Genomic DNA, 52242 nt, shown 5'->3' on the forward strand with positions numbered 1-52242 from the left:
AACACAAAAAGAAGAACAACACGCCGCGGCGTGTTGTTCTGAAACCAAGAATCGCTATATTTGCATATCTGAAGAATCTGAAGGCACCTCCCCAGACACACTTTTTGAAACACTACCCTTCTAGCAATCTCATATTCTAATGTCCATGCTTGTGGCAGGAATATTTTGATTTTATCTGCATTGATGGCATTTTCTAATCGCATTCTCTTTTCTTCTCGAATCCGAGCTAATATATCTTTATTTAAGATCACTCTTTTATCTTCTGTTAGTATAGCCTTCATGCGGTCTATTGTTTCACCAATAGGTTTAAAATCAGCGTTCTTATGCTCCCTGACCTCTTCCTCAAAGGCAGATTTACTCCCGAAGACAGTTGACATAGCATCATAATCTACTTCGGTTGAAATTTTCTCTAACTCAGGCCTTAGATCATCTCTCAACCAATATTTCGGAGTTTTTCGATCTTTACTGTTGTCATCGTAATATTCAAGAGCTCTGACATCCAGATCAGAAATAACAGCTATAGGCATTCCAAATGATTTTCCATCTTTGCGCTTGAATATATTGACATATCTTTTATATGCTGTACTTCCCACGTTCACAACGGATACACCATACTGATAAAGATTCTTCCCAATCAATTGGGCTATAGCAGGTATTAGCAGATTTTCTGCATCACCCTCCACCATGATTAGCCCTCTGGCAAAGAATAAGTTGGCTTTTGTTGCATCGAGGAATCTTTCTAAAAATTTGTAGTCGGCTGGCTTCATTTTTGTATATTCTGATGACATGGGAAATGCATCATTACCTTTCAGCACAATCATATTCGCCAACTTTATCTTCGATGCCAATGTAATGCTATGGGTTGAAAGGATAAATTGCTCATTTTTCTTTTGGGAAGAAATATATTCAATCAGTCTCAATTGATATTGAGGATGAAGGTGAGCCTCCAATTCTTCCACAAGAGCTAATTTCAATCCTTTCTTCTGGTTGTTAAAGAGCAGCATTTCAGCCGCTATGCATAGTAAGTTGAGAGTCCCCAGCCCCGATTTATTACCTTCCATAATCAAATCGAGTAGTCTCAATATTTCTGTCAGTTCCCCTCCTGTCAGTTTAACCTCAGCTTTCCGCGGGTCACCTTTCAACAGAAAATGATCTTTTAGGAAACTGTTGATTTCGTCTGTTATGTTTTGACCTTTACCTCCAACCTTGAAATAGTTCTCTATTTTACTTTTCAGATGTTCGTAATCTGTTTCAAGTTGATGTTTTGTGAAGTTGCCTTGCGTGTCTTTCTCCGTTTTGAAAAGTTCATGAGCACCCAGAATCTGTGCCAGTCTTGACTTATACCCATGAGTCATATCTGTGAGCGCATCCCTAAGTGGCTTAAAATATACTACTTTTAGAAGTTCCCTTGCTTCAGAATCCATTCTATCAGTTTGACCTTCGATCCCTGCGGAGAAAGTAGGCATTATTACGTTATCTTTCCGCTTGACGTATAGCCATACTTTTAGTAAATATTTTGTCTTGTCTTCGCTCCACGACAACCATTCCCAGAATAAGCCAGCGTCTTGCTCATTTATTCCGTCAAATACGCACTCTATTTTGAATTCGTCCTTTCTGTTCCCAGCAGGGTCTTGATAAAAATCTTTATCATCAAATTGAATAAATTCTCCGCTTTGTGTTCTCAGCACATAACGAATGGCATCCACTATGGCTGTTTTTCCGGAATCATTTTCGCCAATTAACACATTAACACCATTTCGAAAATGAATCTCTAATCCTGGTTTATTATCTGTGCCAGCACAATATTTTCTGAAATTCCAAAGCTTAAGTATTGCAAGGTACATCGTGAGCTAATTTAGATGTTATATTTCACATATAATACGCATCAGTATCAATCTTCAGTTCATTATATTCTTCTACACTATAATCTTGACCATTATATCTAATTCTCCCTTTAAACTTGAAAGGGAACGATATCCGCATTGGCTCATCTCCAATTTCTTGTTCAGAATCAGAGCCATACTGAAGTGACACATCTACCATTCCATTACAAGTGATATAAAAATTCCCTTGTTGAATACTTTTGCATTTATGTTAACTTGATGCACTTCATCTATTCTTGTATGAGTGGAAAGAATATCAAGATCTGGAGGTACATTTATCGTAAAAAAATCACTCAATATAGTCTCAATCTCATCAAACTTTATTTCCTTTAACTCTGGAATACGAGAAATTGCTACTATAAATTTTGCATTGGGTTCATTTTTTTTAAAATAGTCCATCAAGGCTTTTATCCTTCGCTTTGCCTCAGGATTTTCACTATGAGTCTTTAGTTCAATATATATAGCTTCATCATCTTTCCTGGCTGAAAGATCTACTTTGTACGGCCCAACCCTTACACCTCGTTTTATGGTGTATCCCTTTTCTCGATAATCATCTGCAATCTGTTCGAGTGTAGACTTCTCAAAATTCTTGATTAAATAATCTTTCAATGGTTTCATATGTGTTCTACTCCTATTTTTATCATTGACTCTTGAAACTTATTGCATTCTATATACAAGCACTTAACTTCTGTATCTGTTAATCTTTGTATCAAATCGGCAGCCACTTCGCTCTCAATTGAAGAGGTATCTATGATGCTAAATTGATGAATGTTTACATCTATAACAGCTGCAGTTCGCATCACTATCTTACGGTCATCCACATACACTAATTTATTAACTGCATCCCAAATTGATTTACTGATATTATCACAATCTACGTTCACTCCATTGCTTGTAAAAAAATATACTCTGGCGTATAATTCTTCATTTGCAGGGAATGTTGGTACTCTGCCCTTATATTTTCGTTGAAATGCTGAACGTATCTGTTTTCGATATTCCGATTTCTTCTCTTTATCCCGAGAATTATATGATAGCGGAACTAAATCACGAATTACTAATTCCATTTTACAAGATTCTGAAATTTTATAAAATCAAGTTTATTTTTCATTCGTACAGGATATATTATTGTGTTACAAATACTCTCCAGCTCCCTTCCTTCTCGCCTCGCTCCACATACTTTTTTGAAATCAATTGATCCAACAGCTTCTGTATGGCTGTTCCACTGATACCCGTTTCCTCTTTCATGTCCGCAAGCGTCAATGTCGGTTGTGTTCGCATAGCGTTCAGAATCTTCGTATAATTGGGTGTTCGGAAGACAATCCGTTCCCCATCATACCACCATACATTCTCATTACTTTCGCTTACGAACAGCACATCATTATACACTTCCGTAGCCACCAAGGCATTGAAATATTTCAAAAAAGGACGGATCTCCTTGATTCCTGCATGGGCTCCATCACTGGGGACAGGACCTGCTTCGAGATCCGTTTGATGCAAGGCTTCCAAATATTCACTCTTTCTGCGGCTTCGGACGACAATCATCGGATAATCATGGCGAGTCAGAATGTAGTTTACCATCAGTCTTGCAATACGACCGTTGCCGTCCTCGAATGGATGAATGCGTATATAACGATAGTGAAACAGTGCGGCCAACTCTACCGGAGATAGTTTTCCCTCTTTCTCCGCGGCATTATACCAATCCACCAGATCTCCCATTAATCCAGGAGTCTCCTCGGGTGAAGCATATTCGAATCTGTCCCCATACCGCGTAATAACACTGTTCGGCCGTGTTTTATACTGGCCGGCATGAATTACATAACTTGTTTGCATGCCGCCAGGCAAATTACGATAAACAGTATAATCTTCTCGTAATATGGTTTTATGTAATGTCCGGATAAAATTCTGTGTCAATGGCACTCCCTTCACCGCAGCTTCTTCCGTCATCATTCGCAGGCCTACGTTACTTGCGGTCATTTCTTGTACGTCACGCACGTCTGCCTCCCCAATCACTTTGCCGAAAAGCAGCAGAATTTCTGTCTGTCCATAAGTTAACGTGTTACCTTCAATGTGGTTGCTGTTGTAATTGAAATCCACTGTAAAACGTCGGCTAAGCCGTTCTTTATCCTTCTCCGACAGTGGCTGCAAATTCTGCCATGCCGCAAGGGCCTTTTTTATGTTAAGATATTTCATACGGACATCTATTTTCCAACCATATTACAAAGATAATATAATTCCTGGAAAAGGTTGTATGTGTATAACCTTTTTGCCTGTTTTTAGAATATGTTTTGAAGGTTTAGTCTGTGTGAAAATCTGGTTCACACGATAATCGCGAGTTGGGATAAGCAGTTCCAGACTTGTGGAGTGGATATAAAAAAGCAAGTAGGTCGCTAATTTTCTTAACGGCTTACTTGCTACGAAGTTTATTATTCCTTGCAATCCTTACAATGCCTTCGCTCCGAGCAGCTCCCTGCTCGAAATTTCGAGGCACTGGTGACGAGCCCCGTCCTTCTCGGCAATCTCCAGCAGGAGAATCTTGTCCTCCTCGAGTGTCAGCTTCGGAAGAGCGAAGACGATGCGCTGGCGCTGGTGCCCGCGCACAATCGAGGGGTCGTTGCAGACCCGCAGCGGTTCGATGATGCGCTGCTGTTGAGCCGTGCGTTTGGCCGCCTTGCGGTCCGCGACGACAAAGCGGCAATAGTCCACCTCGAAGGAGATGTTCGTGTTGTTGGCAATCTGCACATGGAGGTAGATTACGTCGTTGTGGACGTAGATTCCCCGCACCTCGACCTCCACACCGTATTTCCGGGTGTGGATTCCCTTTACGTCCGCGCGGTTCTGGCGGTATATGTCGCTCAATACGCGCTTCACTGTGGCAGGACGTTCCCGCCCCACCTCGCGGAGCAGCACGCGCCCCTCGTCCGCACGGGCAGGCTCCGAGGCTGACGCAGGCTGTGGCGCCGGACTCTCCGCGGCCGCAATCTCGATGGTCGACGTGGAGGGGTTCTCAGCATACCGGGCATCGAAGGTGTAGAACCCGCCATCCTCGGTAATCACCGTGAGGTTGGTCTCCTCCGCAAAGTCGCGCACGGCGGCCTTCACCCGCACGACATTCTCCGCACCGTCGGCCTTCCCGGCGATGATGGCCATCGAGCCGATGTCGATGTAGGTTACGGGCGCCGGGAAGAGGATATGCACGGTTTTCGTAAATCCTACCTCGATGGTACGGGGCGTGAGCTCCTGTTGGGACGTGGTCTCGTCGTTTTGGGCCATGACTTTGGCTGCGGCAAAAAGAGCGGCCAGAAGCGATAGATAAATGAGGTCTCGTTTCATGGTGCTGTCGTTTAGTTTTCTTTGGAGATTAACAGAATCTGGTGGTTGGCCTTGAGGGTGATGCGTACCTCACGGAGCTTCTCGGAGAGGTAGCGGGAGGATGCCTGAATTCCTCCTCGTGCCAGCTCTGCGAGGACCTGCTGCCCGGCCGAATGGGTGATGTTCACGCTCGTTCCGGCCGTCTGTCCCACGGAAGCCAGTGCCTCCTTGAGGGCAGTCCGCTCACGGGAGTTGGGGACGTTGATCCCCGGCTGGCCGTCGAGATCATACGCCTCGGCCTGTACCTGGAAGATGCGCCCCCGGTATTCGATAGAGGTTACCGTCACCCGCAGCCGGTCGGTCGTTACGGAGACGGCGCCATAGAGCGGCGTGTTGCGGGGGATAATCGCTCCGTCGATGCGTACCGGTTCCAATAGCCGGAGGGCGATTGTCGAACCTACACGCACGACCTGTGTCTGCGCGACGCAGGCCCGGATGGTCGGAGCCGTATCCTCCGGAAGAAGGCCTGCGGCCGTCAGAAACCCGATGTTGCGCTCCCGTGCGGAGTCGATCCGCGGATTGAGGGTCGAAGCCCGGACATCGCCCTCGCGGACAGGTCGCATGACGCTGAAACGTCCCGAGGATTTCGCACCGTCGGCTTCGCTTGAAACCCCTGCCCCGCCTCCGAGGTAGCGCTGTGCGAGGCGGTACTGCTCCTCGGCCACCTCCATCGGGTCGGGCTGCTGCCGCTCGATGTCGAGTTGCTGCTGCAGAGAGGCGACCTGCTCGCGGAGTTCTTCAACCTCGGCATTGCGCGGCGGTGCGGCGTAGAATTGCCGGGCCTGCTGCTGCATGGCGCGGTTTGCCTCGGCAGCCCGGCGCACGGGATCATCGGTCGGAGACTGCGGCTCCGTGTTGCGAAGCTCCTCATCGAGCAGCGAGAAGGAGTTGTCCCCGAGGGTCATCATTCGGTTGCGGGACTGCTCCTCGCTGGCCACGCGCTCCGCGGCCTTGCGCTTGTCGCCCTCGATCTTCGGGGCCTTGCCGTCGGGCAGCGTGGTGTTGATTCCTGCCTGCCCCTCGCCGATCGTGGGCGCGGGTTTGAAGAGAAACCAGATGAATCCGATGACCAGACAACTTCCGACTGCGGCCACCAGAATGACTTTTCTTTTTCGCTGACGCTCGAATGCCGTGGTGGAATCGGACGTCGGTGTGTTTTTTTGTCTCTCTTCCATGGTTATCGAAATTTCAGGTTTTCCAAAGAGGGAGGTGCCATCCTCCCGAAGTCGAATCGCGGTGCCGGGCCGAAGAGCAGCAACCCGTAGAGCCCGACCAGCAGCAGAAACATCCCCAGGAGGATGCACCGCCGGGTTCGGGGCGTGAGATGGTCGTGCCAGCGCCGGATGCGTCGTCGCAGCCAGCGCACGCGGCTTTGGATAAACACTTTAACGGTCATAGGTCTGCAAGTCCTTATTTTCGACAATCATCAGATCCTCGACCAGAAATCCCTGCGGGTTGTTGTCCGAACGGGAGACGTTGACCAGTCGGCAGGTCGTGACGAGCGACCGCTCGGTAATCGTATTCTCGCGCATGATGCGCTGCCGGGCGTAGGTCGTGGCTTCGTAGAGATAGCGGTCGAAGTTGCAGCGGATACTGTCCACATGGACCATCTGCGAGATGTTAGCGGCAATCAGCCGGTTGAAGAATCCCTTCTCCTGCAGGAGCTTGTAGTAGGAGAGCGCGCTCTTGTCGGCCATCTGCAGGGCCCGCTCCATGTTCGACTCGATGGCCGCCTTGTCGGGCGAGAGCGAGAAGAAGAGTTCGTGGAAGCGCCGCACATGCTCGCGGGCCTCGACGGGCCGGTTCTGGGCAAGGTCCTGCGAGAGGGCGACCATGAGCGAGCGCCCGTTGTCCAGAACGTAGATCTTCTCGCGCTGCCGTTCGGCAAAGGCATACGAGAGGCTGACGGCCGTGATGGTCACCACGGTGCAGATTCCGGCGAAGATGAGCGCATAGAGGCGCAGCTGCCGGAAGGAGGTTTCGATGTTCAGCAATGATTTGAATTCCATGATGCGATTATTTTTTGAGGATCAGGCGAGCTGCGGAGGCTAGCCCCTTTCCGGCGGCTCCGACCGTGCTTTTGGTCCCGGCCCAGACCTTCCCGGTAATCCAGCCGGCACCGCCGCTCACAAGCGACGTGGCGCGCGAGATGGTCCGGTTGTAGGAGGAGAAGCCGTTGGCCTGCACGACCCACGAGGCGATTGAAGGGATGCAGAGATAGCCGCAGATGGCCACGAGGATGAAGATCAGATTGATGCTGTTCGACATGTCAAAATACCAGTTGTAGTCCTGCGCCATCATCTCGGCATCGTGCTGCAGCGAGAGGGTTTGCAGCCGGGCGATGATGGCCGAAAAGAGATCCGAGATGGGAAGCCACAGGTAGATGGAGATGTACTTGGAGAACCACTGTACCAGGGTGTTCTGAAATCCGTCGAAGATCGAGATGGCGAAGGCGATGGGCCCGAGCAGCGAGAGGACAATCAGGTAGAAGGTCCGCAGCACGTCGAGGATCACACCTGCCGCGGCGAAGAAGAGCTCCATGATCGCGGTAAGGGCCTTCAGGATCATCCCCTTGAAGCTCCACGACTTCCGCTCGCTCTGCATCCTGTCGAGGGCCTGTTGCGACTGCTCGTCGATGCCCAGAGCCTGTAGCTCGCGCTCCTTCTCCTCATCCTCGGTGTAGTAGCTCTCTGCCGGAAGCCGCTCGCGGCTCTCCTGTTCAAGGCGTGCACACTCCTGCCGCCACTCCTGCATGTCAAAGGTTTGGCCGACCATCAGCGAGTGGGTGGCCTGCACCAGAGGAGAGAGGATTCCGTTGAGCGACCCGAGCACAAGGGTCGGAAAGAACATGATGCAAATGCCGATCGCCATAGGTCGCAGCAACGGGAAGAGGTCAATGGGTTCGGCCCGGGCCATTGCCTGCCAGATGCGGCAGGCGATGTAGACCAGAGCCCCGATTCCGGCTATGGCCGTGGCAACTTTGGCCATCGGATAGCAGAGAACCATCATGTCGTCATAGAGGACGCGGAGAATCGTGTGGATGTTCTCCGAAATGGAAAGTGCCTGTACCATCGCTACCAGTATCGTTGTTCGTCGGTTCCGTAAAGGGCCATCACACGGTCGAGGTCGTTGCGCCGGGCGCCGCGCAGCAGCGAGATGGAGATGTTCTTGCGCGTGTAGTAGCGGGCCAGATCCCGATGGTGGCGCAGCACGCCGTAGACCCGTTCCACCACGTCGATGCGGTCCTTGTCCGTCAGCGACATGTCCGTGGGGTTGACAATATCCTGCAGCTCCTTGAGCTCCCCTGCCGACTCCTCGATAATCCGGGCATATCCCGTGGCGATGGCGGCCAGTTCCGCGGCCGAGAAGTTGTCATCGACCACCATGCGCTGATAGCCGTTGACGTAGATGTCGGAGATCTCCCCGACGAGCAGCATGCACTGCTGGACCTTGCGGGCCGAGCGGACGAGGTTGTTGACCGCCTTCAGCGCGTCGTAATATCGCTTGTCGAGTAGGTCGGCATCCTTGCGGATGCTTTCCCCTCTAAGAACCGTACATGATACTTTCGCATCATACGGCTCAAGCAACTCAAAGTTTCTGTTATGAAACCGGCTCATATTCTTCTTTGTTAAAGGGTTTGACATTAAACCTGCCGCAGTGGTTATGCACAAGCGTTCGCTCGGCATGTCCGTTTACCGTTTTCTCGGAAACCCTCCAGGGGGTATTCCGGGTTATGGGTTCCCCGCAGCAGGGACATCTGCGCTGTTGGCGTTTCCAGATTCGGACAATCGTGTTTCTGCCTTTCGCAGACTGGAGCATCAAGCGGGTTTCCCGCCTCTCGAAATACTCCCGCCATTCCGGATCATAGGGATTGGCATCGCATTTCAGCTTTGCATAGCGGGTAATTTTAGTATCCGTCAGCCACTTGATCGGGAACAGTTCCATTCTGCCCTCCTTGTCGAAAGGTGCGGCAAAAACCCATGTCCTGCCCCGGTGTCTGTGGAAATACTTTTCGACTACCCACCATTTCCCTTTCGCCGGATGTCGCCGGAGCGACCATTGCAAAAGTTTCTGGTAGACGTGGAAGTCCATCTTCTGGAAAATCCTGCCTGACACGACGTGTTGGTAATAGTTCGCCCACCCGGTTATGACCGGATTAAGAAGCCTGATGAGTGATTCCTGCGGGATTGTTTTGTGAGAATTGACGATCTCATTTACTTTCTGCTGGAATCTCTTTTGGCTTTCCTTAGACGGCATAATGAGGAGCTTGCCCTTGTACTTCCGAATATTGAAGCCCAGAAAGTCAAAGCCATCTTCAATGTGAGTTATCTTCGTCTTCTCTTCTGACAGGGTAAGCCCCCGGGCTTGAAGAAACTCTTTGATCATCGGCATGACCTCCTGTTCCAACATATCCCTACGTTGAGCGGTGACGATGAAGTCATCTGCGTAGCGGATAAGGTGCACTTTCGGATAATACGTTCTTCGGGGCCCATACAAATCAATTCTCTGAAATCTGGTTTCGAGCATTGCTTGCAGGCCGTCAAGCGTCATGTTCGCAAGAGTCGGCGATATGATACCTCCCTGGGGAGTACCCTCTTCGGTGGGAAAGAGCTGTTTGTTGAATACAAAACCGCTTTTAAGCCATTTCCGGAGCATCACTTTATCCATCGGGATATTGTTGAGCAGCCATTCATGGCTGATGTGGTCGAAGCATCCTTTAATGTCGCCCTCCAGAACCCACTGCGGCGATGATTCTTTGGACAGATTGATGTAGCATTGATGGATGGCATCACCCGTGCACCTCTCTTTGCGGAATCCGTAGGAATGGTTGTCCGCAGTAGTTTCTGCTACGGGGTCTAATGCCATGAGATACAATGCCTGCATGGCTCTGTCTTTCATCGTGGGTATTCCCAACGGGCGTAATTTCCCGTTGCTCTTGCGAATGTTTACCCGTTTCAAAGGCATGGGGCTGTAATCCCGCCTTCTCAACACACGAATGGCATTCGCCTTGGCTGCAGGAGTAGACCATAATACCTTGTCCACTCCCGATGTATTCTTCCCTTTGTTGGAAGTCACCCGTTTCACAGCCAGAGCTTTGGCCGTGAACGAGTGGGTCAGCAGCCACTGCAAGGATTTGACCTTGCCGTAGCGACCTTCCTTTTGAGCCTTTACAATACGTGCTTGCAGCTTTCTAACCTCCCGGTCGCATTTGTCCCAGTCGATATCCTCCCAGCGCGGCTGTCGGTCAGTAGGTGCACACGATCTTTTCATCTCGTTCATTTGCTTTCCTCCTTTAAAAAGTTCAACAAGTTTCTTGTAAAGAGTTACCTAATGCGGAAGTCTGCCCGGTTTCCCGTGGAGTAACATTGAAACTCCTATCCATTCCATTACAGAAGGGCATTCGCTTTTTCCGCAATCCTATACCCGCACCCCATTCGGTTTGCCTTGCGGCTCACTTACCTGTCCTTAAACAGGAGAGATACGGGCTTACCACGTTTTACATAAATGACATCGAATGACTTAGGCTCTGTCTATACACCGGCAGCGCTTGTGTCCGTGTAACCCCACAAGGTTCGAGGTTATCCGGCTGCTTACCTTTTGGTTCAAGCCTTATAGCATCTTTAGCTTGTTTCATACCTTACGATGCGTCAATGACAGTTCACTTACGTTAGCCATATCACTCAGCCTCGCTCCCTAACCGCCTGATGCTGGCGATAATTGCGTCTGCCTCACGGCTTCCGCTTTCCTTGCGGCGGGCTACTTTGTCCGGGCGGCTTCGTACAAAACAATTGCTTGTAATGCACGCGCCCGTAGGCTACTGCTGACGGAACAGCAGGTTTAAACTTCAGCTTCCATACACGATGGACTATCCTCTGTTAAACAGTCATTTATGTAACTTTTCGTGTCACACCCCCTGTTCGTAGATCTTTACGGTCTCTTGAAAACTTTGCAGGAGGGTCGATCCGTTGCGGGCCGCTTCGACGATCTGTTTGGTGGAGTTGATGATTCCCTGTGCGAGATTTGAAGGGTCAGTAACGACCCATTGTGCCTGCGTAACCCGGGCTGTCAGGAGCAGCCCGAGGCAGAGCAGAATGATGCGTGGTTTCATGGTTCGGTGGTTTTGAAGTTCGTTCAATGTCTCAATTTGCGAGGTACTATTTCGGCGGGTCGCATCACCGCGGGGTACTCCCGGCGAAAGGAGGTGCGCCCCGACTCCCGCTCCGGTTGTGCGACGCGGAGGTCGAGTTCGTGCGTCCGGGCTTCGCGGCCCGTCAGCTGGACAAGCCGTGCGTCGAGCTCCCGGAATGCCGCCTCCGCCTCGGCACGCTGTGCCTCCGGGGGCAGACCCGGATGAATCTCGTATTTGTCGAGAAACTGCCGACTTGTGTGCGGATCGTCGATGCGCTCCGGAGCGCGGGCCAGCCAGCCCAGCGTGTTTAATTCGCTCTCGAGGCGCTCGACATAACTCCGTGGAACGGGCATCTCGAGCATTCCTTCGATGGTGCGCTCGGCGCCGCGGACCAGGTGGTTCTCCGTGCGGAAGATCTCCTCCCGGAGCTGCTGCATCCGCCGCGGATCGGCTCCGGGCGTCGCCGTTTCCCGCTCGTGCCGCATGGCCTGCAGAATCTCGCAATCGACATCCCAGCCGTAGAGCCGGGCCACATAGAAGGACGGCTGCATCCAGGTCGGGGCCTCCGTCATGCGGCACAGTTCGCGGAAGATGCCCGTGCGATAGAGTCGGTCGACAAGACGCATGGCCGCCTGCACCTCCCCGGTTGTCGGCTGCTGCATCCGGCTTTCGGGATGCCGCTCGGGATAGGCATCCACGAGGAGCGTGTGCAGGGCCAGCACGCCGTGGATCGGATGGGAGGTATTCCCGGGCAGGTTGGACAGCTTCCGGCCCGTGTGCTTCATGGCGGGCGTCCTGCGCAGGGCATCCATCAGTTGCAGCACCTCGTGGCGGGCCGCCTCGTCGGGCGAGGTGAGGAGCTGCGGAAGACGCGCCATCATCTCCAGCCCGATCCCCCGCGTCAGCAGCTCCGAGTGGCGATGCTCCCGGACCAGATCGGCCAGCGTCCGGAAGTCCCGGGCCTCCAATAGTTGCCTTGTTCGCTGTAGGGTCGGCTCCCATTGTTGGAACTCATCCCCGGCCGCGGGGCGAAAGAACCCCTCGAATAATTCGCGCCACTTCATGCCTCGGGTTCATGATCCGTGAAACACTCCTCGGAAATGCTCTCCTGCTCCGCACGTCGGCAGGCTCGCTCCTCCGCGATAAAGCGCCCGTAGCAGCCCAGGAGCAGCGTGTCGCTCTCGGGGTCAAGCTCGATGGGATTCATGTCGCGGGGATCGTCGCGGCTGCCGAATAGCAGCGAGCGACGCTCAGCCGTGATGACGGTATCCTGCACCAGCCGCCGGTAGCAGAGCGTGTTGTCGAAGATCAGCATCCGGTAGGTACGGGTGCAGATGCGGCGGATCGAGGCCGAGAGGTTGTTCTCCGTCGAGAGCCACGATCCGCAGATGCGGTCACAGGCGATCTCCTCCTGCAGCGAGGTGATAAGTCGCACAAGCTGGGTGCGCTGTCGGATTTCGGCCCGCAGCGCCGTGAGTGCCTCCGAGGGGGTGATGTTTGGGGTACTACTCATGGTAAGTCGTTTTGAAGGTTGGACAAATCGCGTTTGAAAATACCTCCCGGAATGACCAGCAACAGGTCGGAGCCAGGGGTGTGGAAGAGATCGACACGCGCACCGCCATAGGTTGTGTAATGGATGCACGAGGCATACTTCAGCGGGTGCCTCTCAAAGGATTCACGCCCGGTCCGCGGGTCGTAGCGATGGATGCGAATCCAGAAACCATCGTCCTGATGGTCGATTTCGAGCCGGGTATCATTTAGTGTTGAACGCCACTCGCCGCACAGAGGACGGATCTTGTGGTATTCGAAATCGTAGAAGAGCCGGAATCCGCCGAGCAGAGCCAGCAACGCCAGCAGCAGCCCGGCACAGCTCCAAAGGATCTGTTTCATGGCTGGGAATTTTTAATGAGATTTTGGCCTTCCCGCTCGCGGGCCAGCGCGCGGATGGCTGCCTGGATGTCGCCGCCGAGCTTCTCGGCCCGGGCCATCACCTCCATCTTCTCCCGCTCCTCGGTGGTGTAGCAGAGGTACTCCTCGGTCGAGACCTCCGTGGCGTAGACCGCCGACTGCACGCCTCCGAGCCCGATCCAAACCTCCTTGTAGGTGCGGCGGGGATCGTTCGCCTGGTTGATTGAGAGGATCTGCGCCCGCTCCTTCTCCGAAAGGCCGAGCAGCGTCTGGATCTGGTCGAACTTGTTCATGTACTTGCGCTGGTCGAGGAGGATCTTGCAGTCGGCATTGTTGATGATCGACTCCTTGACGATCGGCGAGGAGATGATGTCGTCGACCTCCTGCGTAACGACGACCGCCTCGCCGAAATACTTGCGCACCGTTTTGTAGAGGTAGCGGATGTAGGTCGACATGTTGGCCGAGGTGAGGGCCTTCCAGCACTCTTCGATAAGGATCATCTTGCGGATGCCCTTCAGCCGCCGCATCTTGTTGATGAAGACCTCCATGATGATGATCGTCACCACGGGAAGCAGCGTGCGGTTCGAGGAGATGTTGTCCAGCTCGAAGACGATGAAGCGCTTTGAGAGCAGGTCCAGCTGCCGGTCGGAGTTGAGCAGGTAGTCGTACTCGCCGCCCCGGTAGTAGGGCTCCAGCACGTTGAGCAGGTTCGCCAGGTCGAAATCCTTCTCGCGGACGTGCTTCTGCTCCAGCAGCCGACGGTAGTCCGAGATGAGAAACTCGTAGAAGGTGTTGAACGAGGGCCGGATTGAGTCGTCCGTCTTGAGCTTCGAGAGGTAGAGGTTCACGGCATTCGACAGGGCCACCTCCTCCGAGCGCGTCGGCTCCTCGGATTCGCGTTTCCAGAGCGTCAGCAGCAGGGTTTTGATCGACTCGCGCTTCTCGATGTCGTAGACCCCGTCCTCGACGTAGAAGGGGTTGAAGGCGATGGGCTCCTGCTCGGTGTAGGTGAAGTAGATGCCGTCGCGTCCCCGCGTCGTGCGGTGGATCAGCGAGCAGAGCCCCTCGTAGGAGTTTCCCGTATCGACGAGCAGGATGTGCGCCCCCTGTTCGTAATACTGGCGGACCATGTGGTTCGTGAAGAAGGACTTCCCGCTGCCCGAAGGCCCCAGGATGAACTTGTTGCGGTTGGTGGTGATGCCGCGCTTCATCGGAAGGTCCGAGATGTCCAGATGGAGCGGAACCCCCGTGAGCCGGTCGGCCATCTTGATGCCGAAGGGCGAGAGCGACGAGCGGTAGTTCGTTTCGCCGTTGAAGAGGCAGACCCCCTGTTCGAGGAAGGTCAGAAAGCTCTCCTCGGCGGGGAAGTCGGCTTCGTTGCCGGGGATGGCGGCCCAGAAGAGCACCGGCACGTCCACCGTGTTGTGGTGGGGCGTGCAGCCCATCGTGGCGAGCTGCGACCCTACGTCGTTGCGCAGCCGCTTGAGCTCCGCCTCGCTCTCGGCCCAGACCACGACGTTGCAGTGGCATCTTACGGAGCGCAGCCCCTGCGAATGGGCCTCGTTCAGGTAGAGGTCGATCCACTCCTTGTTCAGGGCGTTGCCGCGCGAATAGTTCGCCAGCGAGTTCATATTGCGGGCCCGGGCCTCGAGCCGTTTGAGGGTCTCGTCGTGGTTGTCCAGAAAGAGATACTGGTTGTAGATGTGCGAGCATCCGAGCAGCAGCCCTGCGGGGGCCGCAAACGAGAGCCGGCACTCCGAGCGGTCGGTCGAGAGACGCTCGTAGCGGAAATCCGTCGCAACGCTCTGCGGCAGGAGATCCAGATCGGAGAGCGTGTGCATCGAGAGCAGCTTGTCGCCGATGCGCATCATGCCCGGATCGAGGCGGATGTCCTCGTTGACCGCTGCCTGCCGCTCGTCCGAGAGCGCGAAGTAGCGGGCCAGCAGCCCCGCATCGGAATCCGTACCGACGATCTCCGCCTCCGTGAGGCGGTCGACCCGCAGCAGCCCCGAATCGTTCAGGATACGCTCCATCTGGGCGACGCTCTCCAGAAACCGGGTCACGGCATCCCCGTCGCGGATCTCCTGCGGGATGATGAAGCCCCGGCACAGCACGGACGCGGCACTCGTCTGCCGCAGCCGTTCGGGGGTGCTCTTCGTGATGAAGAGGTGGCAGGTATGGCGCAGAAAGGGTCGCTCGTTGAAGTGGTGCTCATAGGCCCGGGAGAGAAACGTGCGCTCGGCCTCGGGATCGGGTGTTTCGTAACGCTCCTCAATGAAGAGATCCTGCTTGTGGACGACGGTGTGGTCCGGGAGAACCTTCAGCGCCTTGACCCAGGTGGCGTGCAGCGCCTCGTACTCCTCGGCCGTCAGGGTGAAGAGCTCCGGGAGTGTCACGCGGAAGGCGGCCGTCACGTCGGCGAACTTCGAAAGGATGCAGTTCCCCTCGACGGCCAGCAGCGGGAATTTCGACTCGAGGGTCGAAGTTTTCAGGGTTCCTCGCATGGCATCAGCGTTTGGGGAGGGTTCGACATTCGAGCAGGCGGCGCACACTCCGGCGGTGGATGATGCGCCGCGGATGCTGCCGCAGGGCGAGGAGTTTCATCAGGCCGTGGGGCCCGAAGCGGCGGTTCAGATAGAAGGTTGCCCAAGTGAGGCTGCTGCCGCCCGCAACGGCGAAGAAGATGCAGATGCCCTGCGGAACCCCTCCGGCGTAGAGGATGACAAAGAGCAGGAAGATGCCCAGCAGCCCGGCGACAAAGAGAATCAGATAGTGCGAGGTCAGCCCCTGGAATTCGACCTGACGGTCGACGCCCTTGTGGATGGTGTACTGCGCCATGTCAGAGGAAGAAGGAGCGTAAGACGGTGCCGACGATGACCAGAAAGACGCACGAGAGGAAGAGCGCCGTGGCGGACTTCGAGGCGTCGGGATCGCCGCTGTTGAACTTCGAGTAGACGCGGACGCCGCCCACCAGCCCCAGCACGGCAGCCACGGCGAAGATCAGTTTGGTGAGCGGGTCGAAATAGGAGGTGACCATGTTGGTCGCCTCGCTGATTCCGGCCATGCCGTTGCCCTGTGCGAAGGAGACAAGCGATGCAGGTAGCATCAGAATCAAGAAGATTGCGCTTTTTTTCATCGGTTTTGCAGTTTGGTAATGGGTGTGAAAAAGGCCGCAGCCCGCCTTTTGAGGCAGTCTGCGACCGAGACGGAAGCAACCAGTTGCTTCCCGCAGCAAATCATTCGGGCATTAGCCGTAATTCCGATTCCAGTTCATCATGCATTCGTTTTTTTGAGGGTCAGACATAGTTTCGCAGGTCAAAATTCTCGATTTCGCGGCGCTCCTCCTCCGTAACATCCGGCGTGAGGATGCGCTCGCCCGCTTCGGCGCTCCGGAGCAGCGCCTGGACCTCCGGATCGTGCAACTCGCCGTTGTTCTGCAGGGACGGGAACCGCAGCGGCGGCCGGGGCTCCTGCGGATCATCGGTCTCGCCGTTCTCGCGGATCGGACCCTGGAGGACCAGCTCGCCCCAGCCCTGCATCGAGGCCGGCTTTTCGGCCGGGGGCGGAACAAATGTAGCAGCATCTTCGGGCTTTGATTCCGCAGGTGCCGGGATGGCCTTCCGAGGCCGCAGATGGCCGGTAACAGCATAGTGTTTCGGGATTATCAGCAACGGTGTTTCTCCACGGCGGGGCTCGGCGGCCTGCTCTAAATCGACCTTGTCGTTCGACCCGTCAGCCCGGGATTCTGCGGACTTTCTCCACCGCTGCGGAAGCCACGGCCGAAACCATCGAGCAATTCTCTTGAGAAGGGAACTCGGGAAGCCCATCCTTACACCAGGTCCTTGAAATTCCGGGTTCGATTGATGCGGTTGATTTCGTCCCGATAGAGATCAAGATGATGTCTCATAATATTCTCGACATAATCCGTAACGGTCAGATTCCCTTCGCCAATCCGTTGGACGACACTGTGAATCCGCCGCTTGGTCTCCATGCTGAGATAGACGCTGCCTCGTCGTTGGAAGGGCGTAGGATGCAGAAAAGTTTTCCGGAAATCGGGCTTGACAGCGCCTCGTTTCGTGGAGACTGGAATCGGAGGCATTATCTCTTCCACTCGGGCGACCTTCTCGGTGAGAACAATCTGAACAGGTTCTTCGTCCGGAATCTTCTCGCCCTGTTCGATGGAATCCGGGTCCTCTTCTTGATCCCTAACGACTGATTCCGACGCGGAATTTTCCTTCGGCTGGGTCTTCTCCCGTTTTCGTCTAACGAAGAAGAGGGTGAAACACAGGATAAGAAGAAGGATACTTGCAAGGATGAGCAGAGATGCTGCCCAATCGGTTGAAAAATGAAATGTGTTCATGGCTATAAAAGATCTTTTGTACTTCGTTCCTTGTAGATGCGGTTGATCTCCTCCTTGTAGAGGTCGAGATGCTGCCGCAGAATTTGTTCAACATAGGAGGTGGCGGTCATACGCTCGCCTCCGATCTTTTTGACGACCTCGAGAATCTTACTCTTCGTCTCGAGACTGACATAGAGGGCTCCCCGAATATGAATATCCAACAGCGACATGAAGGTCGGTTCGAATTCGGGGACGACCACCGTCCTCTGTCGGCGCGATTCGGTTGAATGCCCCGTAGTGCGCTCTTCGGAGGTGGGTGGCGAGGTTTCCGCAGGCGGTTCATCCGGGGGGTGCTCCGGTTGCACTACATCCACGGTTTTCGGAACCAGCCCCGCAATCATCCGGCGCATGGCCTCTTCGTCGACTTCCACTTTGTTCTTGCGGGCCATATTCATGAAATTTGTAGCATCGAAAGAATCTCGGCCGCAAGGTTCTCGATCTGCGCTTCGCGGGCAAAGGTCCGTTCCGGAGCCAGCAGCGTCGAACGTCCGATTCCCGTGCCGTCAGCCAAAAGTTCCTTGTTGAATTTTGACCGGTAGGGAATCTGTGTCTTCAGGACAGGCAGATGAAGCTGACGGATGATCGCCTCATAGCGTTCATAGAGCGGGGTTCGCTCGCGGCGATCGACCATCGTCCAAAAGAGGTGGAGGCTGCGCAGACGGAGATGGTCATTACAAACCATGCCGTTATAAAGACTACGGGCAAAGGAGAGCGAACTCTCCAGCACGACCTTGTCGGCTTTGATCGGGATGAAAAGGGCATCCAGCGAGGAGAGGATCTGCAACACTCCTTCGGTATTGACTGTCCCGGGCAAATCGTAGAGGATAATCTGCGGATGATAATCGCTTTGCAGTTGTCGTGCCGTCTTCTCAAGAGCATCGGACGGCGTGCTGCTGACGATGGGCCAGAATTTCCGATCGGTTCCCTTGAACTGACGGGCGACCATCAGTTTGTAATAATCGCTCAAATTGAGGATCTCCAACTCGCGGGTGCGTTGATTGTAGATCGACCATTGGGGATAGTCGCAGTCGACAACCAGCACGTCACGCTGCAAGGTATAGTGGAGATGACTGGCAAGCAGAACGGTGAAGGTTGATTTTCCAACGCCGCCTTTTTGATTGCATACGGCAATGCTTACAGGTGTGTTTTCCATAATTTATTTCTTCAGGAAGGCGCGATTTAACAAGTTTGTTCAAGAGTGCGTTCACGCACGAACTCCCGAGTTCGTGAATTCAGGAATAAGGTCCGGCACGAACAAAGGGAAGCATTTCATCGTGAAGGAACAGATGACGGAAGCTGTTCCCGAAATCCTGAAAAGCAGGATCAATGAACAAATACAATAGCAGTTTCATGGATGGATTGTTGGTCGTTTGCCCGCAAGGTAATGCAGTTTTCGGGGGTTGATTCCCGGTGTCCTCCGGAGGCCTTATATGGCCGACAATCGCACTTTTTAATCCCTGAATATCCTCGTAATATTGCAGCGGAGAATCTGCCCATGATTTTTTGTTTCGGAGATGCCTTTTCGAGAGAGGAATTGCCCTCTGCGAATGCCGGAACTGTACCCGTCGCCTGACGGGAGCGAGCTGTACCTTTGTATGCCGAAAAGTTTTTCGGCATACAAAGGTGCTCGCTCTGCGAGGCCGGGTGGCGTTCCCGAGTCACGCCACTTAAACTACCAGACTGATGACAACCACGAAAAAGAGGATCGGACGTCCGACAACAACAGACCCCAGGGTTCACAGGTATAATTTCAAACTCACCACGGAAGAGAATATCCGCTTTAAGCAGATGCTTTGTAAGGCGGGATTGGAGCATAACCGCAGCCGATTTATCGTCAAACGCATCTTCGCCGAAGAGTTCGTCGTCGTCAAACGCGACCCTTCGAAGGTGCAATTCATCGCACGGCTTAACGACTTTTATTTCCAATTTCAAAAGCTCGGGAACAACTATAACCAGATTGTAAAAGCCATCAACGCGCACTTTTCCAACGTTGCTATCCCGCATCAGATCGCTATGCTGGAGCAGCGAACCCGCGAGCTGAAAGCCCTCAGTATCGAGATTCTCAACCTCGCAAAACAGGCTAAGGAGTGGTTGCGAATATAAGATCGGGCTCCTCGCCCGGCGGTGCTTTGCGCTATAACAAGGAGAAAGTGGATAAGGATGAAGCCGAGGTGCTCTTCTGGCAGAAGATGCTGGAGCCATACGATAAATGCGGACGCCTTGATATTGACGCCTGCATGGAGAGCTTCATACCGTATCTCGAAGCCAACCGCAGGACTACGAACACGGTTTTCCATGCCTCGCTGAACCCTTCACCGGAGGACAGGCTGACAGACGAACAGCTCCGGAAAATCGCCTGTGAGTACATGGAACGCATGGGTTACGGCGAACAGCCTTATATTGTTTTCAAGCACAAGGACATTTCCAGAGAGCATCTCCATATCGTGTCGCTGCGGGTCGATGAGCAGGGCCGCAAACTCCCGCACGATTTCGAGGCCCGGCGCTCGATGGAGATTCTGCGAGACTTGGAGCGGAAATACGGCCTGCATCCGAGCGTCAAGGGACAGGAACTGACGGACAGGGAGGGCCTGCGGAAGGTGAATTATCCCGAGGGAAATGTCAAACAGCAGATCTCGTCCGTTGTGAGATCATGCCTGCAAAATTACAAATGCTCGTCCTACGGAGAGTTTCGCACGCTGCTGGAACGCTTCAATATTTCGGTCGAAGAACGTACGGGAACTATCGACGGCAGAAATTATGCGGGGATTATCTACGGTGCCCTGACCGACGACGGATATGGAATCGGCACTCCGTTCAAGTCGAGCAAAATAGGGAAAGACGTAGGTTATAAAGCCCTTCAAAGGTATTATGAAAACTCGAAAATAAAACTGAACAAAGAAGGCACACTCGACCAGCTGCGGCAAACAGCAAGGGACGCCATGAGTCCGCATAATACGCGAGACGAGTTCCGGCAACTGCTCGGAGCGGACCATATTGACGCGATCTTTCGAATTAATTCCATCGGACGAATCTACGGCGTAACGTTTATAGACCACAATACGGGTATCGTTGCCAACGGATCAGTGTTGGGAAAGGAGTTCTCTGCAAATACTTTCAATGAATTGTATCCGGTACTGAAAAACAACAAACAGGTTGCAGAACAGCAATACCCAGAACAAAAATACGAGCCGCGAAGCCATACGGTAAATCCTGTCTCGGGAATCGTCGATACGGTATTAGATTTAGCAGATACATGGGCTTATGAAGAATTACAGCAGCAAATAAAAAAAAGGAAAAAAGACCGAAAATCATTGTATTGACAAATTGGATGTTATATTGACAACGATTTATCTTGATGAAATTTCTTACGCAATTTTTTGAGGGGGGGGAATTTTTTTATTAACTTTACTTAGTTTTTTACGTATTTTATACAAGGAGTATTGTTTTTCCGCATGCAAATCGGTCACGATCATTTCGAAGAAATTTACACGCAATATTACGCTCGGTTCGTAATTATTGCTCGTCGTTATGTCCGGGATCCTGAGGTTGCACAAGATTTGGTGATGGACGGATTTGCTGCATTTTGGGAGAATCGGGACAAATTGCCTGTTGACGTAAATATTCCGGGATATATTACTACGATCATCAAGAACCGTTGTTTGGATTGGCTGTATGCCCAGCGGCTCCATTTGCAGAAACAAATGGATATGCATTCTCTTCAAAATCGATTGAATGCCGCCAATATCCGTTCGTTGAATGCTTGTAATCCGGGGCGTTTGTTCTCCGCCGAAGTGATTGAAATCGTGCAACGTGAATTGGAGAATCTCCCTGAACTTACACGAAAAGTTTTTGAAGCGCATCGATTTTATAATAAAACTTATGCCGAAATTGCCGATGAACTCGGTATTCCTGTACGTAGGGTTACGACTGAAATGCAACGCGCCCTGTCTCGGTTAAAAGTTGCATTGAAAGACTACCTCCCGGTCAGCCTAATATTATTGCTGTTGGATGCAAATTAAGATTTTGCATTCGATTTATTTTTCTCATAAGCGTCCTTTCCGGCGCTTTTTTTTACGTATTTAGCGTAAAGTCGTTCCGGTTATTCGTTAAAAATATATGGATAGAAAATAAATATATGGACAGAGAGATACTTTTTAGATTCATGCAGTGTGAAACCACTCCCCAAGAAGAGTTGGCGGTGCTGAATTGGTTGGATGAGGATCAAGCGAACCAGCATGAAATGGATCGTTTGGACGAAATATTCAATGCAATGGTATTGCATGCCCCAGCTCCGGCTCCGCGTCGTCGGTCGGTTTTTACATTGAGGAATGTATGTCGCTTCGCAGTCTCTGCCGCAGCAATGATCGCCTTGATTGTCGGGGGCGGTTATTGGTTCAGCGCTTGGCGTATCAAAGACTTCAGCAGTCGGATGCTGACGGTATGCGCCCCCGAAGGCCAACGAATACATACCGTTTTGCAGGACGGGACGCAGGTTTGGCTCAATGGCAATTCGAAGATGGAATATCCCGTGGCCTTTTCCGGACAGAGCCGTTGCGTGAAAATTACGGGCGAGGTCATGTTCGACGTGGCACAATGCCCGGGACAGCCGTTTATCGTCCATACCTATGCCGGAACGGTCGAGGTGCTCGGTACGAAGTTCGATGTGTTGGCGGATGAGGCGAACGATCTCTTCTCGACGGCCCTGCTGCGCGGAAAGGTTCGCATCACTACCGGACAAAATGAAACGGCGACGCTTATCGCAGGCCAGTACGCCGATTTGCAGAACGGACATCTCGTCACGCGATCCATCGAACGCCCGGACGACTATCTGTGGCCCGACGGCATTATCGCTCTGAACTCATCCTCATTCACCCATCTCGCAGCAAAAATAGAACGGGCGTACAACGTCAAGATGGAATTGCAATGCAAAGAGGTGCCTGTCATCAAATATCAGGGTAAGATTCGGATTGTCGAGGGGTTGGAACATGCTCTGAAAATATTATTGGCCGACACGGATCGTACATTCGAAATCGATTATGAAACGAATCGAGTTTACATACGATAATCATCCTTTAATGCTAAGATACTAACCTAAACTGAAGCCTATGATAAACAATACTATCTGATCGTATCTTATGATTCAAAAAAGACCGTAGGAATGCAGCCCTACGGTCAGAATCAAAAAAAGTTACATCATCCAATCATGTAATACACATTTTCGATTCTTAACCCACAAAGTTATGTATAAAAAAAGTATTCAGCAAATTACACGCTCGCTTACTTTCGCATTATTCACGTTCGTCTTTCTATCCGCTCCTCAATTGTGTCGCGCGCAAAACTCCTTGATATCTCTTGATCTGAAGGATGCTCCGCTCAAGCAAGGAATGGAAGAGATCGAGAAGCAGACGAAATACCTCTTCGTCTATGATAAGGATTGCGATTTGACGACTAAAATCTCAGTAAAAGTCGTAAAACAACCGCTCGGCAAAACTTTGGACGAAATGTTCAAAGGCACCAAAGTCGTATACCGAATCGACGGAGGCAATATCGTGCTTATGCCCAAGACCCCCGGCACGGCCTCGAAACCTTCGAAATCCGAAGGCCAAAAAAGCGGACAAAGAGTTCTGAAAGGTAAGGTGGTCGACGGCTCCGGACAGCCCGTGATCGGAGCTACGGTCGTTATCAAGGGAACTACTGTCGGTGCAAGTACCGGTGTGGATGGCTCCTATGCGCTTTCCGTTCCGCAGTCTGTCGACAATCCGGTGCTTTCGGTCAGTTTTATAGGTTATGAATCGATGGAACAGCCGATCGGGAACCGTACCGAGGTCGATGTTACGCTGCACGATTCGTCAGTCGGGATGGAAGAGGTCGTGGTCATCGGTTACGGCACGATGAAGAAAAAGGATCTGACAGGAGCCGTATCGTCGATTAAAATGACCGACGAGCCTGTCAACACCGTATCTTCCATTTCGCATGCTTTGGCCGGCAAGGCGGCCGGTTTGCAGGTCAATCTGACCAGCGCACAACCCGGTGCCGCGACGACGATGCGCATTCGCGGTGCAGCCTCGGTTTCGGCGAGTAACGATCCTTTGATCATTATCGACGGATTTCCCGTAAATCCTCAAAACGACTACGAATCGGAGTCGATGAACGAGGGACAGATATTCGACAATATTCTCGGAACCTTGAATCCGAACGATATCGAATCCATCGATGTGTTGAAAGATGCTTCGTCGACAGCCATCTATGGTTCTCGGGCGGCGAATGGCGTCATTCTCATAACCACCAAACGAGGTGCGACAGGAGCCCCCAAGGTCTCCTATTCAGGATCCGCATCGGTGCAGTTCTATGCAAAAAAATACGAAATGCTCAGCGCTTCTGATTTCATGCGTCAGACCAATCGCTATTATTATGAAAAGTATCTGATGGATAACGGTATCGGTGTCTACGGAGGAAAAGAGTTGTCCGATGTCACAGTGAAATATACGCCTCGATACACCGATGCGGCGATCCTTTTCCCGTATTGCGATACGGACTGGTTCGATGCAATCTCGCGCACGGGTTTCCAGACACAGCACAATATTTCAATGACCGGCGGTACGGACTGGACGAAATATTTCGTATCGTTCAATTATTTCCGTCAGAACGGTCTGGTGCGTAATAACGATATTTCCCGTTATACGGGACGAGTGAACTTGGAACAAAAAATTGCCAAGTGGGCGAAAGTCGGCGTCAACTTGACGCTTTCACGCAATGTCTCGCATGGCGACGACGCATCGCTCGAATCGGCGGCATCATTCAACCCGCTGATTCCGGTGAAAGAGGCGAACGGGGAATGGGGAGTCAATCCTTCTGCATCGTATGAACACAACCCGGTCGCCTTGCTCGATATCATAAAAGACCAAACAAAAGACCGTTTGTTGACGACTGCGTTTTTGGAGATCAATCCCATTGCCGATTTAACGCTCAAAGCACAAGTCGGCATCGATCGCAAAAACCAGGAGAGCGGTCGTTATGTACCGGCTTCGCTGGGCCCTTCCTCTCCGGGAGAGGCCTCGTTGGCTAAAATCGACGAATCGGACTACCTGTTGGATTTGACAGCCAATTATGTGAAGACTTGGAATAGCAGACATACATTAAACGCTATGATCGGTTATTCGTTTCAGCAATTCAACCATGAGCGTCTGAACGGTATGAACAGTGATTTCATGACAGACATCTTCGGTTACGACAATCTCGACCTGGGTGCCGCCGTGCGCCCTGCGGTTCATTCGTATCGTAGAAAAAGCGAAATGGCTTCGTTCTTCGGACGGTTGAATTACAATTACGACGACCGTTATCTGCTGACTGCTACGTTGCGTGTAGACGGGTCGTCCGCTTTTGCCGCCAATCATCGATGGGGTTATTTCCCCTCTGCAGCCGCTGCATGGCGTTTCTCCGAAGAAAAATTCATGGAAGGAGCGAAAGGCGTACTCTCCAATGGCAAACTGCGCATAGGTTACGGTCAGACTGGCAACTCATCGACTATGGACGGAGCGGTTACGTACTATCGAAGCGGATCCGGTGTCGTAATCGGCAATAAACGTCATCCGGCCGTCACATTGTATCAAATCGGAAATCCGAATCTGAAATGGGAGACCACTGCTGAATGGAATTTTGGTCTGGATCTTGGGTTCTTCAACAATCGACTGAATATTACGGCTGAATATTTCCGTCGTGTAATCTCTGACCTGCTGAATACCCGGTCGCTTCAGGTTTATAATGAAATCAAAACCATTGCCGACAATATCGGCAAAACGAAGAGTCAGGGTGTTGAATTGACCGTAAATGCCACCGTTATTGAGCATAAGAATTTTACGTGGAAATCCGACCTTACTTTCTCATTTTACCGGGATCGCTGGTTGGAGCGGGCCGACAATTGGCAACCGAACATTTATGAAGAGTACTATGCTCCGGTACGTCCGATTTACACCTATTTGTCGAATGGGCTGATTCAACCGGGAGACGATATTTCGCATATGCCGGGGGCGATTCCCGGAGAGGTGAAACTTATCGATAGAGATTCTTATCTTTATGATAGCACCGGCGCTATTTTGGTCGACGAACACGGACGTCCGCGGCATTCGGGGAAACCGGACGGAAAAATCGACGATGCAGACGGAGTCTTGCTGGGAAGTGCCGATCCGGACTACTTGATGGGCTTCAACAATACGTTCCGCTGGAAAAATCTGGATCTGAATATTTATTTCTACGGACAGTTCGGCTTGTGGCACAGTGGCAGCTATAAATGGACATGGAACACTTCCGGTGGCCTTTCGACCGGACACAACAAACCGGTTACCCTGAAAGACACCTGGTCGCACGACAATCTCGATGCCAAGTATCCTACCATGATGATGAGTTCAGCAAGTTTCGGAAGTCTTGGCAGTGATTATTTCTATCGAAAGATTTGGTTTATCCGATGCCGCAATATTACGTTGGGTTATACCTTCCCGAAATCATGGACACGCGGATGGACCTCCAATATCCGGCTTTACGCCGAGATTCAGAATCCTTTCGTGCTGACCCCTTATGATGGCCTCGATCCCGAAACGGATAATACGCGGTATGCATACCCGAACATCCGCAGTGTCAATTTCGGTCTCGACATTACTTTCTAATAAAGAAAAACAGAGAATCATGAAAACAAAAATCCATCTCTATTTATTTCTGATCATCTTCGCGGTTTCGTGTACCGATCTTGAGTCGAAGCAGTCCTGGTTGTTTACCGACGATGATTTCCCGGCCAATGAACGGGATGCGGAAACGCTGGTTGCCGCCGCCGCTTACGGTGCGTTCAATGCTTATTGGGGATCGGGGTTCAGTGCAGGTGAAAACGGCTGGCACGTGATCAGCGATATGTGCACCGATGTCTTGTATTGCAATTGGGGCGACGATCGGTTCCTGCCGCTCAATGCGGTCAATTTCACGCCCAATGCGAATGCCTGCACACGCTTCTATCGGGAAAAGATCGCGCAACTCGGCGTTGCGACGCTCACTTACGAGAAAATCGCTCACGTACCGATGCCGGAGGAAACCCGCACCCGAATGTATGCCGAACTGCATTGCGGACAGGGGTGGCTGGCTTATCTGCTGTTCGACCTTTATGGCGGATTGCAGATTCCCGACCTCGAAACGCTGAAAAAACCGCTGGAAAATATCATCGTCCCGCGCAAAAGCCATGATGAAACGGTCGCTTATATCGAGGAAAATATCCGCTGGGCGCTCGACTCCGGGGCCCTGGCACTCAATTATACCGGTTCGGATCCCGATTACGGCCGTTTTACGCAGGGGCTGTGCCATATGGTATTGCTGAAATTATACATGCATGAGAGACGTTGGGTGGAAGCCGAAGCGGAAGCCCGCGAACTGATGGACCCCAAATACGGATACGATCTGATGGAGCATTACAAGGATATTTTCACGCTTGAAAACGAAGGCAATTGCGAAATCATCAAGGCGGTGACCTGTAACCGCAATACGCCGGCCGCTACGCAGATGTGGCTGTCGCAGGTCCTGCCAGCCGTATATCCTACAAAGAACGCTTCCATCACCAAATGGGACGGTTATCGGGTTCCCTGGGAGTTTTACGATACGTTCGACCCGGCGATCGACGAAACGGGGCGCCGCAAGGACGAACGGCTGGAAGTGCTCGTCGGCGAGTTTACGGGTACGGATGGCGTGCTTTATAACAAGGAGCATCCCGGTTCTCCTCTGGACAAGGGCGCTTTGCCGATCAAAATCGGTGAGGATCCTAATGATACTGGTGATGGCAGCAGCGTGGATTGGGTGGTTTACCGCTATGCCGATGTATTGCTGTCATTGAGTGAGATTCTGGTTCGTCAGAATAACGAGGTAAGTTCCGAATCTCTCGAATTGTTGAACCGCATACGCAGGCGTGCCGGAATCAAAGATATCAAGCCGACTGATTATACTTCCCCCGAGGAGTTCCTCGATTTGCTGCTGCTTGAACGGGGTCATGAATTTTGGGCCGAAGGACATCGGCGCGCCGACCTGATCCGCTTCGGAAAGTTCGTCGAGTATGCGAAGAAATACAATAAGTCGACAACGGTGAAAGATTATATGGTGCTGATGCCCATCCCGCAGGATGTCATCACCGAAGGCCGCGGAAAAGTGCTTCAGAATCCCGGTTATAACGATTAAAACGACAAATTATCATGAAATATAAATATTTGGGTTGGATCGCAGCAGTCGTGCTGTCTGCTCTTTTCATCGCTTGTGCGAAAGATGAAACAGCTATCCCTGATCCCGGTCCTGAACCGGATACGGAGCCGAGTTATGATCCGGATACTGAACGAGGCTGGTACGATGCGCCCTACATTCGTTATGAAGCCGAACCGGGCTTTTGTTCCAGCAACGGATCGTTTTTGGCTCCGTCCGACCGCATTCCCGATGTACAGAGCGAAGCTACGAATCAGACTGCTCTGTCACTCGCAGCCCCCGGCGACTGGGTGGAGTGGACCTGCCAAAAGGCAGCGGAAGGCATGGTGATTCGTTTCAGTATTCCCGATGCTCCCGAAGGCGGAGGCACGAAAGGAATTTTGGCGCTGTATGTCGACGGAGAGAAGATTCGCGACATCGAATTAGACTCCTATCATGCCTGGCAGTATAAAAAGCCGGGAGCCGGCCCTTACCTGTGGTATTTCGACAACACGCCGGCACCGGACAAATATGCCCGGATGCAATACGACGACAAGCGCGTGCTGCTCGAAGAGAAGATTCCTGCCGGGGCGACTTTCCGTCTGGTCAAGGAAGATGCCGGTGCCGGCCCGTATACGATCGACTTCGTGGAGCTGGAACCCGTACCCGCTCCGTTGAATTACCTCGATCTGATGGATGGTTCGACCGTCTGCTACCATCCGCAGACCGACGGCCCGTTAAATGTTTTCATCGAGTTGCATCAGGGCCATTCCATTTTCATCCCGGCCGGTCGGTATGAGTTCGACTGGGGAATCTTGCTGTCGAGCAACACGAAATTGATCGGTGCCGGGTCGTGGTATACGGAGCTTTATTTCCGGGCTGATCCGAACGACCCCGAGACCATAAACCGCCGAGGTCTTTTCCTCAGGGAAGATGTCGGGAATATTGCGATCAAGCACCTCTACATGGACACGGCTTTGGAACGCCGTTACCTGACTTATCATGGCAGCGGCGGTCTGAACGGCAATCCCCCGGGCAAGGTGATCGATGGAAAAGTAGGCGACGATTTCGTGATGGAAGATGTCTGGGCCGAGCATTTCGAAACGGGTCCGTGGATTACGGTGGGGAAAAATATGCGCATTTCCAAATGCCGATTCCGTAACTATTATGCCGACGGTTTGCATGTGTTCGGCGGGGAAAACGGTCTTGTCGAACGTTGCGATTTTCGCAATAACGGCGATGATAACCTTGCTTTGGAGAATTGGGCCGACAAGATGGAGTGCCGTCATATAACCATCGAATGCGGCTGGCGGGCCGGAGGCATCGCTTTCCTCGGCGAACAAGGCGGCGGCGGTTATTATGTGCATAACCTTTTGGTGAAGGACATGTTCGAAGTGGGTATTCGTATCTTCGGTACCAAGGATTCCCAACTTTGCAATACGACTTTCGAGCGGTGCGGCGCCCGCGGCGGCGAAGGCGGTATATATGGCGATATTGCCGGAAACGCAGTTGCGGCTGTGCATATTGAATCCATGAGCCGCGATGATGTCTGTCGTGTCAAGTTTTCGAATGTCGATGTCAAGGATTCCCGCTGGGACGCATTCAATCTGCAACGAGAGGAGAAATACTCGACCAAGTTCGACGGCGTCGTATTCGAGAATGTGCTGATCGACGGCTGGCAGGGGTACGGAGTGCATTTCGGCAGCTATATAACAGGAGATATCGGATATCGGAACCTTGTTTTTCAGAACGGAGCGGGAGAAAGACAGAATGAAATCCCCGAGACGCTGAATTTTCATGAAATAAGTGCAGACGCAAAATGAAAACCATACATACCATCATCAAAAATACGATCGTCTTCGTCGTCGCGGCGATAAGTGCTTTGACAAGTACCTCCTGCAAGGACAACGAGACCTCGGGCGGATATACCGATCCGACATTGAAAGTGACAATTACGCCTCTACGTGTGAAACTTCAAGAAATTTATGAGGATTGCGATGCGTTGGCGGTACAGTGGCATTGGACGGATGGCTCGGAGTTCGAGCAGAATCCCGATGTGACGTTCACGCTCGAACTGGCCAAGGCCAGAACCGATTTCCGATCGCCGTATTATTACATCCTGGGGGACAGCGAATTGGCAGGCATGCGCATGTTTACGGTGCGGGAATTGAACCGCATGCTCATCCGAAACGGACTGATCGATAACGGAGATGCAGGCGATCTGGAAGCGCGCGTCGTCGCTACGACGGACAGCTATCGTGGATGCCGCTCCTTGCCGACTATGTTTTCCGTAGAGACTTACTATCTTGATCCGAATGCATTACCGCCTTATGAGCGCATCTGGTTTGTGGGGGATTTTACGGGTTGGAATTTTCTTGAAATGACACGGAACGAAGACAATCCGTTCGAGTTTTGGATCGACGGCACATTCGACGATGCTTCGGCGCGAGACAAGACCTACGACTTCAAGTTCGGTGTCCACGAACCCGGTTCCGAAAGACAATGGTACGATATGTACCATCCCCCCTATAAGGATGCGCCTGTCACGGAAACGAAGGTCGTGCAGATCGAGAGCGATGTGACAAATGATTTTAAATGGAAAGTGACGCCCGAACAATTAGGTAAGAAATATCATATCGTACTCAACATCACCAAAGGTGAGGAACGGATGACCTGTACGCTTCTCGGCGGCGACGAGCCTCCTGCTGGCGATACGGATTATGGCTCCGACTCAGACCACGAAGGTTTCGAATCCGACGGATCGAATGATAACAACCCAACCGCTGGAGAGGGCACCCACGAGGGCTTTGAATCCGAAGCATCGGGTAATCAGAGTGCCGATGGAAACCATGAGGGTTTCGCTCCTATCGGATAGCCACCTGAATAGATTATAAACTTCTGATTAAACTATTGCAGAAATGAAACGATTATTCATTCTCGCATATATTCTCGCTTCTGTTTGTCCGGTCGGAGCTGCGATTCATATGCCGCGTTTTTTCAGCGATAATATGGTCCTGCAACGCGAACAGCCTATTCGCATATGGGGAAAGGCTGCGCGGGGAGAGCGGGTCCGTGTGCAATTCAATGGCGCCGAGGCCGTCGCAAAGGCCGATCGTGCGGGCCGCTGGGAAGCAGTGCTGCCGGCTATGGCCGCAGAGAGCGAACCTCGGACGATGATCGTAACGGGGCGCGATCATACGCTCCGTTTCGAGAATGTGCTCGTGGGCGATGTCTGGCTTTGCAGCGGACAGTCGAACATGGAATGGCGGCTCGATCTGACGGCCGGCTACGAAGAGGAGCTTGCCGTTTTGGCCAATCCGAACATCCGATTGCTTTCGGTGGGCGATAAGATCGCCTTCGAGGAGCAGGAAGATATCAATGACGGAACGTGGGTCGTGAGTTCGCCCGAAACGTCCGGTTCATTCTCGGGCGTGGGTTACTATTTCGGCAAATTTATAGAGGCAGAAACCGGAGTCCCCGTAGGATTGATCGACAGCTCGTGGGGCGGTACCGACATCGAGACCTGGACCAGCTGGTCGACGATGCAACAGTTCAGCCCTTTCAGCGACAGCGTCGGGAAATCTTTCGTGGATGCTTATGCGTCGGGGTCTTCGATTCTGCGGCATTACCTGCATGCGCTCGGCGACGACATCGGAGACCGGGAGCGGTGGTACGATCCGAAAGTTTGCCGCGGGCTCGAGGGCTGGAGCGCTTATGAAGTGCCGAAAGGTTGGTACGGCGAATTGGAAGCTGTCGACGGCATCGTATGGTTCCGGAGATACATCGAATTGCCTGCGTCTGCATCCGGCTCTCCGGCCGCCTTGCGGATTCCAGGGGTAGATGATTCGGACAGCACTTATGTAAACGGCGTGCTGGTCGGCAGCACGAACTTGTGGAATGAGGAGCGGAATTATGAAATTCCGGCAGGAACTCTGCATCCGGGGAGGAATCTTTTGGTGATCCGTGTGAATGACTACTCCGGTTTGGGCGGAATTTACGGCGATCCGGATGCTTTCTGTCTCGAAATCGGGCAAACCCGTTATCCGCTGGCCGGCCAGTGGGAATATCGGCCCTCCACGACGATTCTCGCGAAATACAACAAGAGCCAGCCCAACAGTTTCGCATCTTTGCTGTACAACGGCATGATCGCGCCGCTGGTCGGTTATGGCATCAAGGGGGTGATTTGGTATCAGGGCGAAAACAATGTGTCGCAGGCCCAAAACTACCGGAAGTTGTTCCCCGCGATGATTCGCGACTGGCGTGGAAAGTGGGGCTATGACTTCCCTTTCTGCTGGGTGCAGCTGGCGAATTATATGGGAGCGGAAGTGCTCCCCGGCGAAAGCGAATGGGCTGAATTGCGGGAGGCGCAGAATGCAACGCTCTCGCTGCCGGCGACAGGACAGGCCGTCATCACCGATATCGGCGATCCGGGCGATATCCATCCGCGCAACAAACGCGATGTGGGGTACCGGCTGAGCCGTGCGGCACTGAACGTCGCTTACGGCCGCGACGACGTGGCGGCAGGAGGTCCTGCGTATCGTTCGATGGAGCGCGACGGCAGCCGTTGCGTGCTGACGTTCGATACGACGGGGGCGCTGCGGCCCGCCGATGGCAATCGCTTTGGGTATCTTCGCGGATTTTCGATCGCCGGAGCTGACCGACGCTTCGTTTGGGCCCGGTCCTATGTGCTCGATGAAAATCGCATCGTCGTTTTCAGCGATGAAGTGGATAATCCGGAAGCCGTCCGGTACGGATGGGCCAATAATCCTTTCGATGATGATCTAACCGATGCCTCAGGGCTGCTGGCTTCGCCGTTTCGTACGGATGATTGGCCCGGAATCACTCAATAAAGAACTACTCGGATGAATATGAGATTTTTGCCGGCTCTCGTGTCGACGATCTTTTTTCTGCCTGTTTCGGCGGCGAATCCGGATACGCTTTGGCTTTCTTCGCCGAAACTGCATGTCGGCATAGATGCGGTATCGGGTCGTATTGTGCGGTTCGAGAGACAAAATATCGAATGCCCGTTCCGTGCCGATACGCTGACGGGCTTCGGGTTCGAAGGCATACGGTTGCAACGCGAGGGAAAGGAACCGAAATTCGCAGGAGCCTGCGGCGATATCCGTTATGAATTGGAATACGGCATCGACGACGATCGTCTGCGAGTCCGTTGCCGCATCGAAAATCGTGGAACGGAGACCTTCTCTCCGCAGCGTGTCCGTCTGGTATTGGGTATTGACTCGGAGATGAGCCGCTATCCGGAGTGGGATGCGAAGTATTTTCCGACGTTGCTGCGCTGCGAGCGGGATTTCGCCTGGGGATATTTCATGTCGCCAGTAGGCGGTATCGTGGCTATAGCGACTGAGGACCCGGTCGCTTCCTATGCCTTGAACTATGAGTTCGAGGGACGCAAGGAATGGCTGTGGGGCCACCGGATTTTTACGGCGAGTCTCGATTTGCTACATGCACTGCCGCTTCCGGTCCGTCATCCGCAGCACCTCGGGGCGCTCGCTCCGGGCGAGAGCCGCAGCTGGACGCTTCACATAGGTTTCGTCGGGACGTTGGAACAGGTGCAATCCACCGTTGCTCGTTGGGCTCAAATTCCGCAGATCGAGTCCGATCGGTATACGCTGCCTGAAAACGGGAAAGCTCATATATTTGTCCGTTCGGCGGCACCCGTCGAACGATTCGTCCTGACAACGCCGGAGGGCCGCACGCTGCATATCGAGCCCCGCGATACGACGGACGGATATATGGCGACAACCCCCGCCCTGCACCGTCCGGGAGTCTATCGGATAAGTGCAGAGGCTTCGGGTAAACGGGCCGAGGCGATGCTTTACGTGCACCGTCCGTGGTCCTGGTATCTTTCGCAGGTTCGCGATCATGTGGCGGCCTATCCTCCCATGTTCGGACCTTCGTGCGAGACTTTCTACGGCTACTATCCGGCATTTCTCGCCAAGCGTCACTTTCCGGATCCCGAAAAGGATGCTGCTTTGGAGAGCCGGTTCCTTCGTACATTGCCGCAGATGATCGATACCTTGCGCGGCGTGCCGCGTAGCGAAGAGGTGCTGCCTTGGCGGTTGCAGAACTTCTCGACCGTCGCCGGACAACTCGTCGATTTGTGGGAAGCCACCGGATGCGAAAAATACCTGCGCATCGGTTCTCGGGTAGGAGACTACATCTCTTCCGATACGGTACAGATCGCCGATGGCTCCTATCGGGCGAACGGCATTCACTACACAGCGGTGATCTATCCGGCCAAATCGATGTTCGAACTCGCCGATGCCGAACGAAAGGCTGGGTGGAACGATGCGGCGCGGCGGCATTACCGTTCGGCATTCCGCGCCTGCGAAGATCTGTTGTTGCGACTGGACGATATCGAGACCGAGGGCGAGATGACTTTCGAGGACGGTATGATTACGTGCAGCGCCTTGCAAATGGGACTGGCCGGATTGCGGACGACCGATCCCGAGCTGCGGCGGCGGTATGCCGAAGCTGCGCGTTACATGATGGAAAAGCATCGCTGTCTCGAACAGCGGTTGATTCCCGACTGCCGGATGCGCGGTGCGACGCTGCGCTATTGGGAAGCGCTGGACATTTATTTCGTGCCGAATCAGGTGATGAACTCGCCGCACGGATGGACGGCATGGAAGATTTATGCGGTCTATTATCTCTATCTGCTGACGGGCGACCGTCATTATCTCGACGATCTGTTCGATACGCTGGGGGCGGCAGCGCAATTGATGTCGCTCGACGGCGATCTGCGCTGGGGGTTCATCCCCGATCCCTATGTCGATGGCGCATTGTGCGTGCCGGGCGACGAGCCTTATACGTGGAAGACGAAAGATGTTGTCGTCGGCGAGCAGTATCTCGATCCGATTACGCCGTGGATGCGGCCCGAAAACGAGGAAGGACTCGGAGTTTTCGGCCGATACGGCGGAGGCAGTGACCATACGGTGCACGAGATATTCAAGGCGATGGAGGAGAGCGTGCTGACGACGGGATTTGTGATTCTGGATGCCGAAGGCGATGTTTCGTGCCGAAATTGTTCGGCACGCCTTGCCGGGGACGGAGTGCTCCATGTCCGGCCTGCTGAAAAATGCATCGCACGGGTGCATGTCAATACGTCGCGACCAGTGACTGTACGGGTGAAATTCGCCGATAAGATCGTAGCGAAGAATTGCGATGCGGGACTCGGCTGGGTTGGAGAAGACCCCTATCCGCTGATATCGGCAGCCGATGTCCGATGATGCTATTGACGAAATGAAATTATTTCCAGAGATGAATTGTATAAGTTAAAATAGAATCGATATGAAAAAACTACTGATCCTGATCCTTATTTTTACGGGCGCCGCGGCGCAGGGTGCCCGGCCAGCCTATCGGCTCACCTCACCGGACGGGCGTTTGACGACGACCGTCGCGTTGGGCGATGCGCTGACTTACGACATCGAGTATGACGGACAGACGCTAATGCAGCCATCCGCGATCGGTTTGAAGCTCTCCGACGGCCGCGTGTGGGGTTCTTCTGCCCGCATAGCGAAAGCCGTTCGCACGAGTTCCGACGCCGTGCTTTCCTCGCCTTTTTACCGCTCCTCGACGGTTCGCGACCATTATAACGGTCTCACGCTGAAGATGCGGGACAACTGGTCTGTGGAGTTTCGCGTTTACGACGACGGTGTCGCGTACCGCTTCGCCACTACTGCGAAGGATCCGTTCGAGATCGCCTCGGAGCAGGCCGACTACCGCTTTCCGACCGATTGCGCGGTAACAGTTCCGTACGTGCGCGACAATGCGGGTTCGATCGATGCCCAATGGCACAACTCTTTCGAGAATGTATATACCGAAACGACGCTCTCGAAGCTCGACTCCGGCCGTTTGATCTTCCTGCCTGCCGTGGTGCATGCGAACGACGGGATGAACATCTGCTTCACCGAGACGAATCTCGACGATTACCCGGGCATGTACCTCTACAACGGCGACGGCGGCACTTCTCTGGAGGGGCGTTTCGCTCCGTATCCGCTGCGGTGCGAGCCCGGCGGCTATAATAATATCGAGGTCCTCGTCAAGGAGCGGGCTGATTACATCGCCCGGATCGAGGGCCCGCGCACGCTTCCGTGGCGCATCGCCGTGGTGGGTACGGATGCCGGTCTCGCCGCGAGCGATTTGAGCTGGCTGCTCGCCGAGCCCTCGAAGATCGACGACACGTCGTGGATTCGGCCCGGCAAGGTGGCTTGGGATTGGTGGAACGCCTGGAACATCTCGGGCGTGGACTTCCGTGCCGGAATCAATACCGAGACCTATGAGTATTACATCGACTTCGCCGCCTCGCAGGGGATCGAATACGTGATTATGGACGACGGCTGGGCCGCACGCCATGGCGAGGATCTTTTTGAGATCAATACGGACATCGATTTACGGCGAATCATCGACTATGCCGCATCGAAAAACGTAGGCATCATCCTCTGGGCCGGGTACTGGGCTTTCGACCGTGATATGGAGCGGGTCTGCAAACACTATGCGGAGATGGGTGTCAAGGGCTTCAAGGTTGACTTCATGGACCGCGACGACCAGTTGATGACCGCCTTCAATTACCGTGCTGCCGAAACGGCCGCCCGATACGGGCTGGTGCTCGACCTGCACGGCACGCACAAGCCCGCGGGGTTGAACCGCACATGGCCCAACGTGCTGAATTTCGAAGGTGTGCACGGACTGGAGCAGATGAAGTGGAGCGCGGCCACGATCGACCAGATGAAGTACGACGCGACAATCCCCTTCATCCGTCAGGTCGCCGGACCGATGGATTACACGCAGGGAGCCATGCGCAATGCCTCGCGCGACAACTATCGTCCTGTTAATTCGGAGCCGATGAGCCAAGGGACCCGTTGTCACCAATTGGCGCTTTATGCGGTGCTGGACTCGCCGCTGAACATGCTGTGCGACTCGCCGACGAACTACCTGCGCGAGGCGGAATGCACGGAGTTCATCGCCGCGATTCCGACCGTGTGGGACGAGACGCGCATTCTCGGCGGACGCATGGGCGAATACATCGTCACGGCGCGCCGCAGCGGAGATACGTGGTACGTCGGCGCTATCACGGACTGGACGCCGCGCGACGTGGAGGTCGATCTCGCACCGCTGGGCATCGGCGGCACGGTCGAGGCGACGATCTTCCGCGACGGCGCGAACGCCGACCGAAAAGCCTCGGACTACAAACGCGAAACGATCCGTATCGACACCGCCGAACCCCTGAAGATACACCTCGCACCCGGAGGTGGGTTCGCATTGAAAATCACGAAATAGAATATTCGAATGAAAAGACTCTTTTTAACCTTTTTGCTGACGATACTTACAGTTGCAGTTTTTGCCCAGACCTTTACGGAATGGCTCGATCCCGCGGTGAACGAAATCAACCGCCTGCCGATGCGGGCTTCGTATTTCGCCTACGAATCCGCAGAAGCCGCCCGGAAGGGCGACCCGCGCGTCTCGGAACGCTTCCTCGACCTCGACGGGACGTGGAAATTCTCGTGGGTCCGCAACGCCGACCAGCGTCCCACGGACTTCTTCCGTCCCGGCTTCAACGACGGGGCGTGGGGCGAGATGCCCGTTCCGGGACTGTGGGAGCTGAACGGCTACGGCGATCCGCAATATCTCAACGTCGGCTACGCATGGCGCGAACAATTCGAAAACAATCCGCCTTACGTGCCGATAAAAGAAAACCATGTCGGCTCGTACCGCCGCGAGATCGAGATCCCGGCCTCGTGGTCGGACAAGCAGGTCATCGCCCGGTTCGGGTCCGTCACCTCGAACATCTACCTGTGGGTCAACGGACGGTTCGTCGGTTACAGCGAGGATTCGAAGCTCGAATGCGCGTTCGACATCACGCGCTTCGTGAAGCCCGGCAAGAATCTCTTCGCCTTCCAGGTCTTCCGCTGGTGCGACGGCACCTATCTCGAAGATCAGGACTTCTTCCGCCTCTCGGGCGTGGGCCGCGACTGCTTCCTCTATGCCCGCGACAAACGCCATATCGCCGACGTGCGGCTCGACGCGACCCTCTCGGAGAACTACACCCGCGGCCGGCTCTCCGTGGAGCTGGCTCTCCCCGCAGCGGCCAAAGGCTGCACGGCGGAGGTGACCCTCACGGACCCCGACGGCAAGGCCGTAGCTTCTGAAACGGCGAAACTCTTCGGTACGATAGCCCGTCTCGTGCTCGACGCCGGGCGGGTGCAGCCGTGGTCGGCGGAGATTCCCGCGCTCTACGGCGTCACGGTGACCCTGAAAGATTCGGCCGGAAAAACGATCGAAATCATCCCCCTGCACACGGGCTTCCGCGAGGTGAAGATCGAGGGCGGACAGCTGCTGGTGAACGGACAGCCCGTGCTTATCAAAGGCGCCAACCGTCACGAAATGGACCCCGACGGCGGGTATGTCGTCTCGGAAGAGCGGATGATCGAGGACATCCGCATCCTCAAGGAGAACAATTTCAACGCCGTGCGCACATGCCATTACCCGGACGATCCGCGCTGGTACGACCTCTGCGACCGCTACGGCATTTACCTCGTGGCCGAAGCGAACATCGAATCGCACGGCATGGGTTTCGACGAAAAGACGCTGGCCAAAGATCCGGCTTACGCCAAGGCACATCTGGAGCGCAACGAGCGCAATGTCAAACGCAATATCAATCATCCCTCCGTCATCGTGTGGTCTTTGGGCAATGAGGCGGGCGATGGCCCCAATTTCGACGCCTGCTACGACTGGATCAAGGCTTACGACCCCTCGCGGCCGGTCCATTACGAACGTGCGGTCTACAACAACGGCGGCCGCAACACGGACATTATCTGCCCGATGTACTGGGGCTACGAGCGGTGTGAGAAATACCTCGCCGAGAATCCCGCCAAACCGCTGATCCAGTGCGAATATGCGCATGCGATGGGCAATTCGCTGGGCGGATTCGGCGAATACTGGGCGCTGATCCGCCAATATCCGCACTATCAGGGCGGATTCATCTGGGACTTCGTGGACCAGTCGCTGCGCAAAACGGGTAAAAACGGCGCCATGATCTACGGCTACGGCGGCGACTGGAATCCCTACGACGCCTCGGACTGGAATTTCTGCGACAACGGGCTGATCTCGCCCGACCGCGTTCCGAATCCCCACATGCACGAGGCCCGCTACTGGCAGCAGCCCGTCTGGACGACACTCGGCGAAGACCGGCGCACGCTGACGGTTTTCAATGAAAACTTCTTCCGGCCGCTCGACAACTGCTACCTGCGTTGGACGGTGCTCCGCGACGGGGACCCCGTGCGCAGCGGCATCGTCACCGACCTGCGCGTCGCCCCGCAGCAAACCGCCGCCGTCGTGCTGCCGCTCGACCCCGAAACGCTGCCCGCCGACGGAGAACTGCTGCTCAACGTGGAATACCGCCTCTGCGATGCCGAATCGCTGCTCGCGCCCGATCACCGCATGGCCTACCAGCAGTTCACGCTGCGGGCGGCCGCACCCGAACCGCTCGCCGTCGCCGAACGCATGGCCGACCGCCACAATTCGATCGGCACGCTCACGGTCCGCGACGACGACCGCAACTACCTGATCGTCGAAAGTCCCGCCGCACGCATCGACTTCCGCCGCGCCGACGGTCTCATCACCCGCTACGAAGCGGACGGCATGCGCCTGCTCGACGCAGGGGCCGTCGTGGAGCCGAACTTCTGGCGCGCGCCGACGGACAACGACTTCGGGGCGAAGCTCAACGAGAAGAACCGCGTGTGGGCCGATCCGGGGCTGACGCTTGTGTCGCTCGACCACACGCTGTCGGACGGCGTGGCCGTCGTCACGGCCCGCTACGACCTCCGACGTGTGACCGGACGGCTGGAGATCGAATACCGCATCGACAACGCCGGGGAGATCCTGATCCGTCAGACGCTGCACGCCGCTGCGGACAAGGGCGAACCCGACCTGCTGCGCTTCGGCATGCGGATGCGCATGCCCGCCGCCTACGACCGCATCGACTACTACGGCCGCGGGCCGTGGGAGAACTACGCCGACCGCAAGGACGGCGCCCTCGTGGGCCGTTACCGGCAGACCGTGGACGAGCAGTTCTACCCCTACATCCGTCCGCAGGAGACCGGAACCAAGAGCGACGTGCGCCGCTGGCGGCAGCACGACATCGCAGGCCGCGGCGTGGAGGTCACGGCCTCGGAGCCCTTCTCGGCCTCGGCCCTGCACTATGCGCAGGAGGCGCTGGACGAAGGGCTGACCAAGCAGCAGGGACATTCGCAGGAGATCGAACCCGACGACGCCGTATGGCTCTGCATCGACAAGGCGCAGTACGGTCTGGGGTGCATCGATTCATGGGGGGCTCTGCCGCAGCCTGCTTATCGGATCCCCTATGCCGACCGCACCTTCCGCTTCCGGATCGAACCTTTGAAATAATCGTATAAACGGGGATCATATGAACACTGCTGAAATTCAGAGAGTCTTTGCCGACCGGTTCGGCGGCGAGGGAACGTTTTATGCTTCGGCCGGCCAGATCAACCTGATCGGCGAGCACACCGACTACAACGGCGGATTCGTCTTCCCCGGAGCAGTGGATTGCGGCATCACGACGATGATCCGCTCCAACGGGACGGAGCACGTGCGGGTGGCCGACGTCGATCTGAACTCCGCAGCGGAGTTCGGTCTCTGCGAGGAGGATCTCCCCGCAGAGAGCTGGGCCCGCTATGTCTTCGGCGGTTGCACGATCAATCTGGTCCGCACGGAGCTCTACGACGACTTCGTTCGCACGGCCCGCGAACGGTTCGCGGCGCGCTACGGCCACGAGCCCAAAGTGTACGACGTCGTAATATCGGACGGCGCCCGCAAAATCGAAAAAGATAAATAAAGTTTAAAGACCTTGTTTCAAATGAAAATACGGTTTTTCGTTTTGATCGCTGGAATGTTGTCGGCCATTTGGTCGCATGCTGCGGCCCCGTGCAATTCGGAGGTTTCCGCACCTCGGATCGTTCCGATCTGGAACAATGCCTCGGCTCCTCATGACAATGGACTTCGGGGAGACGAAACCGAATTCGGGCTGCGTTTTATCGGCAATGTGACCGAGGCGGTCCTCTATATATATCCTGCCGCTCCGGACAAGGCTACCGGACAGGCGGCAGTTATCTGTCCGGGCGGCGGTTACGAATTCGTCAGCATGGAGCACGAAGGCGACGCTTTCGCCCGCTGGATCGCAGAACAGGGTATTACGGCCGCCGTGATAAAATACCGCATGCCCAATCATCATCCCGAGGTGCCGTTGGAAGATGTCGAACAGGCTCTGCGCGTGATGAAAGGCGAAATCCCAGGAGCAGGGGAACTGTCCGTACAGCGAGTCGGCATCATCGGGTTCTCGGCGGGCGGACATTTGGCTGCTATGGCTGCGACCGTCGGTCGGGTGCGGCCCGACTTCATGGTACTGTTCTATCCGGTCATTACGGCGGCGAAGGAATTAGCGCACGAGGGCTCATTCGACAATCTGCTCGGACGAGAGCGTACGGAGGAGCTGAATGCGCGTTATTCGCTGGAGAATCGAGTGACCGAAACGACGCCTCCGACGATTCTGTTCCTGGCCGATGACGACGACTGCGTCCCTGCGCTCAATGCGGTGTCGTTCTACCGTGCGCTCAAAGAGCATGGCGTCGCCGCCTCGCTGCATATCTATCCCTCCGGACAGCACGGATGGGGTATTCTCGATCGATTCCCGTACAAATCTGCATGGCAAAGCGCCTTGACGGATTGGTTGCAGAACCAATAAATATTATCCACCTATTAATTAACTAACTATGAATCGAAGTATCGAAAGAAAGACACGGAGCGATTACCCCCCCCCGAGGATGGAGATCGTAGAGTTTCGTGCGGAGGCCGGATTCGCCGCAAGCGGTAGCGGCGAACACGAGTGGTTTACATCGGATGACGACGATCCGTGGGGAAGCGACCACGAAGGATTTATATGGGATGATTGATTACTGGAAGTCACCACTATGGTTTTTCCCGATGAAAATAACCAGTGTCGGGAAGAACTTAAAAATGAAAATGAATCAACTTTTTTAATTCTTAATTATGAAACAACTATTTTTTTATGCAGCATTGTCAACTTTGTTGGCATTTGCATCCTGCTCGAAAGATGACATGAACGCATCTTCCGATCCGGCTGGACCGCAGGAAACTTCGACTGTGGAACTGCGCCTGTCTGCTGGCATGACGACCCGCACGTCCATGGAGGACACGGGCGAGGTCGTATGGCACGAGGACGATCATATTTCCGTGCTGACCGCCTCGGCGAACTACGATTTCGCGGCAGAGAGCGTCGACGGCGGTAAGGCCTCGTTCACCGGTTTGGTGACTGAAACCGACGCTTCGTCCGATGTAGCGAAGTATGCGGTCTATCCCTATACGAAAGGCCTTTCGCTGAACGGAAGCACCGTTTCCGGCATCGTTATCCCCGACGAACAGCATTTCTCCGAGATTTCGGGGACTTCGGTTTCATTCGCTCAGAACACGAATCCTTCGATCGGCAGCGTATCCGCCGACAACCAGATCATGTTCTACAACCTCTGCGGTCTGGTGCGTGTGAAGATCAACACGCAGAGCAGCATCACGAAGATCACCCTGCGCGGCAAGCAGAACGAAGCGATCGCCGGAACCGGTGCTGCGGATGCCGCTTCGGAGGCCCCCGCATGGACGGCGGCAGCTGCCAAGCAATCGATTGTGCTGACGAAGGCCGATGCTTCGGCCTTTGCCGCCGACGGTGTGACCTTTACGTTCGTAGTGGCTCCCGTGACTTTCGAGAACGGGTTGGAGATCATTCTCGAAAACGATCAGAACGGAGCCTATACCTGGACGTCCGGCAAGAACATAACGATCAATCGCGCGAAATACAAGTCATTCGAAATTACGGCCAAGGCGGGCGATTTCGAAGAAGTAGTCCCCATGCCGGAGAACGCATGGTCATACTATTACGGAGCCGATGGCAACTGCCTGCTCGTGAAGCCCGGCCAGACGAGCGGAACACTCGATGTACAGCCCTATGTCGTGCGCACCGATTGCAAAATAACTTCCGAGCGCTATCCTGCTCCGAAAGCCAAAGGCTGCAAAGTGCTGTGGACGGAAACGGGCTTGTCGCTCGACGCTGCTGTTTCGGATGATTACAAGACACTGACCGTTTCGAACATTACCGGTTACGGTAACGCATCGGTCGCCATCTATGCCGATGCCGACTGCTCGGGAGACATCCTTTGGTCGTACCATATCTGGGTTCCCGAGGTGGATCCGACAGTCGGTTTATTAGAGTATACGGTCGATCATACCGGTGACGGATCGATTTCTGCACCGGCTGTTCGCAACTATCAGCTGATGCCGATGTATCTCGGCGCTACGAAAATCGCCAATAAGGAGTCTTCGGAAGAAGATCGTCTTGCCAGCATCGGATGCTACTATCAATGGGGCCGCAAAGATCCGCTCGGCCGTCCGTCGAACTTTATCAACGGACAGTTAAAATTCCGTAGTACGGAAGGAACGGATTGGCCGGAAACGATGCGTGCGGAGATTGTCGAGGGGGCAACCGGAGCGTTGGATCTCGTTTCGATCGATTATACGATTAAGAATCCCGACCATTTTATCACGATTCCCGATAAGGAATGGCCTGAAAATGATCCTGATTTGTACCTGGCCTGGACGGGTATGCAGAATACGAATCTATGGGGCAATCCTACCGACAATTATACGTTCGTAACCGGAAAAAGCTGTTATGATCCGTGCCCGAAAGGTTATCGTGTCGCTGCGGCAGATACATGGTGGAATGTTACGTCCCACCATTGGCTATCGGGAAATGCTGATGAAATCCTGAGCGATACGTCTCTGAGCGAAATCAAAGACTTAGGATTCAACTATCTCTATGCCGGTAAGGAGAATACGGATAAGACTGATTTCTACGTAGTGACAGGATCTCGCGATCACCGCGGTGGCGGCAGTGTATGGAGCGAAATCGCAGTGTTCAGCTCCGGACTCAGCTGCGATGACAGTCAACCCGATTATGTTGCCGAAGGATTCTTTGTGGGATGGGTTGCGCATCCGCGTTTCCCCTATCCCATGTCGGACGGCAACTGTATTCGTTGCGTGAAATACGAAGAGTAACAGGATATCTTGCGACGGCTATTTCCCGTTTCGGTATGATTTAGCGATCGATTGATCGGGAATAGTTGTTCGGTATAATTTCAATCGGGAGAATATAGTCATATTCTCCCGATAGTTCAAATTGCATTTGAAGAAACATGAAAAAATTTTTACTTGCGTCTGTTTTATGCGTCGTCATGCACGCGGCGTTCGCACAGCAGCCGTCCAATGTGGCTTACGAGGATGCCCGGGTCCGTTTTACGGTGATCGCCGACGGCGTTATCCGGATGGAATACGCCCCCGACGGGAAATTCGTCGACGCCAAATCGCTGCTCGCCGTCGAACGGGAGTATGCGCCCGTCGATTGCCGGGTGCGTACGGGCGGATGGATCGAGCTATCGACGTCGCGTATGACGCTGCGCTACAAGCGCGGCAGCGGTCCGTTCTCGGCTGCGAATTTGCAGATCCGCAGTGCCGCCGGTGCGGACGTCCCCTTCGTGTGGCGTCCCGGTCAGAAGCAAACGGGAAATCTGAAAGGTACGGCCCGCACCCTCGATGGCTTCGACGGCGACGAACTCGCATTCGGATACGTAGCTCCGTACGGGTCCCGGCTGCAACTCGAAGACGGATTGCTCGCCACCGACGGCTGGACGCTGCTCGACGACTCGAAAAACTACCTGTTCGACGGCGATCCGGAATGGGAGTGGGTCGAAGAACGACCCGAGAACGGAGGCCAGGATTGGTATTTCATGGCCTATGGACACGACTACAAACAGGCATTGAAGGATTTCACGCTCTTCGCCGGCAAGATTCCGCTGCCGCCGCGTTATGCCTTCGGGTTTTGGTGGAGCCGCTGGTGGGCATATTCCGATCATGAAATGCGGGCGATGCTGGCTAATTTCGAACGCTGCCGCATTCCGCTGGATGTGCTGGTCATCGATACGGATTGGCATCACACTCGTCCCGGGCAGGGCGGCTGGACCGGATGGACATGGAATGAGGAGCTTTTCCCGGATTATCGCAAATTCCTCGGCTACCTCGGTGGCAAAGGGCTCAAGGTGACGCTGAATCTCCACCCCGCAGACGGCGTGAAACCGTTCGAAGCCGCTTATGAGGCCATGGCGCGCGATCTGAATATCGATCCGACCACCCGAAAGCCGATCGAGTGGATCACCTCCGACAAACCGTTCATCCGTTCGCTGTTCCGCCGCATTTTGGACCCCTATCGGGAAGCCGGCGTCGATTTCTGGTGGCTCGATTGGCAGCAGGAGCAGTACGACAAGCGGCTTGCATCGCTCAGCAACACCTGGTGGCTCAACTACATCTTTTTTTCGCAGATGGAACATCGCGCGGCCGAACGTCCACTGCTCTATCATCGCTGGGGCGGTTTGGGCAATCACCGCTACCAAATCGGATTCGCCGGCGACGCTTTGATTTCCTGGCGTTCGCTGGCCTATCAGCCCTATTTCAACGCTACGGCCTCGAACGTACTCTACGGATATTGGAGCCAGGATATCGGCGGCTTCCGCGGCGATCGGATCGATCCGGAGCTTTATGTCCGCTGGATGCAGTTCGGTGCTTTCAGCCCCATCATGCGTGTGCATTCGACCAAGAACGAGGATTTGAACAAGGAACCGTGGTGCTTCGATGCGCGGTACGCGAATCTTTTGCATCGAGCTATCGCCGACCGCTATGCGATGGCTCCCTACATCTATACCATGGCCCGCAAAGCGCATGACGAAGCCCTGCCGCTTTGCCGGCCGATGTATTACGACTCTCCCGAAGCGGCCGAAGCCTATGACTGTCCGAATCAGTACATGTTCGGCGACGATCTGCTCGTATCGCCCGTCGTTACGCCTATGGTCCGCGAATTATCGTCGGTGGATGTCTGGCTGCCCGAAGGACGGTGGTACGAATGGGCCACGGGAACGCTGCTGGAAGGCGGATGCCGCATGACGCGCCGGTTCACTCTCGAAGAGTATCCGGTTTATGTTCGGGCCGGAGCGATCGTGCCGATGCTCGCGGACGAGCCCGAGAATCTCAAATCGCAATATGAGGCGATCCGTATTGCCGTATTCCCCGGAGGGGAGTCGGGTGCGTTCGACCTTTACGAGGACAACGGCGATGATGTACGTTATGAAGCGGATTATGCCGTAACGCCGCTACGCTACGAACGTCGGGGCGACGTGCTGTCCGTTCGTATCGGAGCGCGCAAGGGACATTATGACGGCATGCTTGCAGAACGGCGTTTCGAATTGAAGGTGCTGGCATCGGCATGGCCCCGGAGCGTTACCGTGAACGGCCGGCCGGCCGAATATGAATACGAGGGCGGGGAGCTGGCCCTCGTAGTGAAGATTCCGGAAGCAGCTTGCGATACGGATCAGGTCGTAGAGGTAATCTACGACGAAATCGCTCCTGAAGTGGCGGCAGATCTGACCGGAGGGCTGAAAGCGAAGATCCGGCGTCTTGCCGACCGGATGATCGATCTGAAATTCCGCAAGGAGGCATTGATTACCTATTCCGGTGAATTGGCTCCGATGGGTTCCATGATCGAGGAGCTGACTTATCATCCCGAACGGCTCGAAGAGTCTGTGATCCGGTTCGACGAGGACTATCGTAGATTGATCGGTATTCTCGACCGACAATCCATGCGTGAGGAGAATCGTTTCTGGCTGTTGCAGGCCATCGACTGGAATGATCGGTAAATACGTCGATTCTATGGAAATAGGTTTGTTCATTCTTTAACGACGTTTGCATCATGATGAAGAATTTGGTCCTTATCCTCGCAGGGCTGTTGTCCTGTCCCGTTGTAAATGCCGACGAGCCTCGGTTCGCAGTGCTTCGTCCTGCGGATTTCGAGGTCTACGTCGATCGTTTCAATCGGGAGGACGAAGAAACTCAGCCCCAATACATACCGAACGATTCGGCCTGGGACTTTTTACGGAAAAATATTCCGTTTTTCGACTGTCCCGATCGCGACGTGCTGACGACCTATTATTTCCGCTGGTGGACTTTCCGCAAGCATATTCGGCAGACTCCCTCCGGATTCGTTTTCACGGAGTTCCTGCCCGATGTCCCGTGGGCGGGGAAATACAATACGATTTCCTGCGCTGCCGCGCATCATATCTACGAAGGGCGCTGGCTGCGGGACCGCAGATTCGTGAATGACTATGCGCATTTCTGGTTCACGGACGGCAATCCCCGACTATATAGTTTCTGGGCTGCCGACGCTTTGCTGGAATACTACAAGGTAAGCAGGCAGGAGGCGGTGTTGAGGCTGCTGCCCGCGCTGGCAGAAAATTACCGGGCCTGGGAAAAAGGGTGGGTAAGAAACGGGTACCGTGTGGGGTTGAACCCCGATGGGCTGTTCTGCAATGTCGACGACCGCGACGGTATGGAGATGCAAATCGGCGGCAGCGGCGAACGCCCTTCGATCAACAGCTATATGTATGGCGAGGCCGAAGCTATTGCAGGAATAGCAGACCTGAACGGAGATGCGGCTCTTGCCCGGGAATTTCGAACGAAGGCTGCGCAGATTCGGCAGTCGGTGCAGAAATCGCTCTGGGACGCCTCCGCCTCGTTTTTCAAAACCCGCTCGGAAAGGGATGGTAGCTTAGCCGACGTCCGCGAATTGCAGGGATATACGCCGTGGTATTTTCATCTGCCTGAGGAGGGCTGCGGATACGAGTCTGCCTGGCGATTCGTCCGGAGCACCGAGGGGTTTCGTGCGCCTTACGGACTGACAACGGCGGAACAGAGACACCCCCGGTTCGCGATATCGTACGAAGGACATGAATGCCAATGGAATGGGCCGGTATGGCCCTATGCCACCTCCATCACGCTGACGGCTTTGGCGAATGTGCTGAACGATTACCGGCAGAACGAGATTTCGAAAACGGATTATTTCGAACTGTTTCTCCAATACACCCGTTCGCATCGCAGAGTGCGCGAAGACGGATGCATCGTACCTTGGATTGATGAGAACCAAAATCCGTATACGGGCGATTGGATTTCACGGACACGGCTCGAAAATTGGGAAAACGGCACATGGTCCGCATCCAAAGGCGGCAGGGAGCGAGGCAAGGATTATAATCACTCCACCTATTGCGATCTGCTCATTGCGGGGTTGATCGGCATTCGGCCCCAAGCCTCTGACCGCGTCGTTATCAATCCGCTCCTTCCCGACGGGACATGGGAGTGGTTCTGTCTGGATGGTGTCGCGTATCAGGGGCATTCGCTTACCGTATTATACGATCGCACGGGTTCTCGCTACGGTCACGGACAGGGTTTCGTAGTTCTTGTAGACGGACAACTGAGGTCGCAGACTGCAACTGTTCAGCGAGTAGAGATTACACTTTAATCATCTTATACTAAAAGGTTCGTTCATTGCAGAGTCATATATTAGATGGGGGCTGTCTACGATTTGTTAGACAGCCCTATTTATTTAGAAATTCATTTGTAAAATTTTTTGATGCAAGCTTTGTTGCAAACTCGTTTTTTTCTGTCATTAATGACAACTGTTTCCACGACTGTACTTCCTTTCGATGATTTGTGCATTCTTTTCGATGAATTTATTCGAATCGTTATTGAACGTTGTAACCAGGATGATCTCCAATCGACCTTACGCATGTTGAGTTATACACATGCCCGCTTGGAATTGATTCGAGGACAATTTGTAGAAAAGCGTTTGCCCCGATATATCACGGGCTTTATTTATCAGGCAGAACGATTTCTTGCCTTGGAACAGCAAATTATCGACTATAAGTTTCGTTATCCAGAGCACTTTATTTCAAATGCGCTCCCGATTTCTTCTCCTTTGTTTTGGTCGGGACAATATCATGCGATCAACCTGTCAGAAATATTATGCGGATTTGATCGGATGATTCCAAAGCCAGTTATTTTAGCAGATGGCAGGGACGCTCCGTTCAATTTGGTCGTCCGGGTCTTCGAGGATACATTACATGTCAAACTCGGTGATCCGACCGATGTTAAACGCCGTGTTCTGGAACGCAAGAAGGATCGCACGAAATTTACCGAGGCACTGCTTTATTCCTTGAATAAGGAAGATGAATGATTTTTTTCGATTTTTTATATCCGTCCGGATATCCGGACGTGCAATTCGGCATCGCAAAAATTCCCATTTTTACGAAGCAAACCATCTAAATTCTTTATGAACCAGATTATGGAAAACTCGGACAAAAATCAATTTATCGACATGCTTGACACACAGCTTAACCGTCGATTGTCGGATGCGGAGTTCACAGCCTTTCATACGGCTTACGAAGAATTCATCGACATGCTTCATAGCCTTATTTCTCAATCCCGTAAATCGCCTCTCGACCTGCTGCACGAACTTGCCCGCCTACAATCCCGCCTGATGCGATTGCAAAAACGGATTATCGAGAAAGAGTTTCCGCAAGCATTGTTGCTCAAATCAGCGCTTCTGCTGACGAATTTCGAAATCCGTTTAGTCTTTACCCGGCTTCGTTATCCGTCCATTACCGACCCGGTATCGGTCGAATTCCCCAAATCGCCGCTGTTCCTCTCCGAGCAATTCACGCCTACGGATATCATGGAACTGACAACGGCACTGCACCTCTCCGGAGCCATACGCCGCGTCGACGGCACACGAGTTGATCTGACGACACTTGTCGATGTGCTTTCCAGAACTTTCAATGTCCGGATCAATAATCCGGAACAGTGTCGCAATACACTCATCAACCGCAAATTGCGGCTGACGCATTTTCTCGACATCCTGCGCAACAATCTGATCGCATACAGCCAGCGATAGGCAGTCTATTCCCATTGTCATTACGGGACTGTCTAACAAGTCTGAATTTTACGATTTCACCCCTGTCAGAGCTTGTTCTGACGGGGGCGATTTTCATTTTCGGGAACTTGTTAGATAGCCTCGTTTTTTATGCGGAGCGGACAGAGACGGACTGAAGCGGACATCGAAGCCGGAGCCGCAGCGGATAGTTGTATTTTTACCCCTAAAATCCCTCTGCCATGCAACAAGAAGATGATTTACGGGCGCTCGAAAGCATCGTGCAGTTCACCCGCGGTCTCGGTGTCTTTTTCCTCGTTCTGAACGCCTACTGGTTCTGCTATGAATGGTGGGCCGACTGCGTTCTGACCCACGCCATTGCCGATCGCATCCTGCTGAACATCCAGCAGGCGACAGGTCTGTTCTCTCGGTCCGTGATTACCAAGCTCTGCGCCTTTCTGTTTCTCGCCCTGGGCTGCTACGGCACAAAGAGCGTCCGCAACGGCAAAGTTTCGCAGCAGCATATCGCCTGGGCCGCATGCATCGGCTTCCCGCTGTTCTTCCTCAATGACTTCCTGCTCATCCTGCCAGTTGCCAACGGCTTGCGGGTCGGCAGTTATATCCTGACCCTTGCCGCCGGGTACCTCTGCCTGCTGGCTGCCGGAGTCTGGCTTCGTCGTCTTCTGAAACAACCTCTTGCCAATGATCCGTTCAACGACGATAACGAAAGTTTTTTTCAGGAGGAACGATATCTCTGCAATGAGTATTCGGTCAATCTGCCTACCCGTTACCGCTATAAATCCCAATGGCGTCGAGGCTGGATCAACGTCATCAATCCGTTTCGTGCGACCCTGATTCTCGGAACACCCGGTTCTGGTAAGAGCTATGCGGTATTGAACAACTATATCAAACAGCATATCGAGAAGGGCTTCTCGATGCTCGTCTACGACTATAAGTTCGACGACCTTACCCGCATCGCCTACAACCATCTGCTCCGGCATCTGGACCGATACGCTGTCAAACCGAAGTTCTGCATCATCAATTTCGACGATCCCCGCCGCTCGAACCGCTGCAATCCCATTGACGCCCGCTTCATGGACGACATCTCGGATGCCTACGAAAGCGCCTACGTCACGCTTCTGAACCTCAATAAGACGTGGGTGGACAAGCAGGGCGACTTCTTCACCGATTCGGCCGTCATCTTGCTGGCCGCGATTATCTGGTACCTGAAAATCTATGACAACGGGCGTTATTGTACTTTCCCGCATGCCATCGAGTTTTTGTGTCAGCCCCTCGATAAGATTTTCCCGATCCTTTCGTCCTATCCGGAACTGGAAAACTATCTTTCGCCGTTTGTGGACGCATGGAAAAGCAATGCGCAGGACCAGTTGCAGGGGACAGGTGGCATCGGTGAAAATTCCCCTTTCGCGCATGATCTCTCCGCAGCTCTACTGGGTGCTTACGGGCAATGATTTTACGCTGGACATCAATAATCCCGAGGAGCCGAAAATCCTCTGCATGGGCAACAACCCCGACCGCCAGAGCATCTACGGTGCGGCGCTGGGACTGTATAACAGTCGCCTGATCCGGCTTATCAATAAAAAGGGTAAATTGAAATCGTCGCTCATCATCGACGAGCTGCCTACGATCTACATCCGGGGGCTGGATAACCTCATAGCCACGGCTCGCTCGAACAAGGTTTCTGTCTGCTTGGGCATCCAGGATTTTTCGCAGTTGGAGCGCGACTACGGGGAGAAGGAGTCGAAGGTCATCATCAATACCGTGGGTAATATCTTTTCGGGGCAGGTCGTGGGCGATACGGCTCGCACGCTGTCGGAGCGCTTCGGCAAGATCGTCCAGCTGCGCGAGTCGCATTCGGTGTCCAACGAGAACGTTACGACTTCGACCAATACGCAACTGGAAACGCTGATCCCTGCCTCGAAAATCTCCAACCTCACGCAAGGCATGTTCGTCGGTTCGGTGGCCGACAATTTCGACGAGCGTATCGAGCAGAAAATCTTCCATGCCGAGATCGTCATCGACAACGACAAGGTCAAGGCGGAAACAGCAGCCTATGTCCCCATTCCCGAAATATCTTCTTTTGTCGGCGAGGACGGCAAGGATCACATGGAGGAGATTGTCCGGGAGAACTATTACCGGGTCAAGGCGGACGTTGCAGAGATCGTCCGCCGGGAGATCGCTCGCATCGAGGCCGATCCGGATCTCGCGAAACTTTTACCCAAGAAAAAATAGTTATTTTCCCCTAAAAAAGTTTTGCCGTCCAAATTTTTTAATACTTGAATTATGACACTGCTGTCCGGAGAAATTTGACCATAAAGTAGGTTGCTCGACAGAACCCGCCTCCGGAACACTAACGGGAGTTGTCGGCTGATTATAAATTTCACGGATATCCGCCCTCTGGAAGAGGACTTGTCCGATTGAGTTAGAG

Annotated in this window: 43 protein-coding genes and 1 pseudogene; 20 read left to right on the forward strand and 24 right to left on the reverse strand. The window is 53.8% G+C overall.

The features are described 5' to 3' along the window. From B5G16_RS11065 to B5G16_RS11170, 23 genes are all read right to left on the reverse strand, one after another. A partial coding sequence (locus tag B5G16_RS11065; RefSeq protein WP_143260879.1) for an ATP-dependent nuclease occupies positions 1-1844 on the reverse strand: 1844 nt, incomplete at its 3' end. A 25-nt stretch (positions 1845-1869) separates the two neighbouring features. Beyond that, positions 1870-2043: a hypothetical protein gene (locus B5G16_RS13040; RefSeq protein ID WP_162612065.1), complete on the reverse strand. Its 174-nt coding sequence runs from the start codon at positions 2041-2043 to the stop codon at positions 1870-1872. Next, complete coding sequence (locus B5G16_RS11070; RefSeq protein ID WP_087263815.1) at positions 2037-2501, reverse strand: restriction endonuclease; 465 nt, start codon at positions 2499-2501, stop codon at positions 2037-2039. The genes B5G16_RS13040 and B5G16_RS11070 overlap by 7 nt, the downstream gene beginning before the upstream one ends. Next, entirely contained in the window at positions 2498-2947 is a 450-nt protein-coding gene (locus B5G16_RS11075; protein ID WP_087263817.1) for a RusA family crossover junction endodeoxyribonuclease, read from the reverse strand. Before B5G16_RS11075 ends, B5G16_RS11070 begins: the two co-directional genes overlap by 4 nt. 58 nt (positions 2948-3005) lie before the next feature. After that, complete coding sequence (locus B5G16_RS11080) at positions 3006-4073, reverse strand: Fic family protein (RefSeq protein ID WP_087263819.1); 1068 nt, start codon at positions 4071-4073, stop codon at positions 3006-3008. A 249-nt stretch (positions 4074-4322) separates the two neighbouring features. Then, positions 4323-5213, reverse strand: coding sequence for a conjugative transposon protein TraN (gene traN, locus B5G16_RS11085; RefSeq protein WP_087263820.1), 891 nt, complete (start codon positions 5211-5213; stop codon positions 4323-4325). Between the two features lie 11 nt (positions 5214-5224). Further along, positions 5225-6427: a conjugative transposon protein TraM gene (gene traM, locus B5G16_RS11090; RefSeq protein ID WP_087263822.1), complete on the reverse strand. Its 1203-nt coding sequence runs from the start codon at positions 6425-6427 to the stop codon at positions 5225-5227. Between the two features lie 2 nt (positions 6428-6429). Beyond that, a complete protein-coding gene (locus B5G16_RS11095; RefSeq protein WP_087263824.1) occupies positions 6430-6648 on the reverse strand; it encodes a hypothetical protein in 219 nt (72 codons plus the stop codon). Beyond that, positions 6638-7261 (reverse strand): conjugative transposon protein TraK, encoded by a 624-nt coding sequence (traK, locus tag B5G16_RS11100; RefSeq protein WP_087263826.1) that lies wholly within the window; start codon positions 7259-7261, stop codon positions 6638-6640. The genes B5G16_RS11095 and traK overlap by 11 nt, the downstream gene beginning before the upstream one ends. A 7-nt stretch (positions 7262-7268) precedes the next feature. Beyond that, positions 7269-8324, reverse strand: a complete 1056-nt coding sequence (gene traJ / locus B5G16_RS11105) for a conjugative transposon protein TraJ (protein WP_087263828.1) — start codon at positions 8322-8324, stop codon at positions 7269-7271. A 2-nt stretch (positions 8325-8326) separates the two neighbouring features. Continuing rightward, a complete protein-coding gene (locus B5G16_RS11110) occupies positions 8327-8869 on the reverse strand; it encodes a conjugal transfer protein TraI (RefSeq protein ID WP_087263830.1) in 543 nt (180 codons plus the stop codon). Further along, entirely contained in the window at positions 8853-10532 is a 1680-nt protein-coding gene (ltrA, locus tag B5G16_RS11115; protein ID WP_087263832.1) for a group II intron reverse transcriptase/maturase, read from the reverse strand. The genes B5G16_RS11110 and ltrA overlap by 17 nt, the downstream gene beginning before the upstream one ends. 625 nt (positions 10533-11157) lie before the next feature. After that, entirely contained in the window at positions 11158-11361 is a 204-nt protein-coding gene (locus B5G16_RS11120) for a DUF4141 domain-containing protein (RefSeq protein WP_087263896.1), read from the reverse strand. 23 nt (positions 11362-11384) lie between these two features. Next, entirely contained in the window at positions 11385-12446 is a 1062-nt protein-coding gene (locus B5G16_RS11125) for a hypothetical protein (protein WP_143260880.1), read from the reverse strand. Then, a complete protein-coding gene (locus B5G16_RS11130) occupies positions 12443-12895 on the reverse strand; it encodes a hypothetical protein (protein ID WP_087263836.1) in 453 nt (150 codons plus the stop codon). The genes B5G16_RS11125 and B5G16_RS11130 overlap by 4 nt, the downstream gene beginning before the upstream one ends. Beyond that, positions 12892-13272 carry a hypothetical protein gene (locus B5G16_RS11135; protein WP_087263838.1) on the reverse strand — a complete coding sequence of 127 codons (381 nt, stop codon included), beginning with the start codon at positions 13270-13272 and terminating at the stop codon, positions 12892-12894. The genes B5G16_RS11130 and B5G16_RS11135 overlap by 4 nt, the downstream gene beginning before the upstream one ends. After that, on the reverse strand, positions 13269-15794 hold the full coding sequence (locus tag B5G16_RS11140) for a TraG family conjugative transposon ATPase (RefSeq protein WP_087263841.1): 2526 nt from the start codon (positions 15792-15794) through the stop codon (positions 13269-13271). The genes B5G16_RS11135 and B5G16_RS11140 overlap by 4 nt, the downstream gene beginning before the upstream one ends. Positions 15795-15798: 4 nt before the next feature. Further along, on the reverse strand, positions 15799-16128 hold the full coding sequence (locus B5G16_RS11145) for a DUF4133 domain-containing protein (protein ID WP_087263843.1): 330 nt from the start codon (positions 16126-16128) through the stop codon (positions 15799-15801). A 1-nt stretch (position 16129) separates the two neighbouring features. Further along, complete coding sequence (locus tag B5G16_RS11150; protein ID WP_087263846.1) at positions 16130-16426, reverse strand: DUF4134 domain-containing protein; 297 nt, start codon at positions 16424-16426, stop codon at positions 16130-16132. 160 nt (positions 16427-16586) lie between these two features. After that, a complete protein-coding gene (locus B5G16_RS11155; RefSeq protein WP_087263848.1) occupies positions 16587-16829 on the reverse strand; it encodes a hypothetical protein in 243 nt (80 codons plus the stop codon). Between the two features lie 290 nt (positions 16830-17119). Next, a complete protein-coding gene (locus B5G16_RS11160) occupies positions 17120-17650 on the reverse strand; it encodes a DUF3408 domain-containing protein (protein ID WP_087263850.1) in 531 nt (176 codons plus the stop codon). Positions 17651-17652: 2 nt separating this feature from the next. Beyond that, the gene (locus B5G16_RS11165; protein WP_087263853.1) at positions 17653-18078 is read right to left on the reverse strand and encodes a DUF3408 domain-containing protein; all 426 of its coding nucleotides are present in this window, start codon (positions 18076-18078) and stop codon (positions 17653-17655) included. Positions 18079-18080: 2 nt separating this feature from the next. Further along, positions 18081-18842, reverse strand: a complete 762-nt coding sequence (locus tag B5G16_RS11170; RefSeq protein ID WP_087263855.1) for a ParA family protein — start codon at positions 18840-18842, stop codon at positions 18081-18083. Between the two features lie 530 nt (positions 18843-19372). Between B5G16_RS11170 and B5G16_RS11180 the strand changes: the two genes are divergently transcribed. The 20 genes and pseudogenes from B5G16_RS11180 (at position 19373) to mobC (ending at position 52046) form a co-directional block, all read left to right on the forward strand. Next, a complete protein-coding gene (locus tag B5G16_RS11180) occupies positions 19373-19792 on the forward strand; it encodes a mobilization protein (RefSeq protein ID WP_087263861.1) in 420 nt (139 codons plus the stop codon). Next, entirely contained in the window at positions 19777-21009 is a 1233-nt protein-coding gene (mobB, locus tag B5G16_RS11185; protein WP_087263863.1) for a conjugal transfer protein MobB, read from the forward strand. Before B5G16_RS11180 ends, mobB begins: the two co-directional genes overlap by 16 nt. Positions 21010-21141: 132 nt before the next feature. Then, entirely contained in the window at positions 21142-21708 is a 567-nt protein-coding gene (locus B5G16_RS11190) for an RNA polymerase sigma-70 factor (RefSeq protein ID WP_087263865.1), read from the forward strand. Positions 21709-21824: 116 nt separating this feature from the next. Further along, positions 21825-22754, forward strand: coding sequence for a FecR family protein (locus B5G16_RS11195; protein ID WP_087263867.1), 930 nt, complete (start codon positions 21825-21827; stop codon positions 22752-22754). Positions 22755-22929: 175 nt separating this feature from the next. Beyond that, on the forward strand, positions 22930-26349 hold the full coding sequence (locus tag B5G16_RS11200; RefSeq protein WP_087263869.1) for a TonB-dependent receptor: 3420 nt from the start codon (positions 22930-22932) through the stop codon (positions 26347-26349). A 19-nt stretch (positions 26350-26368) separates the two neighbouring features. Then, positions 26369-27892 (forward strand): RagB/SusD family nutrient uptake outer membrane protein, encoded by a 1524-nt coding sequence (locus tag B5G16_RS11205; protein ID WP_087263871.1) that lies wholly within the window; start codon positions 26369-26371, stop codon positions 27890-27892. Positions 27893-27906: 14 nt separating this feature from the next. Continuing rightward, positions 27907-29712 (forward strand): right-handed parallel beta-helix repeat-containing protein, encoded by a 1806-nt coding sequence (locus tag B5G16_RS11210; protein WP_087263873.1) that lies wholly within the window; start codon positions 27907-27909, stop codon positions 29710-29712. After that, positions 29709-30764 carry a SusE domain-containing protein gene (locus tag B5G16_RS11215; RefSeq protein ID WP_087263875.1) on the forward strand — a complete coding sequence of 352 codons (1056 nt, stop codon included), beginning with the start codon at positions 29709-29711 and terminating at the stop codon, positions 30762-30764. The genes B5G16_RS11210 and B5G16_RS11215 overlap by 4 nt, the downstream gene beginning before the upstream one ends. A 43-nt stretch (positions 30765-30807) precedes the next feature. Next, positions 30808-32739, forward strand: a complete 1932-nt coding sequence (locus B5G16_RS11220; protein WP_087263877.1) for a sialate O-acetylesterase — start codon at positions 30808-30810, stop codon at positions 32737-32739. Between the two features lie 39 nt (positions 32740-32778). Then, positions 32779-35139 (forward strand): hypothetical protein, encoded by a 2361-nt coding sequence (locus B5G16_RS11225; protein WP_143260882.1) that lies wholly within the window; start codon positions 32779-32781, stop codon positions 35137-35139. Between the two features lie 61 nt (positions 35140-35200). Next, positions 35201-37189, forward strand: a complete 1989-nt coding sequence (locus tag B5G16_RS11230; RefSeq protein ID WP_087263882.1) for a glycoside hydrolase family 97 protein — start codon at positions 35201-35203, stop codon at positions 37187-37189. A 9-nt stretch (positions 37190-37198) separates the two neighbouring features. Then, complete coding sequence (locus B5G16_RS11235; RefSeq protein ID WP_087263885.1) at positions 37199-40315, forward strand: glycoside hydrolase family 2 TIM barrel-domain containing protein; 3117 nt, start codon at positions 37199-37201, stop codon at positions 40313-40315. 19 nt (positions 40316-40334) lie between these two features. Beyond that, entirely contained in the window at positions 40335-40763 is a 429-nt protein-coding gene (locus B5G16_RS11240) for a galactokinase family protein (protein ID WP_087263888.1), read from the forward strand. Positions 40764-40784: 21 nt separating this feature from the next. Beyond that, the gene (locus B5G16_RS11245) at positions 40785-41669 is read left to right on the forward strand and encodes an alpha/beta hydrolase (protein WP_239406088.1); all 885 of its coding nucleotides are present in this window, start codon (positions 40785-40787) and stop codon (positions 41667-41669) included. 305 nt (positions 41670-41974) lie between these two features. Then, a complete protein-coding gene (locus tag B5G16_RS11250; protein ID WP_143260883.1) occupies positions 41975-44047 on the forward strand; it encodes a fimbrillin family protein in 2073 nt (690 codons plus the stop codon). 137 nt (positions 44048-44184) lie between these two features. Further along, positions 44185-46731, forward strand: a complete 2547-nt coding sequence (locus B5G16_RS11255) for a glycoside hydrolase family 31 protein (RefSeq protein WP_087263891.1) — start codon at positions 44185-44187, stop codon at positions 46729-46731. A gap of 53 nt (positions 46732-46784) precedes the next feature. Next, positions 46785-48386: an MGH1-like glycoside hydrolase domain-containing protein gene (locus tag B5G16_RS11260; protein ID WP_239406090.1), complete on the forward strand. Its 1602-nt coding sequence runs from the start codon at positions 46785-46787 to the stop codon at positions 48384-48386. 111 nt (positions 48387-48497) lie between these two features. Next, positions 48498-49100, forward strand: coding sequence for a hypothetical protein (locus tag B5G16_RS11265; RefSeq protein ID WP_087263894.1), 603 nt, complete (start codon positions 48498-48500; stop codon positions 49098-49100). Positions 49101-49196: 96 nt separating this feature from the next. Further along, complete coding sequence (locus B5G16_RS11270; RefSeq protein ID WP_239406091.1) at positions 49197-49817, forward strand: RteC domain-containing protein; 621 nt, start codon at positions 49197-49199, stop codon at positions 49815-49817. Between the two features lie 218 nt (positions 49818-50035). Further along, positions 50036-52046 (forward strand): annotated as a pseudogene (gene mobC, locus B5G16_RS11275) (conjugal transfer protein MobC). On the opposite strand, the gene B5G16_RS12790 reads toward mobC, so the two are convergent. Further along, on the reverse strand, positions 52047-52242 hold a 196-nt coding region (locus B5G16_RS12790), incomplete at its 5' end, for a hypothetical protein (protein ID WP_204228088.1). It lies immediately after the preceding pseudogene.

Origin of the sequence: Alistipes sp. An66 (assembly GCF_002161445.1) — a bacterium.
Lineage (GTDB): Bacteria > Bacteroidota > Bacteroidia > Bacteroidales > Rikenellaceae > Alistipes > Alistipes cottocaccae.

Bases quoted from the DNA above. Each gene is read 5' to 3' on its own strand.
- B5G16_RS11270 (WP_239406091.1), top strand. From the start codon at position 49,197: ATGAACCAGATTATGGAAAACTCGGACAAAAATCAATTTATCGACATG.
- B5G16_RS11250 (WP_143260883.1), top strand. From the start codon at position 41,975: ATGAAACAACTATTTTTTTATGCAGCATTGTCAACTTTGTTGGCATTT.
- B5G16_RS11110 (WP_087263830.1), bottom strand. From the start codon at position 8,869: ATGAGCCGGTTTCATAACAGAAACTTTGAGTTGCTTGAGCCGTATGAT.
- B5G16_RS11240 (WP_087263888.1), top strand. From the start codon at position 40,335: ATGAACACTGCTGAAATTCAGAGAGTCTTTGCCGACCGGTTCGGCGGC.
- B5G16_RS11070 (WP_087263815.1), bottom strand. From the start codon at position 2,501: ATGAAACCATTGAAAGATTATTTAATCAAGAATTTTGAGAAGTCTACA.
- traK (WP_087263826.1), bottom strand. From the start codon at position 7,261: ATGGAATTCAAATCATTGCTGAACATCGAAACCTCCTTCCGGCAGCTG.
- B5G16_RS11155 (WP_087263848.1), bottom strand. From the start codon at position 16,829: ATGCAGGGCTGGGGCGAGCTGGTCCTCCAGGGTCCGATCCGCGAGAAC.
- B5G16_RS11200 (WP_087263869.1), top strand. From the start codon at position 22,930: ATGTATAAAAAAAGTATTCAGCAAATTACACGCTCGCTTACTTTCGCA.
- B5G16_RS11215 (WP_087263875.1), top strand. From the start codon at position 29,709: ATGAAAACCATACATACCATCATCAAAAATACGATCGTCTTCGTCGTC.
- B5G16_RS11265 (WP_087263894.1), top strand. From the start codon at position 48,498: ATGCAAGCTTTGTTGCAAACTCGTTTTTTTCTGTCATTAATGACAACT.
- B5G16_RS11165 (WP_087263853.1), bottom strand. From the start codon at position 18,078: ATGGCCCGCAAGAACAAAGTGGAAGTCGACGAAGAGGCCATGCGCCGG.
- B5G16_RS11140 (WP_087263841.1), bottom strand. From the start codon at position 15,794: ATGCGAGGAACCCTGAAAACTTCGACCCTCGAGTCGAAATTCCCGCTG.
- B5G16_RS11145 (WP_087263843.1), bottom strand. From the start codon at position 16,128: ATGGCGCAGTACACCATCCACAAGGGCGTCGACCGTCAGGTCGAATTC.
- traN (WP_087263820.1), bottom strand. From the start codon at position 5,213: ATGAAACGAGACCTCATTTATCTATCGCTTCTGGCCGCTCTTTTTGCC.
- B5G16_RS11095 (WP_087263824.1), bottom strand. From the start codon at position 6,648: ATGACCGTTAAAGTGTTTATCCAAAGCCGCGTGCGCTGGCTGCGACGA.
- B5G16_RS11160 (WP_087263850.1), bottom strand. From the start codon at position 17,650: ATGAACACATTTCATTTTTCAACCGATTGGGCAGCATCTCTGCTCATC.
- B5G16_RS11260 (WP_239406090.1), top strand. From the start codon at position 46,785: ATGATGAAGAATTTGGTCCTTATCCTCGCAGGGCTGTTGTCCTGTCCC.
- B5G16_RS11210 (WP_087263873.1), top strand. From the start codon at position 27,907: ATGAAATATAAATATTTGGGTTGGATCGCAGCAGTCGTGCTGTCTGCT.
- ltrA (WP_087263832.1), bottom strand. From the start codon at position 10,532: ATGAACGAGATGAAAAGATCGTGTGCACCTACTGACCGACAGCCGCGC.
- B5G16_RS11080 (WP_087263819.1), bottom strand. From the start codon at position 4,073: ATGAAATATCTTAACATAAAAAAGGCCCTTGCGGCATGGCAGAATTTG.
- B5G16_RS11220 (WP_087263877.1), top strand. From the start codon at position 30,808: ATGAAACGATTATTCATTCTCGCATATATTCTCGCTTCTGTTTGTCCG.
- traJ (WP_087263828.1), bottom strand. From the start codon at position 8,324: ATGGTACAGGCACTTTCCATTTCGGAGAACATCCACACGATTCTCCGC.
- B5G16_RS11230 (WP_087263882.1), top strand. From the start codon at position 35,201: ATGAAAAAACTACTGATCCTGATCCTTATTTTTACGGGCGCCGCGGCG.
- B5G16_RS11135 (WP_087263838.1), bottom strand. From the start codon at position 13,272: ATGAAACAGATCCTTTGGAGCTGTGCCGGGCTGCTGCTGGCGTTGCTG.
- B5G16_RS11075 (WP_087263817.1), bottom strand. From the start codon at position 2,947: ATGGAATTAGTAATTCGTGATTTAGTTCCGCTATCATATAATTCTCGG.
- traM (WP_087263822.1), bottom strand. From the start codon at position 6,427: ATGGAAGAGAGACAAAAAAACACACCGACGTCCGATTCCACCACGGCA.
- B5G16_RS13040 (WP_162612065.1), bottom strand. From the start codon at position 2,043: ATGGTAGATGTGTCACTTCAGTATGGCTCTGATTCTGAACAAGAAATT.
- B5G16_RS11125 (WP_143260880.1), bottom strand. From the start codon at position 12,446: ATGAAGTGGCGCGAATTATTCGAGGGGTTCTTTCGCCCCGCGGCCGGG.
- B5G16_RS11255 (WP_087263891.1), top strand. From the start codon at position 44,185: ATGAAAAAATTTTTACTTGCGTCTGTTTTATGCGTCGTCATGCACGCG.
- B5G16_RS11170 (WP_087263855.1), bottom strand. From the start codon at position 18,842: ATGGAAAACACACCTGTAAGCATTGCCGTATGCAATCAAAAAGGCGGC.
- B5G16_RS11180 (WP_087263861.1), top strand. From the start codon at position 19,373: ATGACAACCACGAAAAAGAGGATCGGACGTCCGACAACAACAGACCCC.
- B5G16_RS11195 (WP_087263867.1), top strand. From the start codon at position 21,825: ATGGACAGAGAGATACTTTTTAGATTCATGCAGTGTGAAACCACTCCC.
- B5G16_RS11235 (WP_087263885.1), top strand. From the start codon at position 37,199: ATGAAAAGACTCTTTTTAACCTTTTTGCTGACGATACTTACAGTTGCA.
- B5G16_RS11245 (WP_239406088.1), top strand. From the start codon at position 40,785: ATGAAAATACGGTTTTTCGTTTTGATCGCTGGAATGTTGTCGGCCATT.
- B5G16_RS11130 (WP_087263836.1), bottom strand. From the start codon at position 12,895: ATGAGTAGTACCCCAAACATCACCCCCTCGGAGGCACTCACGGCGCTG.
- B5G16_RS11120 (WP_087263896.1), bottom strand. From the start codon at position 11,361: ATGAAACCACGCATCATTCTGCTCTGCCTCGGGCTGCTCCTGACAGCC.
- B5G16_RS11190 (WP_087263865.1), top strand. From the start codon at position 21,142: ATGCAAATCGGTCACGATCATTTCGAAGAAATTTACACGCAATATTAC.
- B5G16_RS11150 (WP_087263846.1), bottom strand. From the start codon at position 16,426: ATGAAAAAAAGCGCAATCTTCTTGATTCTGATGCTACCTGCATCGCTT.
- B5G16_RS11205 (WP_087263871.1), top strand. From the start codon at position 26,369: ATGAAAACAAAAATCCATCTCTATTTATTTCTGATCATCTTCGCGGTT.